We start from the raw sequence: 57,671 nt of genomic DNA on the forward strand, positions 1-57,671 counted from the left end.
TAATCCTTTTTTTCTTAGCGCCCCGCGGTGGCCTGCCTACTCGACGGCGTATATTAGCGCCAAATCACATACCCACACCCCTCTGATAGATTCGTTGATCACCGGCAGGATCGGCTCACGGAAGCAGAAATTTACTTAGGATAACCACGACATTTCCAAGTAACATGCCGTTTTATCATCGAATAAACTAAGCCATGGCATTCAGATAAATTGTACGTTTTTTCGGAGTGGTCTTTCACATTCTTATTTGCGATCCGTCTTCGATAGTAATTTTCTGTCTAGTAGTTGGCCTTCAATAAGATTGTAGATGGCGTCGAAGTCGGTATTTCGTGAAGATGCCTTGGTGATGCTGACCCGCTGAAGTGGCGCCACAAAACTCGGATTTTAACTTCCGGCAACTAGAGTTCATGAATAGAACGGCAGCCAGAATAGCTTTTCTGCACAATATACACTTACATGAGGGCAAATCTGACTGCATTAAGCTAGGTGCTGAGCCAGGCCATGTTCTCTGGCGTCGCAACCCAATTTTCTGTGGACACAGTGGGGAGGTGCTCTCTCATAACGATGTCATCCGCCAACGACATTGCCGACATCGGAGATGGTCGAACTAGGTTACCTGCTGGTCGCAGGCAGATTCTACCAGTGGCGGAAGTGACCGAGATGCGGTTCAACCAGCGTACTGAGGCACCGGCCCACGATCGGGACGATGCTCAGGCTGGCAACGACCCAGACTGAGGTGACAACGGACGGTTATCGGAAGCGCCGTCCTTGATTGCCCCGCCCGCCGGTGAACGTGCCCGCAGGATTTTTCCTCAAGTTCGACGTGCAAACGATCCCGCCACACCCTCATTGCGCAGAAGGATATGCGCGTCGAGGAGGCCCGCCATACGGCCTCGGTAGCACACCCTGTGCAGGTCCTTGGCGTGGATTGCCTCGCCAAGCCGGAGGCTTAGCTGCCTTATGCTCGCAAGGCCTTGATCCAAATGCGGTTTGCGTCATGCAAACAGACGAGGACAGTAGGCAAGCCTGCCCGTACCGTGACTTGGCATCCATACACGCAGAAGAAGCGAAACCAAGGTCATGAAGGCAGAGTCAAAAGCCCGCCACTTCCCGCGATTCGGGGACGGCACATGGTCGGGAGAGGCAGGATGAATCCGCATCTCGTGTGTGTGGGAGGCGAGGATCACGCCTTAAGAATTCCGTTCCTGATGTCGCTTCGCGAAAGGGGTTTTCGGGTTACCGCAGTCTCGAGTGGCGGTGAAACCGCGTTTTCGCGGCATGGCATTCCGCATCACCGCTATGGTTTCGACCGATTTGCCAGCGGCGGCAGCGGCGAGTGGGGCGCCATCCGAACGATTCGAAAATTAATGTCGGAACTGCGACCGGATGTTGTCCAAAGTTTCGACACCAAACCGAACCTGCTGACGCCACTTGCGGTGCGCGGGAAGGCTCCCGTCATCCGCACGATCAACGGTCTGGGCTGGACGTTCTCGTCGCAGGAGCCACGGGCTCTGGCCCTGCGTCCAATCTTTTGCGGACTGCAATGGCTTTCGTCCTTCTGGACGGCTGCGACGGTCTTCCAAAATCGGGACGATCAGGCCTTCTTTGAACGCTATCGACTGATCCGACGCGGCAGCGGGCGGCTGATCCGCAGTTCTGGAATCGACGTCGATGGGTTCGCCATGGCAAGGCATCTTGCCCCGTCAGCGGCGAAAATGCGCGAAGAGCTTGGACTCCAATCCGCCGAAGTCGTAATTTTTGTCGGCCGGCTGACCCGCCAGAAGGGTATCCCGACACTCCTCAAAGCAGTCCCGCACATCCTGTCCAAAAGGCCTAATGCGCGTTTCGTGCTTGTCGGCCCATGGGAATCCGAAGGGCCATTTGCCGTCGACAAATCGGACATCGATCGATATGCCCCCCATGTCATCGCCTTAGGCCCACGACGCGATGTTCCAGCCCTTCTTGGCGTGGCCGATCTGTTTGCCTTTCCGACACAATATCGGGAAGGGATTCCGCGCGTCCTGCTCGAAGCCGGACTGGCGGGATTGCCTATCGTCGCCTCAAGAATGCCTGGCTGCAATGACGTGGTTGAAGACGGATGGAACGGCTATCTCGTCCCACCGCACGATGCTGATGGCCTTGCGTGTCGAATAATAGACATCCTGTCCGACCGCGGTCGCGGAAAGATCATGGGCGGTCGTTCCGTCGAGCTTGTCCGGGAGCAGTTCGCGCTGCCGTGGGTAGTCGACCAGTATTGCGATCTCTACAAAAGTGTCCTTAGCGTCGAATCCCAAGGCGGTCTTGCTCGACCGGCGTCCTCGATCTTGCTTGAAGAGGATGCCGCAAGCCGCGGATTGGGTGGAGCACGCCGATGATCCGGGATGCGTTGCTGGCCTGCGGCCTTGCGATGGGCTATGCGACGCAGTTCGGTGTTCCGGGATTGCCCTTCGGATATACCGAATTGTTCTTATCACTTTGGATCATGCTGTCGATCGGGCGAGTAATCGCCGGTGGTCACTTGGAGGCCACGCCGGCTCTGTTCCGTCTTGCGACCTTCTGGCTGATCATGACGTTCACCCTGGCGGTCGGTGCGATTGTCGGCTTACTGACCACGGCGGTTCTGGACCTCTCGGCGCCGATTCACGACATAATGGCATACATGCTGTTGGCCAGCGTGACCTGCCTGGCTGCCGCAGAGCCCGACGCCGATCGCCACCTGCGCCGCACTGCCTGGTGGGTGATCTGGATAGCAAATGCATGCTTTACCTTTCAGCTGGCACTTGCGTGGGGTTGGATCCACCAACCCGGTGTCAATCCCTGGTTCTGGGATCGCTTCATCGGCTGGTCCGAGAATCCGAACCAAATTGCTATTTATTGCGCAATCTTTGGTCCGCTGGCTTTGCATCTTGCTACGACCACAAGCAGTCCATGGGGGAGGGTGATCGGGTTCAGCAGCCTTATTCTGACCGTCTATGTAGGTAGGCTGACAAAGAGTGATGCCTATCTTCTTACAGGCGTCCTGACCTGCCTGATATTTCTAGGACTGCGGGTTCGGACATGGCTCACGACCGGTGACAAGGGCAGCGTTTCCCGGCAAGTCGCCGTCCTCCTGATGGTCGGCTTCCTCCCCCTGGCGATGTCGATGACGCCCTACGTTCTCAGGGACATAAGCAGCATTGAAAATTTCGCCAAGAGCCTCAGCAAGGGGAGGGGCGGCGAGGATACCGCCGAAACCGCTACACTTCGCGTCAGGCTCTGGGGTAATGCAGTCTACAAGGGCGTGACGTCAGCGTCTCTTGGCCTTGGTCCTGGCCCGCATGTGGACCGCCCCTCGGTCGAATATCGGCAGTTTCTGCCCGAACCTTTCGAGGCTCACAACACGATCCTCGATCTATACACGCAAGGTGGTCTGATCGCGGTCCTGGCCCTGCTTTGGATCGTCGGCTCGGCGGCCATATCAGCATGGCGCGCGAAGCTCGATGCCCTTTTTGCGCTGGTGGTGGCGATCATGATTTACGGGTTTCCGCACCTGATCATCCGCCACCCGATCGTTTGGTTTGCGCTGACCCTCTGCCTTGTTGCCGGAACGCCCCGAGCAGTTTCGGCTACTTCCAGTAAAACTTCCAGGGATCTGGGGTGAATGGGATGTGTGGGATTGCCGGAATTCTTCTTGCACACGATGCGGCCAGTGCAAAGCCGCTGAGGGCTATAGCGCAAATGACGACAGCCCTTCGTCACCGTGGGCCTGATGGCGACGGCTTCTGGGCAGATCGTGAAGCCGGCGTTGCCTTCGGCCACAGGCGTTTGGCCATCGTCGACTTGTCAAAGGCGGGACACCAGCCGATGCATTCGGCAACTGGCCGATATGCCATCACCTTTAACGGCGAAATTTACAATTTCCAGGATCTGCGCCGCGAACTTGAAGGCGCGGGCCATTGTTTCCGCGGCACCAGCGATACCGAAGTCATGCTGTGCGCGATCGAGAATTGGGGACTCGACACCGCACTCAAGCGCTTTGCCGGCATGTTCGCGTTCGGATTGTGGGACCGGAAGACGAGGACCCTTCATCTCGCCCGCGACCGAATGGGCAAAAAACCGCTCTACGTTGCTTCAACACGCGACGCACTGGTTTTTGCCTCCGAGTTGAAGGCGATCAACCGTTTTCCAGCTTTCCGTCAGGAGATCGATCTCGATGCGGCGGCGGCGATGCTGTCGAGGGGATGGGTACCGGACAACAGGTGCATCTGGCAAGGGGTCTTCAAGCTGCCGCCCGGCTCGGTTCTGTCCCTGACGGCCGCAGATTTCGCCCACGCACGCAGTGCCGGGTCCCTTTCGAACCGCATCCGACAATGGTGGTCGCTGGCCGAGGTTGCCGAGAAAGGTCGGCAGGAACCAATCGCCGGCACCGATCAAGAACTGACAAATGAACTCGACAAGCTGCTGAGACTTGCGGTTCGGCAACGCATGGTCGCCGATGTGCCGCTGGGCGGCTTTCTATCTGGCGGCGTCGACAGCTCCGCTGTTGTAGCCCTGATGCAGGCTCAATCCTCAAAACCGGTGCGCACGTTCACGATCGCATTTGGAGAAGGCGGGTTTGATGAGGCACCCCACGCCGCTGAGGTCGCCCGGCATCTGGGCACCGACCATACCGAACTTCACCTTTCGCCCGCCTCCGCGCGCGATATCATCTCAGAACTGCCACAGACCTGGGACGAGCCGTTTGCAGACGAATCGCAGATACCAACTCTGCTCGTGGCGCGGCTGGCTCGCCAGCACGTTACGGTGGCTCTGTCGGGCGACGGTGGCGACGAATGCTTCGCCGGTTACGCTCGCCACCTCATGGCGGCCCGAGCTAAACGACAGCATGAGCTGCCGTTGCCGCTGCGTCAGACGCTTGCGACAGCTGTTGGATTGCTGGCCCGTGCAGCCCGTCACGAATTCGTCAGCAAGCTGCCGCTTTCAGCACATGCGCGGCATGCGCTGCGCAGCGACCGGCTGGATCGCCTGGCTCGGCTGCTCGCCGCGGCAGATGAGGATGAGCTGTATCAGCGGCTGACGGAATCATCGACCGAGAACCTCACCCATCACAGGCCGCCCATATCGATCAATGGTGCGCCGCAGCTGGATGGTCTGCTGTCACGTCTCCTGTACGAGGACATGGTCGGCTATCTGCCTGGCGACATACTGGTGAAGCTGGACCGCGCCAGCATGGCTAACAGCCTTGAGGGCCGATGCCCGCTTCTCGATCATCGGGTTGTCGACTTCGCCTGGCGGCTGCCGGCGGACGTAATGGTTCGCCACGGCAGAGGCAAGTGGATCCTTCGTCAGTTGCTGCATCGGTATGTTCCCAAGCGGCTGATCGACCGGCCAAAGCATGGCTTCGACGTCCCCATAGCAGTCTGGCTCAGAGGGCCGCTGCGTATCTGGGCCAGCGATCTGCTCGCCGATATCCGCCCGTCCGGCGACGGGATCTTCGACTTCGCAAAGGTCCAAACGTGCTGGCGAGATCACTTGGATGGAAGGCAGGATCATTCTCGTGATTTGTGGGCGGCGTTGATGTTCCAGGCCTGGCGCAACGAGGCCCGTCGGCCGCCGGCGCCCGCAACGGACCCGTATCGCGTACTCGAACTGGCAGGAGTATAAAATGGAAGGTTCCATAATCAGCCGCAAGCAACTTCCGCGCGCCACTGAGATGCACGTAACCGCGCACGAGACCAAGCCGCGCATGAGGCGGCCGCTGCGCGAACAGATGGACGCGCAGAGCTCAATCCATCAACTCCTCATTACCATCACTAGGAGAAAACGGTTCCTGCTCGCCATGGTGGTTCTGGGCGGTGTTTTGGCCGGGCTTGCGGGTTTTGCTGTCCCTGTCGGGTTCGAGGCGAGTACGCAAGTTATTCTCGATGCTCCAAGCAGGAATGGGCCCGCCGGCGCGGTACCTGCTCCGGAAATGTTGGATGCCAGCATTGACGACAATATAACCATGCTCTTGTCGCAAGGAAATCTGCGTCGCGTGATGGCAGAGCTGCGCAAGACGGAGGCTGGCGGCACTGCCGAACAAGGTGATGGCGGAACTGGAAGTTCTCGTCCCGACCCTGCTCGCGGCGGCCGGCCGATTTTGCGCTCATTTGCAGACGGCCTGCTGGCCGGAATTTGGCCGCAGGGCAAGCCGGAAGCTGCGGATGCGGCTGAACTAAAGGCGTTGCGAAAGGGCATGAGGGTTGGGCAGGAACTGCGATCGAGAGTCATCAGCATAGGCTTTACCGATCCCGATCCGGCGCGAGCCGCCATGGTGGCTAATACGTTCGCCCGATTGTATATCGACGATCTCGCGAAGAGACGCCAGGCAGCGGATAGACTGGAACTCACCTCGATAGTCGCGGCTCTGCCGGGCGTACAACGCGATCTGGCAGAAGCGACCGATCGTCTGGAAAAGTATCGGCTGAGCCATGGTGCAGTCGACCAAGGTGCTGCGGACAACGCCGCCAAGGAGACGGCTGAACTCAGCCAGCAGATTTCCTTGTCGAAAGCGGATCTCTCCGCCACGGAATCTCGCCTTCAACATATTCAGGAGCTGCGAAAGGAGGGGGCATCGGTTGCCTCGCTCGCTCAAGCTATCGGATCGCCGGCGCTGGCCGACCTGGCGGCTCGCCAGGCCAATGACACGGCAGATAAAAATCTGAGTGATGCGATCAACCGCGAGATCGAACAAGGCACTGCTCGTATCGCTGCGGAAGCCAGCATCTACCGGGCCCAGATTGCAGCTCTGGAAAGTCGCAAGAATGTGCTCGACGCGGTTGTGGCCGACACGGCCGGCCGGCTGTCCGGGCTGCGTGCACTCGAGCCGCAGGTCAGTATCTTGACGGAACGATACAACCAGCTTCTGACCCAACAACAGGACTTGATACGGCGCATCGCAACTCCCTCGGCCGGAGTGTCGGTCCTTTCGGCGGCATGGCCGCCGACGGTTCCTAAGACCCTGTCGCCGATTTTCCTTATTCCACCTGGTATGGTTGTGTTTGGGCTTCTTGGCGGGGTCTTCGTTGTCGTTCGCAACCGCCTCGATCAGACTTTGCGGGGCGAGGCCGAAGCTGAGGCAGCGCTCGGGGTTCCGTGCTTGGGGCTGATACCACAAGCTGCCACAATGCACGCCAAACGGCTGAAGCAGCTGGTTTTAGGCCAGCAGAAGTCCAGATACAGCCGCGCCGTGACATCCCTACTTGTCGCCGCAGCACCCAAGCAAGCGAGGGATCGCTCGTCGCACATCATTCTCGTAACGTCCAGCGTCCAGGATGATGGCAAGACCGAGCTTGCATGGAGCTTGGCCTTGGCAGCCACCCGACTGGGGGGCCGAGTGCTTTTCCTCGATCTTGACCGCACGGGCGCCCGCCTCACGAACGAATTCCTGGATGAATTCGCGGCGCTCAAGCCACACAACTTTTTCGGGGACTATGTGAGTGAACGCTGTGCCTTGCACGATGCGATCGCGGGAATGCCTGAAATCGGAATCGACTTCATGGCTCTCGCACCGTCGGAGGATCTGCTGGCGTCGCTGTCCACGGTCGACAGTTCCGTGTTCACGGATGAGCTGCACTCGATCTACAGCGTCGTCATCATAAATGGACCGCTGGGACTTGGAGGGCCGGAGGCCGGGCTTCTGACGGGCTGGGCTGATGCGGTTCTTTTCGCCATTCGCTGGGGCAGGACGCGACGCAGTATCGCGCGCGGTGTTTTGGAAACGCTTGCTAGCGATGCGTCAGATTCGGCCCCTGTGGGGAGCGTTCTCACGCAGGTCAATCTCAAGAAGCACGCCGGCTACCAGTTCGGGGACAGCGCTGATCTTTTGCTCGAGGAAACATCATGAGCGTCACAAGCGGACTTCGAAGCAACGATGGTTGCGGAAATCGCGCGGGTATCGCCACGATCGGATTGGACCCATGATCATTGAACTCTTCGGACCGCCTGGATCCGGCAAGAGGACCTTTGCTCACGCCCTTGCCCGGCGACTGCGGGAGGAGGGGTACCACGCCAAGGTTGCCCTCAGTCACCGGCCTCGCCAGAGGGGGTCGAGCGTCGATCTCGGGATCTTCCTGGCTATTTTCAGGATCATATCGGCGATATTTTCAACATTGAAAATCCTGCTTTCTCCGAGAGGCAGGATCAAGGATCTTTCAACGTCCCTTTCCATGATAAGAGTGATGCCGCCAGACAAAAGAATATGGCGGGCCCGGCTCTGGCAGCACATATTGAAGCTTTCGCGCCGCTGGGATGAGGCCAAGCAATCCAGAGAAGTAGTCATATTCGATCAGGGCTACGTCCAGGCGATTGCGTCGCTGGCAATGTTCAATGGAACCGCAGACAAGGTTGCGATGGCAAAGGCACTCAGTCTCGCGCCCGCAGCTGATTTCACGCTCAGAGTTGTTGCACCACGCGCGATCGTGGAGACGCGCTTGCAGCAGCGGATGGAGCATGAAGCGCCTGCGGAGCGAATTTTCGAGGCAGATTTTGACACAAACATGCGCAGTTTTGGGGTATTTCAAAGCATAAATGACATTCTCGTTGGGTCCGACCGAAAAGTCATTCCGATCCACACTCTCAACGATCAGTCCTCGTTAGAAGGCATTCAGCGTGTTGAGCGGAAGATAATCTCGAAAATTTTGCAAGCCGGGGGTGGACCTGCGGCCAAAGGCAGCCAAGGCCATGAGATACCCGACGCTGACCACGACTGTAATGATATGAAGACCGCAAAAACTTCCGCGGCCTCTCTTGCCGCCGGGGATATAGTTTTGTCCCACAACAAAGACATGGGCCGGAGTCTCGGCTACGCCAGCATCTTCGCTCTTTTGATCTATATCGGTGGTGCGGGGTTGACCAGCTTGGCGCAGTTGTTGATTGCGCGACTCGTCGGTTCCACCAGCTATGGCATCTATTCCTATGTTCTGGCCTGGACCTCCGTGCTTGGCTATCTTGCAACGCTTGGTTTCAATGTCTCCCTACTGCGCTTCGTGTCCGCCTACAGGGCAAACGGGCGGCTTGACCTGGCACATGGTGTCGTCAGGTTTGCTCTGCAAAGATCGCTGGCGGCGGCGACACTGTTCGGCATGATCGGCGCTGCTCTGATCTATTTCTTTTCAGATCCTTCTCACAAGGAACTTGAAATCAGCCAGCTCCTTGGCATGGCAGCAGTGCCTTTGGTCACCGCCTCCGCGTTGGGTGCAGCACTTATTCGTGCCTTCGGCGGTGGTGTCTCAGCCCTCCTGCCGGAACGCATCGTACGCGACGGCCTGTTGTTGATGTTGCTGGGAGTCGCGGCCTTTTCCGGATCATGGACCCTCAACGCACCCCTGGTGATGCAAGCGGTGCTGGCAAGTTCGGGCATCACGGTCGGACTGGTGTTCATCATGGCGACAAGGTTTCAGCCGCCCGGCTTGCGGCAGACTCAGCCCAGCGATGCGTCGCATGAGTGGTGGGCGGCGGTTCCGCCAATCATGCTCATGGCCGGGCTCGATGTTTTCATCAGTCGGGCCGGGGTAATGGTGCTGGGTTGGACAGGTCATATTCGAGACGCGGGAATCTTCGCCTTGGGACTGAATGTGGCGTTGCTTGTGAGTCTCGCCCTCGTTGCTGTCGGCGTGATGTTTTCGCCTGCAGCGGCTGCCCTTCACACCCGAGGCGATCGGAAGGGTTTGCAGCAGTTATTTTCGCGAGCCGCCATACTTTCCTCTGCCGGCGCCATAGCGATGGCCATCCCGCTGGTTGTGATCGTTAAACCTCTCATGAACTGGTTCGGTGAGGATTTCAGCACAGGAGCACCCATCGCGCGGGTACTGATGCTCGGATATGTCTTTGTGGCGCTGTGCGGACCCCAGCTGAATCTCTTGACCATGACCGGAAACGAATGGGCAGCAGCAGCCGCCATGATCGTTGGCGCAGTCGCCGGTATCATAGGCTGTGCGGCAGGAATCGAGCTTTACGGTCCGCTGGGTGCTGCAGTGGGCCTGGCGCTTGCATTGGCCGTTTGGAACTTGGCGATGGCGATCTATATCAGAAAACGACTGAAGATCATGCCTGCGCTGATCTTTGCGCTAACGTCACTCAGAACAGGTGCAGTCGACGGCCAGCACCAGCAACGGTATTGGTTCTTGCGCTGACCTGAGATTTTCGGAGCTGGATTCCAAATTGGGCCCCTCCAGAATTGATGCGGAGCCGACAGCATTGTGAAGGTCGCTGACGTTACTCACTCCTTGACCCGCATGCCTATGTGAGGTCGAACATCGTGGCGTTTCTCAATGTGCTTGAGGGCTGCTGGCACTTCGGCATTGATCACCTCGTTTACGCCTCGTCGAGCCCGACCATACCGTTTTCCGAGCACCATTGCGCCGCATCGCATCTGCAATATCGGCATTGACCGGCCAGAAGAGATCAGCTGGCTGATTCAATCATCGAGACGGCTGGCCAGCGATGTACCTTTGCCGCCGCGAAGTTTCTGGACACTCGCGCCGGCGCACGCCGGCCCTGAGCGGCGAGGTGCACAAAGTGTGACGGCTGAAAGTTTGACAACAGCAGCTGAAGGCGCGCCGAGTCCGCCAGATCCATTCGCAGCGGGGTGAACCCCGGCTCGGCACAGAGGCGTGCAAAACCAGCTTCGTTAGTGTTGGATCATAAAAAGGGGTGTGAAATTGTCGACGTTCACGACCTCGATTCCGTGCCGCCCAAGCTACAAGGCCACGTGATAGCCAAGGAAGCCGGTGACGAGGATCGAACCTGCCCGGGCTAGTTCCACCGCGGAGCGGGTCTGATCGCGATCAAACGGATTCCATCTTCAGCGCGCGGAAAGAGCAGACTGGTTGTGTGGATCATTGTTTAACCGGTGGTCCCCGCCGCGGACGCTGTACGCCGGCGCATCGAAGCCAGCCGTAGTTGGGCAACTATGTTGGAGCGGCTCCAAATTCCGGTCGCCTGAATCCTGGTGGATGCCGACGCCCGGCGCCTGGGAACCAGACCATGGTCCCGAAAAGCGCAAACCGGGCTTCAGGAAAGATCATGGTAAAATAACAAGTTAGGGTTCCATCCCGTTCTATCGGGATGGAACATGCTCTAGGCGGCGGCCCTTACGGCAACACCGAAATGCGCCCCAGAAGAGCCACCAGTTCCGCCTGACGTCTCGTTTCGGTCTTGGCGAATAGCGAGGCAAGCTGGGAGCGGATCGTGGTGCGGCTGAGGCGCCAACTGCGGGCGATCTCCAACGGCGCATCGCCCTGAGCCAAGCGCAGCGCAAGGTGCGTTTCCGCGCTCGTCAAGCCAAACATCCTTTGCAGTGTCTGAGGATTTGGCCCCGACCTGTTCTCACGGTCCAGCAATGCCACAATGCTCGTTCCGTCAGGAGCGATAAGGCCGTTCTCTTTCAGTATCACCGGCCTGTCGCTTCTGCTGCGGATCACCACCCAAGACAGTGAGCCCGGCAGGAAATGGGCCGGAACATTTGCGATCAGCCGCCTTAGGGCTATCGAAAGCTCACCGGCTGTATCAGCCGCTTCGCCCTGGCGCTCCAGTGTGGTTTGGGCGGCTGCGTTCCATTCGATTACTTTTCTTTCGCGGTTCAGTACGAGATATCCGCAGCCGATGCGATCGAGCATGCCGGTGATGGATTCCAGGCTGCGTTTCTTTGGTTCGTCGCCCTCTGCGTCCGGCCGATCTGATGCTCGAGCTGAAGGATAAGTATACGAGGGCCGCGTCATCTGCGTGCCGGCGTTATACTTGGTCCCTATTGTAATGTATCGTTTGCCCGCAACGATATCGCTATGTCTATCGATCAGAGTCATTTTTCAACCTCCCCAAGTTTCACAGCCCGAAAATAAGTTGTTCGGGAGTTACATACAGTCTTCTATGCATAGGGCTCGCAAAAACGGGCCCTATTACGTTGAAACTCGATATATTCTGAGGAGTTCTGACCAAGTCATGCCTCCCCCCGTCGGTTAAAATGCGCGCTGTGATAGTGGTATGGCAATCCGGCAGTCGGACTAGGTTGTACGTTTTTTGCTCTAGTCTCGACGGCCTAGTCAAATGGTTGTAGTCTACGCCTATGAACTCGCAGTCGCGCAGGCCGGATTCGAACCCATCGGGCAGACTGCTAACTCATGTGGCCTCCGCATTGGTACTGGCTGCTACACTGATATTTGAAACAAAAGCGTCAGTATATATTGGGGAAGGTTCGAGTTTTCTGGAATTTATTCCAGCTATTATAATCATTTCCTACCTTGAAGACCGTGGGCCTGCCCTTGCGGCGACAATCCTGATGGTGGCTGCCGGCCTGTGGGCACGAAGCACCCTGCATGGTCAGATCTCCGGCGAAGATTGGGCGCGCGCCATTCTGCTTGTGGTTTCGGGCGGCGTGATTGCCATGACGTTCCATCGGCTGCGGCAGGACTTGCGTGAGCTGCTGGAAGTAGCGGAAGCCAGACTCGCTGCCGTCGAAGCAACCGAAAACCGCTACCGTTGGGCTTTCGAACGCGCCGCCATGGGATTCGCAAACACCAACGAGAGAGGTGAGCTGCTGCAATCCAACAGACGCCTCAGTGAGATGACTGGCTACGAGGAGGAGGAGCTTGCCCAATTGCGGCTCGAGACACTCGTTCATCCGGACGACCGTGATGCCATGGCGCAGTTGCTGGCGGGCCTGGGTAACGACTCTGCTTCGTTCGCTTCGGAGGTGCGTCTGTTAAGAAAGAACGGTTCGGCATTCTGGGCGCGGCTAACCCTGTCTTCATCCGTGCCCGACGGGGTTCTCTCAGAGAGCATCTTCGTGGTGGTCGACGATATCTCGGAACGACGAGCCGTACACGAAGCGCTTCGGGCTCAGAAGGAGTGGCTGGATCTCGCTTTGTCTGCCGGACGCCTGGCCACGTGGCGGATCGACCTTAAAGACAGGATCGTCACCGGCTCCGGCACGTTCTGGGACATTCTCGGCCTGCCCCCGGCCGCTAGCCGCCGTTTGGACGAACTGTCAGCCGTCATTCATCCGGCGGACTGGCCAAAGCTGGTAGCATCGAGAAAGCTCGCATCAATCACGAATTACGACGTCGAGATTCGCGTCCGACGACCGGACGGACATATCCGCTGGGTTGCCCTGCGCGGAAGGGAAGAGAAATACGATGATCGTCTACAGCGGCTCGGCGTGGCCGCCGACCTGACCGAGCGACGACAAACCACGCTGCTACGCGCCGCGGCAAAGAAGCGGGAGCGCATTATGCTCGAACAACGCCACAGGTTCAGCAACCTATTCCCTGTGATCACGGCGCTGGTGAACATGGTCGATGTTCCCGAGAACAATGTCGCCAAGTACAAGGAGACGCTCGTCGACCGGATTCGTGCGCTCGAAGCAACGCATCTGCTGCTTTCACGCAACGGCAATGCGTCGGGGTTGCTCCACGATCTCGTTGTCCAGGAGTTGCAGCCGTATATGGGGACACGCGACATATCGGTCAGCGGTCCTTCCGTTGTGATATCAGGCGGCGCCGCCGAAAGCTTCGCGATGATTGTTCACGAGCTTGCGACCAATTCCTTGAAACATGGAGCGCTTGGCGATTCAAAAGGCCGGATCGAGGTAAATTGGACGTTCGCGTCTGACGCAGGCAGCGACATCGTGTTCGAATGGGTGGAATCGGGGCGACGGCGAACTTCAAAAGTTGTCCGTCATGGTTTCGGTTCCATGATACTCGGAGTGGATGGGGCGCCGCTTGTCGGTTACTCGCCCAAGTTGGAAATGTCGGATCACGGGCTGCGATATTCGCTGCGGCTGTCGCGCAAGGAAATCGGCCCATAACGCATCGGCACAAAAACGGCCTCGTTTCTAGAAGCCGTAATGCGTAGATTCAAGTTTTAGAGCGTCCCTTGCGCGCCCAAAAAAGATGCGGCGCTCTAATTAATATCCCTGGTTAGCCAAGTCTTCAGCATAACGGCAGCTTCTGTCCGATTCCGGACCCCAAGCTCACGCAGAACCGCAGCGGCATGAATTTTCGTCGTCGCTTCGGCGATTTCCAGATCGCGCGCAATTTCCTTATTCGAATACCCTTCCGCCATCAGCTTGAGGACCTCCTTTTGTCTCGAGGTCAGCCTGCCAAGATTGCCAGTGGTGGTACGTCGATGTGGGATATGCTCGGACGGAGTAGGTACGTGAGTTGCTTGTGCGGCTCCGGGGCGCGACAGAAGTGCAGGGACGTAGATGCGGCCCGAAAGGATTTCGTTGACGGCCATGACGACCTCCTCGTCTCTTTGGGACTTTACGATATAGCCGTGAAGGCCGATCGACAGAGCCGTGAGTATCTCCGAGCGTGAATCATTCCCGGAAACGATCGCAAAGCGTGTATCCGGATAAGCCGACAGAATGCCGCTGAGCACTTCCTGATTGAACAATCCCGGCATGTTCAGGTCCAGGATCGCAAGATCAACTGACGCCTGTTCCGCCAGCAGACTGAGTACGGCATCGAAACACGACGCCTCAAATATTTCCACACCTGGAATGCCTGCGGTCAGTGCCAATCGCAAGCCACGACGATACAAGCCGTGATCGTCGGCGATGACGATTCGATACATTGAACTACCCCAACGAATCCTGGAATGATTGAACGGTGATGGCCTTAAAGTCGTGGCCGACCACTCGTCGATTCATCCAGTCAACACCTGCGATGCCCCAACACCGCAAGCGTCAGATTGCTAATATAATCCTAAATGACGGGAAACGCTCCTCTTATTTTTTGAATCCCGCGAACGGAGCCGGCTGACCTGTCGAACATTCGTTCTCAGCCTCCAAGACCCGTGTCCCAACAGCTCGCTTCGATGCCGATACCGCGCAATCGCCGGGTTGTCCTGGGTCGTTCCGGCGATTGATGGATGCTAGGCTCATTGTAAGCACTCTTCGGGTTTTGTCGGTCTTGTGGCCCCAAGCTGATCCAAGAACTGATCGCTGAAGCGCGCTCCGAGCCTGCCTCTGCGACACGCGCCAGCCTTCGTCGATCGGCACGGTTATTGAATACCAGAATGTCTGAATCGCTACCATTCGAATGCACGACGACATCCCCCCCGACGGCCACATACCATCTAGCTACAATGTCCGGATCAGGGCCGGCGGGAAACCTCACCGGTCCTTTAAGAGAACAAGAACGGGCTTTCCGGATGCTGTGGCGTAACGATGGCGTTCAGGTCGAGTGAACATGGGAGGACCAGATGAAAGCAGTGATTCAATGTGGTGGAATGGGGACACGCCTTCGCCCCTTCACATCGGTCTTGCCGAAACCGCTCATGCCGATCGGTGCTCGACCGGTTCTTGAGATGCTTCTGAAATGGCTGCGACGCAATGGCATCCAAGAGGTCTACATCACAACCGGGTATCTCGGCCACTTGATCCGCACCGTATGCGGAGATGGCTCGCAGTGGAACCTGAAAATTCGATACACGCAAGAAATGGAGCCGCTGGGCACCATCGGACCGCTCTCCTTGATCAGAGATGAGCTGACAGAACCATTCATAGTCCTCAACGGCGATGTCCTTACCGATCTAAGCCTCAGTCGATTTGTGGCAGCGCACCGCAAGCACACCGATCCGGTGACGATCGCGACAGCTTGCCGCCTGATCAAAATGGACTTCGGAGTCATAGACGAAGTCGACAACACCGTGCAGATCTTTCGCGAGAAGCCGACGCTTTCGCACCTGGTCAGCATGGGAATCTACTGCATGAATCCAGACGTTCTGCAGTTTATTCCATCTGGCATTCCCTTCGGGTTTGACGACCTGATGCTGCAGATGATGCAGAACGGTACAACTGTCCACGTGTACAAGCATGATGGCCTCTGGCTCGATATTGGGCGCGTCGACGATTTCCAGAATGCACAAGCCATTTCCTGGGAAGACCAGTCGGCCTCGATCGAGGTCACTGCCACGGCCGCATGACGAGATCGCCAAGCCGATCCACAGTCCAACAGTCTAGGAGGTTATGATGCTCTTGGTCAGTGCCCCAATTTTGGGTGTGCCGGAGAAGGCAGCTTTGTCCAAGGTCATCGATAGCGGCTGGCTGACCATGGGAGAGCAGGTGAGAGCCTTTGAAGAGGCTTTTGCCCACATGCACGGTGCAGAGGATTGCGTCGCGGTCAATTCTTGTACTGCAGCGCTTCATCTCATTCTACATGCACTCGGTATCGGACCAGGCGACGAAGTGCTGGTCCCGTCAATGACCTTTGTGGCGACCGCAAACGCGGTTCTCTACGTCGGTGCCACTCCGGTCTTTGTCGATATCGAATCGGCCGACGTGCCGCTGATGTCGATCGTGGAAGCTGAAGCGCGATGCACTGCGCGCACCAAGGCGGTCATTCTCGTACATTTTGCCGGCTATCTCGCCAATCGGGAAGAATGGCAGAAGTTCGCTCGTGCCCGAGGGCTGCAGATCATCGAGGATGCCGCGCATGCGCCCGGCCTGAAGGAGGTAGGTACATTTGGTGCCGCGGCCGCCTTCAGCTTCTATGGCAACAAGAATATGACCACGGCGGAAGGTGGGGCCGTGATTGCCCGAGATCCCAAGCTGCTTGAGACAATCCGCCAGGCCCGTGGGCACGGCATGACCACAGGGACACATCAGAGGCTGAACAGTCGCACGCCGCAGTACGATGTCACCATGCTCGGATTCAACTATCGCATGGATGAAATGCGCGCTGCAATCGGACTGGTCCAGCTGCAGAATTTGCAGGAGTGGAACGAGATCAGGCGTATTCTGGTCATGCTGTATCGACGTCTGATCGCAAAACATTGTCCGGCCGTGACAGTTCCGTTCCACGAGCCGCGGACGTCCGCCTATCATATCATGCCCGTCCTTTTGCCGCGTTACGCTGACAGGCAAGACGTCATCGATGAATTGCGCAGGCAAGGAATACAAACCACCATCCACTATCCGCCGGTGCACCAGATGACGCTTTATCGTGAGCTTTTCCCCGGCACATATTTGCCGCGGACAGAGGACTTTGCCCAGCGTGAGCTCACGGTGCCACTGCATCCCCAGATCACCGCACCTGTCGTCGAGTCAGTGGCGGCTGCTCTTGCCGCTGCAGTCCACAGTTGCGCCCAAGCAGGAACAGCAGCATGAATGCCTTGGATTTATCCATCCATCGATCTGTTGTCTCAAGCGTCGCCCATGGGTTTGCGAGACGAGCAATTGATCTCGTGATCGCCACAGCAGCCGCCATAGTCTTCGCTCCGCTGATGCTGGTGATCGCCTTGGCGCTCTTACTGGAAGGCGGCCGGCCTATCTTCTTTATGCAGACCCGCGTGGGTGCCGGTGGGCGGCCGTTCCGCATGTACAAGTTCCGCAAATTCGCGGTGCGATGCGATCCCGGTGGCTTGGCGCTGACCATGGCCGGCGACAGCCGCATGACGAGAATAGGTCGGTTCCTCGCCCTCACCAAGTTCGATGAGCTCCCGCAACTGTGGAATGTCATCAGAGGCGAGATGGCAATTGTCGGGCCGCGGCCGGAGAGCCTTGTCTTTGCCGATTGTTTCCGCAGTGGCTTTGAGGCTGTTCTACAATACAAGCCGGGCTTGTTGGGTCCGGCCCAGGTTCTCTTCCGGCATGAGGCCAATTTCTATCCGCGATCCGCGGATCCGGTACTGTTCTACCGCGAGGTTCTGTTTCCTGCCAAGGCCAGGATCGACCTCTCCTACTATCCACAGCGCACGATCGCCGCTGACATCATCTGGATGATGCGCGGCTTTCTGGCGGTTCTCGGCTTGGCCTCGCGGTCGCCGATCGGCCTGGTCCCGCCGCCACCAATCGGCATGTGAGAACATGCTTGGCATGGCCACGCTCTGGTGAATTCGCAAGTCAGCGCTTCACGTCATAGGGGGTACGTTTAGTCATGAACTACAGGGGTAGGAAAGTTCTGATAACGGGTGCCGATGGGTTCATCGGGTCGCATCTCACCGAAGCGCTCGTTCGTAGTGGGGCGGATGTTACGGCGCTCGCCCTCTACAATTCCTTCGACAGTCATGGTTGGCTGGATGATTTGCCGGACACCATTCGAAGCCAGCTGAACCTCGTCCGCGGCGATGTTCGCGACAGCGCATTCCTGAGCCGGATCATGCGTGGCCAGGCAGTTGTGTTTCATCTCGCCGCACTCATCGCGATTCCATACTCATACGCGGCCGCCCAATCCTATGTGGAGACCAACATCCTGGGCACAGTGAATGTCCTCGAAGCGGCGCGGCAATGGGAGACAGAGCGTGTGGTGCACACCTCGACCAGCGAGGTCTATGGCACCGCACAGACCATGCCAATCCGCGAATGCCATCCGCTGCAGGGGCAGTCACCCTATTCGGCATCCAAGATCGGCGCGGACATGATGGCAGAGTCCTACGCCAGGTCGTTCGACGTCCCGGTCGTGATTTTGCGGCCGTTCAATACCTACGGCCCACGTCAGAGTGAGCGGGCCATCGTGCCGACCATCATAAGGCAGGCTCTCGACAGAAATTGCCCGGCGATCATGGTCGGGGACACAAGTCCGGTCCGCGACCTTACTTTTGTGGAAGACACTGCGGCGGCATTCCTGACCGCAGGTTCGGCCGAACTCGAATTCGGCCATGCCTACAATGCCGGAAGCCAGCGCGCTGTGACGGTCTCGGACGTATTGGATCTGGTGCTCGAGTTGAGCGGCTCCAAAAAACCGGTTCACCGCGACGAACGACGTCTGCGGCCGCAGAATTCCGAAGTCCGTGCCTTGCTGGCCGATTCTTCGCAACTCGAGACGAAGACCGGATGGCGGGCGCAGACCAGCCTGCGGGAAGGATTGGAGCGAACCATCGGATGGTGGCAGGCGCGCCTCAGCGAAGGCCGCGTACGCCGCGAAATGGGTTATATGACATGATCTTCTACCAGCGTGCATCGGCTCTGCTGTTGATTGCCGTTGCCATGTCGTTGGGTCTGCCAGCGGCCGGAAGCCGGCAAAGCAGCGAGCAGACACAATTTGTCGCGCCGGTGATGATGGATCTGCCCGACTATCTGCGCCCAGTGACGGATCCGGCGTTTGGGACAATCTTTACGCGCATTACCAAGCCGGGAGTGCTTGGCAATGGGGTTGCATGCGAGAACAAATATTGCAGCCACCGTTATTCGAGTGCCCAAGCCTGGAATTCAGACCAGAGCCTTCTCGTCATTACCAACGGCTGTAGCGGCGGCATGTGCTTTTTCGACGGGCACACATTTGCCCCGCTGTTCCGCCGCGCTCGATCGACTGAATGCGAATGGCACCCTCAAAACGCCGATCTGATGATCTGCGTTCAGGGTCGGCAAGTGTCGACCTGGGCGCCACGGACCAATCGCGAAGACGTCCTGTTTGTTTCGACTGAGTATCACGATTTCCATTTCGGACCGGGCAAGGGCAATCCAAGCCGTGACGGTGACCGCATAGCCGTGCGCGCGGTGCGTAAGGATGGCGATGCGGTGGTCTTTGCCTACGATCTCAAGCAACGGCGGAAATTCCCCGATATCATGCTTGAGGATTTTGGCGGAATCAACGGCGCCTGCTCGATCTCTCCGCTCGGAACCAACATTCTATGCCTCCAGGAGATAACAAGCGGCATCGAACAGGGCTTCATTTTTAGTGTCGAGGGCACTTTGCTCCAGAGGTGGATGGAACATCACCGGCCCGGCCATGGCGATATGACAATCGATGACGACGGCAGCGAAGTCTATGTCGGTATCAGCAAGTCTGATCCGGACAAGTATCAGGTGATCAAGCGAAGGCTGTCCGACGGCAGGGTCACCCCACTTATGAAATACGGCGAAGCCATGCATGCATCCCTGCGTGCGCTGGATAGGCCTGGTTGGGTGTTCCTGACCTATGGCGGCGATCCGGATGAGATATCGGCTCACCCGGACTGGGCGCCATATGCACAGGAAGTGATCGCGCTGCGCATCGATGGCAGCGGGGACGTCCGACGCATCGCACAAACGAGAAGCACCCAGTTAGACTATCGAAGCGAGAGTCATGCCTCACCGTCCCCTGACGGCTCGCAGGTAATCTGGTCGAGCAACTGGGGCGTGCCCGGCGGGCCAGTCTACGACTTCGTCTCCCGTGTCGATTGGCCTGAAGAGTCGACGTTGAACCGGAAGGAGATTGTCACCAATGGTCTTCACTAATCGTATCCTTCTTGCCGCGCTTGGTATGCTGGCTGCCGTGGGTATGGCCGCCGCAGCGGAGACGCGGGTCGCGTATCGAATTTCCGCCGGCGATACCGTCGAGATAGGAATTGCCTCCATCCCGGAACGAACGCAACGTGTCATGGTTCAAATGGACGGCACGATCGCGCTTCCCGAAGTCGGCATGGTTTCGGTCGGCGGCCTCACTCCGGCCGAATTGCAGACACGCATGGAGACGATCTTGACTACCAAGATATTTCACCAGCGTCTGCCCGATGGGCGGGAGCAAATGATCGTCGTCAAGCCGAGCGACGTCACCGCTGTGATCGCAGAGTATCGCCCGATCTACGTGACCGGCGACGTGCTCACTCCCGGACAGCAGGCTTACCGACCGCTCATGACCGTGCGGCAGGCGATCGCCGTGTCTGGCGGTTTCAGCCTTCTGCGGGCAAGGGCAAACCAGGTTGGCCCTGATCCGGTGGATCTGCGGCGCGACTATGAATCGGCCTGGGGGGAGTACACCAGAGACTATTTTCATAGCGCCCGCCTGCGCGCCGAACTTCAGAACCAGGCGAATTTCGACATGAAGCCGCCCCAAGGGTCACCCTTGCCGGCCGCTTTCGTGTCGGCAATCGCCCAGGCTGATGCAGAAGGGCTCAAGATTTCCCTGGACAACTTCCAGCAGGAGCAAAGCTACCTTGAACAAAGTGCCAAGGCTGCTGCGGCGCAGATCGAGGTCCTGCTCAAGCGCGAGAAGGCCGAAGCCGAGGCCGTGAAAGCGGACGAGGACGACCTGGCACGAATAACGAAAGTGCATAAAGCAGGCAATCTGACCAACGACAGACTCGCCGATGTCCGGCGCGGTGTGATTCTCTCTTCCAGCCGGGCGCTCGAAACGTCGGTTGAGCTCATGAGAACACGACGCCAGCAGGATGATTTTCTCAGGCAGCGCGAGCGCAATGACAACCTGAGAAGGATGGCTCTATTGACTGAGCTGAAGGACACCAACGTGCGTCTTGCGGACATCACCGCAAGACTTCGCGCCGCCAGCCAGAAGTTGCAGCCCACGGGGGCGTCCGCCCAGCCACTGCCAGTTGCCGGCGAAACCATCCAGGCTCAGGTCACGATCATTCGCAAGATGGGTGAGGAATGGCGCAAACAGCCGGCCGGAGAAGACACCGAGGTATCACCGGGTGACACGATAGAGGTAAGGTTCAGCAGCGGTCTCGAGAACGCCGCGGTCCGATAGACTGCTGTACCTTGTTCTGTCGCGATTGCCGATTGGGTTACTGTCTGAAAGCTCTGGAAACCTGGTCGGTAAAGGGTTTCAGCAAATAGGACCATACATTGCGCTCGTCAGTGCGTATGTGAACTTCGGCGGGCATGCCGGGTTTGAGTATTTTCGCTCCCGTCAGACAGGTCGTGGAATTTTCGACATTGATGCGCGCCGAAAAGTATGAAAGCTGACGTTGCTGATCCTTAATCAGATCTGCAGAGATGCGGTTGACCGAGCCTTGGCAAACAGGTGTCGTCCCTACGTCGAAAGCCGGAAAGCGGATTGAAACCCGCTGTCCTGGACGCACGTCATCGATACGCTCTGGAGAAACGAGCGCATCGACAACCAGGTTGTCGGCATCGGGCACAATCATCATGAGCACTTCTCCGGGGGCAATCACGCCTCCGATGGTGTGGACCGCGGATTCTTGTACCGTCCCCGACTGTGGGGCGCGGATATCTGTCCTGGCGAGTTCGTCTTCCGCCACTACCTTGCGCTCATTGAGTTCGGTCTGCTTGGCTTCCGTTTCGCGAAGTTCGCTCGTTACCTCGCTCCGCATTTGCTCGTCGAGCTGAAGCACCTGCAGGTCAGTCTCACTGATGCGGGCTTGGACCTCGGCGATTGCCGCGACAAGGCGTCCTGACTCGCCGCGAGTCCGGCTCTTCTCCAAGCTGATGGTGCTCAGCCTTTCTTTAGAGACCAACTTCTTGGAGTAGAGAGACTCGACGTCAGCAAGGTTCAGCGTCAGCAGATTCAGCGACTCGTCCATCGCCGCCTGCTGCGCTTTGAGGCCATCGATCTGACGTTCCAATTGCTTCGAGCGGCTTTGCAATTGTGCCTTCTGGCCCGCCAGCGCCGCAGCACGGCTTTCGAACACGGCCCGCTCGCCACTGATAAGCGTCGCCAGTTGGGGGTCGCCCATCTTGACCCGAAGGCTGGGCGGAATTTGCATTTCCGGCAGACCCTGTCGCTCGGCTTCCAGCCGGGCCAGACGAATGGTGGCGCGATTGAGATCCTCGCTGATTATCTGCAGGTTTGCTCGGGTCAATGTGTTGTCCAGCCTGACCAATACGTCGCCGGCCTGCACATGATCCCCGTCCTTGGCGAAGATGCCGCCGACAGTGCCGCCGGTTTGATGCTGGACTTTCTTTATGTTGCTTTCAACCACCACAGTGGCAGGTGCAATCACCGCGCCGGCAATCTTGGTCAAGCCCAGCCAGAGTCCTCCGCCGAAGATCAACAGGAAGGTGATTGCCAAGCCCAAGAGCAGATTGGCCCGGATGCCATCCGGCTCTGGCTTCGTCTCGAACGATTGGCTTTCGCCAGCGACCGCGGCATATGACGACACGGTCACGCTAGAACAATACCTCACATAGGCCCGCCTGCACCTTTCTGCAGCGGAACGATAATATGCTGCCAGGCCCAAGAGCAGATTGGTCCGGAGGCCATCCGGCTCTGGCTTCGCTCCAATCGGTTGGCTTTCGCCAGCAACCGGAGCATATGATGACAGGGACACATCAGACACGGAGCAAGACCTCACGCATGGCCGCTTGCACCTTGTTGCAGCGGGACGACAGTATTTGGCCGCGGGAAGGGCCGGACCACATTTGCCAAAACGTCTTCGCGCGAGCCAAATGAATGGAGCATGCCATTCGACAAGACGAGCACCTGATCGATGTTGACGAGAGCTGACGGACGATGCGCAACAACAATCGCGATGCCGCCACGCTCGCGCACGGCCAGGATTGCCCCAGCCAGGGCAACATCGCCATCTGCATCCAGATTGGAATTTGGTTCATCGAGAACGACAAGGAATGGATCGCCATAAAGCGCCCTGGCGAGCCCGACGAGTTGCCTCTGCCCAGCCGACAGGGCCGCTCCGCCTTCACCGATGCGCGTTTGGAAACCTTCCGGCAGACGCATGATCATCTTGTCCACGCCCGCAGCCTTGGCGGCTGCCAGCACGCCCTTTGCGTCACTCTTGCCGCCGAACCTTGAGATGTTGTCTGCAATCGTTCCGTCGAACAGTTCAACGTCCTGCGGCAGGTAGCCAATATGGGTGCCGAGCAGTTCCGAATTCCACTGATCGAGCGAGGCGCCGTCCAACCTTACCGTTCCACGAAGCGGCTTCCATGCCCCGACCAAAGCACGCACGAGCGTCGTCTTGCCAGAGCCGCTCGGGCCGACGATCGCCAACCCCGCGCCCCTCGACAGGCGAAAGCTTACATTGACGAGCGTTGGTCTCTGCAGACTTGGTGGCGCGACCGTCAGTTCCTCGACCGCAAGCTGTGTCTGTGGGCGCGGCAGCTCCATAGGGTCTTTCTGGCTACCGAAAGCATCCAACGCTGCCGCCAGATCGGTATAGCTTCGCCGGGTGGCCAGAAATCCTCTCCAGTTTGCGATTGCCACATCGACCGGCGCCAATGAGCGGCCCAGCAATATGGACGATGCGATGATCACGCCGGGCGAAGCCTCGCCGCCGATCACAAGGTAGGCACCAAGCCCCAGTACCGAGGACTGCAGGGCCATTCGAAGTGTCTTCGACAATGAACTCGCTGCGCCGACGACATCGGAGAGCTGTTCCTGGTTCTTGAGGTAAAGATGGCTGATCTCATTCCAGCGCCGACCGAGCTGAGCGGAAAGGCCCATCGCTTGGACAACCTCCGCATTGCGGCGGCCGGAATCGGCAAGAAGCCGCTGTGCCACGAGCGTCTCGGACGCACGCGCGGCGGGTTTGCGGGCAACGACTTCCGCGACTACCGTCAAAAGTATGACAGCAGCCGCGCCGACCGTTGCCAACACACCAAGCGAAGGGTGCAGCAGATAGATGACCACCATATAAAACGGAATCCAAGGAGCGTCGAAGACGACCGTCGGTCCCAGTCCGGAAAGAAATCCGCGCAACTGGTCCAGATCGCGAAGCGGCTGCACCCGGTTCGCATCCTGCCCAGCAGTAAGCGGCAGGGAAAGCGAGGCAGCGAACGCCTTTTGCTGCAGATCTCTGTGCAGGCGGCTGCCGATGCGGACCAACAGGCGAAGCCTGACGAAATCGAGGAGGCCATAGACAGCATAGAGGCCAAGCATCCCGATCGTAAATCCGATGAGAGTCGGAATGCTCTGGGAAGGCAGCACGCGATCGTAGATCTGGAGCATATAGACGGAGCCGGTCAGGGCGAGAACGTTTATCACTGCCGAGAAAACGCCGACGCCAACCAGTCCATGCATTGAGCCGAACATAGCGGAGCGTAGATCGGGCGAGCGCCCTTGCGTTGACTTCATGATCTGCGATCTTTCGTGCGAAATTGCCGCGCGAACGTGTTGGTCATGTCGATGATGGGTAAACCCTCTTGCCTTGCGGGAAGCGGCTGCTTTCCGTTAGCTACTGAAACATTACGCTTTGCTTACGTATGTGCCTTTTGATTAAAATGTAGCAAAATCGTGACGCAGGACCGAGAATTCGGGAATTCGCTTTGCAAGGCTGGGGATAACCGGGCCGGGAGCCCGGATATTTCCAATGATGAGACAATATTCCCAATCATGCGACAGATGAGAGGCTCATGATCACCTTTTGTTGCATCATGTCTTCAAACCTTAGGGCGGCGAGTGTTTTTCGATTTGCCCATCGAGAATTTAATGAATTTGGGATACACTTAGTTGGGGCGGAATTGTCGGACAACAGCACCGGCAATGTCAGGAAGGCGGGTCTGTCATGAGCGAAGAGATCAGTGTCGCCGAAGCCTACAGCAAAGGCCGCACCACCTTCATGGGGCTGGAGTTGCTCATCGCGCCCGGTGCGCTCGTTCCCCGGCCGGAGACGGAGTTGCTTGGCACGACCGCTCTTGATGTTCTGAGTCAAATGAACCTGCCTGCGCCACGCGTCGTCGATATGTGCTGCGGGGCCGGCAATCTGGCGTGCGCCATCGCGCAATACGCTCCCACCGCGCGTGTCTGGGCGAGCGATCTTACCGATGGATGCGTCGAAGTCGCGCGCCGCAACGTCGCCCATCACGGCATGGCGGATCGCGTGTCCGTGCTTCAGGGCGACTTGTTCAGTGCTTTCTCGGGCTTGGAGCTTGATGGTACGATGGACGTGATCGTCTGCAATCCGCCCTACATTTCGGAAAAGCGGCTTGAGGGCGACCGCGCGCATCTGACGGAGCTTGAGCCGCGTGAAGCGTTTGCGGCCGGCCCCTACGGCCTGAGCATCCATATGCGGGTGATCAAGGACGCGCCGCGTTACTTGCGGCGCGGAGGCATCCTGCTCTTCGAGGTCGGCCTCGGCCAGGACCGGCAGGTCATCAGTCTGCTGGAGCGTTCCAAGGCTTACGAGAACATCCGCGCGGTCACGAACGAAGCCGGCGAGGGCAGGGTGGTTGTGGGACATACCACGTCGCAAGCGTGAGCCGTGCCGCGACTGCGGCAGGCTCGGTGGCGCCGTCGGCGGCGTAAAACAACGCTAGGCAGATGTCGGCAATCAGTTTTGCTTGCGGAGAACATATTGCGCAATTCCTTGGATAGAATCGAGGTTCTCCGGCAGGAGTTCGCTGTCTTCCACGGTGATGCCGAAGGTCTCCTCGATAAAGCCGATAACCTCGAGTACCCCTGTCGAGTCGACGATGCCTTGGTCGAGAAGGGACGTATTGCTCTCCAGAGCATCCGCGTCGGCTATGTAGAAATTCGACGCCAGGAAAGCGCGAATCTGGTCCTTGCAGGTCTCGGCTCTATCCTTGGTAGACAACATTGAATCCTCCTCCGATACTGATACTAAAGATGAATGCTGATCAATTTCATCCAGAAACCGCCTCATGACAGGGCCGTTTTTTTGAGTTTGCCCGTGTCTGTCATCGGTAGGCTGGGTACGATCACGATGGACTTCGGAACCATGAAATTTTCCAATCGTCTCTGGCATTCTTTCTGCAACTGCTTTTCGCCGACGATTCTTCCTTGCTCGATCACGACGAAGGCTTTCACAGCTTGTCCGAGCAACTCGTCCGGAACGCCGATGACCGCGGCTTCCCGCACACCCGGAACATCCAGCAGCGCGTTTTCCACCTCCTTCGGCGCTATCTTCTCTCCTCGCGATTTTATGATCTCATCGCCGCGACCGATGAAGTAGAGGTAGCCTTCCGCGTCCATCCGGCAGTAGTCGCCGGTGTACAAGACCTGCTCGCCCGGCAACGGGCCGGGTTTGAGTTTTCTGGCCGTGGCTTCCGGCTTACCCCAATAGCCCTTCATCACCGTCGCCCCGCGGATGACGAGTTGGCCAACGACATCAGGACCGACCGGCTTGTCATGCTCGTCGACAATCCACATTTCCGTGTTCGGGATGGCGACGCCGACGCTCAATGGCTTTCGCTCAAGGTCTTCCGGCGGCAGATAGGTGCAGCGCTTGCATTCGGTGAGGCCATACATTGAATAGATGCGCGCGTCCGGAAACAGGTCCTGCAGCATGAGAATGTGCTTGAGCGGCAGGGCAGCCGCAGTGTTCGTGACGTAGCGAATGCTCGAAAAATCATGGTCTTTCAGCGACTTGAGATCCGAGAGTGCGGCGAAGATGGTCGGCACGCCGGGAAAACCTGTCACCCTCTCCTCCTTGATCAACCCGAGGATCTGCGCCGGGAAAGCGAACGAGCGTTCAAGCACCAGCCGAGCGCCAGTGCGAAACGCCATGATCATCTGGTACAGGCCGTAATCGAAGGCGAGAGGCAAAACGTTGAGGATCACCTCGTCTTCGCACAGCTTCAAGTATGAAGCGATCGACGTGCAGGCGGCAGTCATGTTCCTGTGCGTCAGCATCACGCCCTTGGGTTCGCCTGTCGATCCAGATGTGTAGATGATGGCAGCGAGATCGATATCGATGCACCGGCGCGCCGGCGGTACGCTACCATCGGCGGCGACCACGCTGTCCCAACGCACGGCGTGCGGCAATCCTGTCAGCTCGGCGTCGATGATCGGCCCGGAGACGATCACCCGGCGCAATGACGGGCAGTTGCGTGCCGGCCCGCTAAAGATCGAGTGCAGGTGCCTGTCCGTGATCAGTGCCGTCGGTCGGCAATCGTTGAGCAGGTAATCAAGCTTGTCGCTCTTGGTGAGCGGATTGACGATGCACACCACGGCGTTCGCCTTGAGCACGGCCCAGAAGCCGACGACCGTCTCGACAGTGTTGTCGGCGAAGATCATCACGCGATCTCCGCGTGCAACCCCAGACGCGGCCAGATGTTGCGCGATGGCGTTCGAGCGCGCTTCGAGCTCGCCATAGGTGACACGTTGCCCTCCGCACACCAGCGCCACCTTCTCACAGACCCGGCTGGCGGCGTGGGTGAGGTAGTCATGCAGCAGTGGTACGGCGCCATGCATCATGCCAGCACCTCTTCGCGATGCTCGCGCTCAACGTCGACGCTGAGCTCGCCCAGGCGGACCCCACCGGGATGGCTTGCGACAAACTGCTGGTGAAGAAGCTGGGTCGACAGCACGCCGACCAGCGCCATGTTGTCGGAGTTGGACAGATCGCCGTCGCTCGCCCTGGCTCGACACTTGTCCAGCAGGCGCGTGACCGACTTCGGATCGAAAACGTTTGCCTCGCGCAGCGCCGTCTCCGAAAGCGCTTCGCGGACATAGGCCGGAGCATCGTCGGCAACGAAGCAGAGCGCGTTGGGCGCTCGGTACGGCTGCTTCTTGCGGGCCACGATTTCGGACGGCACGATCGGTTCCGCTACCCGCTTCAACACGTGCTTTTCGTCGAGGACGCGCAGCTTGTAGGCAGCCGGAAGCGAATTCGCGAGCGTCACGAGTTCATCGTCCAGGAACGGGAAGCGCCCCTCGACGGAGTGGGCCATGAGCATCCTGTCCCCTTGCGAAGAAAGCAGGTATCCCGACATCAGCGTCTGGATCTCGATATACTGGTCCTGCGCGAGCGAGCCCCATCGCGAAAACTCCGCGGGCAGGCGGGCGATCAGCTCGGGCACGGCATTGAGGCGCTCGGACTCGGCGCGCATGTCGGCGGAGAACAATCGCTTGATGGCGCTGGTGGTGCGCCAGCGTGTGTCATGCGCAAAGCCGGGCGTGTCATAGGCCTGGATATCGCGCCCGAAGAACTGGCGCGCCATTGCTTGCTGATGTACCGGCGAGCGGCTGAGATAGGGATACAGGCGCTCCAGCAGCCGTGAGCGTCGTGTCGATGCGGGCTGGCGTCCCCAAAAGCGGCGAACTTTGCCTTCGCGGAACAGGTCATAGCCAGCGAACATTTCGTCAGCTCCTTCGCCGGTCAGCACGACCTTGATACCGTGTTTTCGCACCAGCCTAGAGAGCAGGAACAGCGGCGCAGGCGCTGTCCTCAGGATTGGACGCTCTGTGTGGTAGATCACCTCGGGAAAGATCTCGGCGATGTCGCTGCGCGAAACCACCACCTCATGGTGCTCGCTCCCGGTCGCGCCGGCGACCAGGCGCTGGAAACGGGTCTCGTCATACTCGGCGTCGGCGAAACGCAGGGAGAAGGTCTGGAACCGCTCGCCCGCGTAGCGCCTTCCCAGCGTGGCGACTAGCGAGCTGTCGAGCCCGCCCGACAGATAGCAGCCGACCGGCACGTCGGCCTGCACGATCCTGAGCGCCGTCGCAGCCTCCAGGGCGCCGCGCACCTCGTCCACCGCGTCGTCGAGCGAGCCGGTGAATTCTCCACGGCGGGGATCGGAAATTTCGGGATAGCAAGGCTTCCAGAAGGCCCGCTCGCGAACGGTGCCACTTTCGTAAATGCGGACGTGCCCTGGGGTGAGTTCGCTGATCCCCTGAAATACGCCTTGCGGCGGGACGACTGTCCAGAGCGTGAAAGTCTGATCGATGCCGGCTGAATCGAAGGCACGGGGTATATTCATGTCGGCCGCGAAAATGGCTTTCACTTCGCTGGCAAAGTAAAGGCGCCCCCCATGCTCGCAGAAATGCAAGGGGCAGATGCCAAACCGATCGCGCGATAACACGAGACGACCCGCGACCGAGTCCCAGATTGCGACCGCCCATTGCCCGTTCATCCGCTCGAAGGCAGCCTCGCCCCACGCGCGATAGGCATGGACGATGACCTCTGTGTCGCTATGGGTGCGGAAGCGGTGGCCGAGGGCGATCAATTTTTCACGCAGCTCGAGGTAGTTGAAGATCTCGCCGTTGAAGACGATCCACGTCGTGTCGCCCGCGTCCGCGAGTGGCTGCTGGCCGTTGGAGAGATCGACGACGGACAGGCGGGCATGCGCCAATCCCGCGCGTTTGTCGCGGTAGAGGCCGCGCTCGTCAGGACCGCGATGCGCGAGTGCGCCCACCATGCGCATCAGTGCCTCCCGCGAAGGAGGCGCCGCGTAGGCGCTTAGCGAGATGATTCCGGCGATGCCGCACATCCGGTCAGCCCTCGCCCATGGCAGTGGTCGGCAAAGGCCGTGCGTGAAGATAACGTGCGGCACGCCGTTTGCTGTCGATGTCCTTGAAGACTTTCTGAACCTGGGTCGCGGTGAGGCCGGCAGCTGCGGCGACCTCGTCGACAGAAATTCCGTGGTTCAAGCCGTAGAGGCACAGATCCATCAGATGATAAGGCAGCGCGAAATAGAATTCCTCCTGACTCTGGGCCATGGAGAAAGTGTCCGTGGTCGGCGGCCGCCGCCGGATCTCTTCATCCACCCCAAGGTATTCAGCCAGCTGGTAGACCTGGGTCTTGTAGAGGTGGACGATTGGCATCAGATCGGCAATTCCGTCGCCCTGCTTGACGAAAAAGCCTTGGTCATGCTCCAGGCGGTTTGGCGTACCTGCTACGGCATAATTGAGGCGGTCCGCATGGTAGTACTCGGTCATCTTGCGCAGGCGCTGCTTGTAGTTGGTTGCAGCAACGATCTGCAGATAGGCTGCCGGCGACAGACGCACCGTATCGGTCTTGCCCTCGGGATCCTGAACCGTGAGGCGTGTGATGTTGAGACCGTTGCTCTCGAGAACCGACGCGAGCACGAGCTTGCATTTCCAGCCGTCGCCATACTGGGGAACGACCGTCTGGATCGCTTCGATCTGTCGGCGATAGGCGCCGACGGCCTCAAGTGCTGGTGCTAGGTCCTCCAGGATCGTATCGATGCCAAGCTGGGCTGCGACGCTGCGGCCAAGCCTTAGCGAATCGCCGGAGGAATGGCGCTCCGGCATGAATATCCCCAAGACCTTGTCTTTCCCGAACGCGCGTGCGCACAACGATGCGACAACGGAACTGTCGATACCCCCGGAGAGGCCGACAACCACGCCACGACGCCGCAGCGTGCCAAAAACCTGCTCGCGCAGGATCTGAACGATGCGATCGACCTCCGCGCGAGCGTCGAGCACCAGCGTGCCCATGCTGAATTGTGAAATCAAGTCGATGGTCTGTACTCCCGTTTGCGAAGCTCAGCCGCAGAATAGGTTTGCTTCAACGCATTCTCGATGAGTGGGCGGTTGGTCGCGAGGTAGGGCTCTGTGACCATGTCGAAGTGACTGCCAACGACCGGAATCACATCCAGACGCGCGAAAGCGCCATCCCACCCTATGGCCAGAGGCATATTGGGCCGAGCGCAGCGGAAGAGGATTGCAGTGATCGGCAGCGTCGGTCTGGGTATCGCCAACCACTGGTAGAAAGCTCGCCCCCGCAACTGCCCCTGCAGTTCCAGTTTGGTTCTGAAACTCGTCGCGTTGAACTCGTCCTGGGCATAGCGATCGAGGACGCGGGCGAGCTGCGCCTCGAAGCCCGTTTTGACAGCGACTTTTGCAAGGAAGCGGCAGACCATCCGGTCAGCGGTCACCCGGTTGGTCCGGATTCGCTGGTATGTGCGGACAATCATCCCCCAATAGGTGCTCCGCTCGCCGAGGAGACTCGTGTCGAGGATTCCCAGGAACTTCACAGTTCGCCCCGCGGCCAGCAGCCGCGCCGCGACTTCGAACGCGACGGCGCCACCGAGTGAATGGCCGAGAAGTCGTACGTGACCCGCAGGCTGGGCGCGGCGGATCTGCTCGACGGCGGCGTCGGCCATGTTGGCGACGGTGTTTTGGCCGCGCAATATCATAGCCAGGGCGGGGTACCTGATGGGGGCTACTCGGGCGACCTTGCCCATCGCGGCTGCAAAGGCAGCGAGGCTCGGGCCATAGCCGACCGAGCCCGGGAACAGGAAAAGAATCGGCGCGTCGTGCGCCTGCGCGCGCGCGGGCTGGTCGCCTGCTTGTGCCGACACAACCGCCTTGACCATTTCGTCCGCGCTCATACCGACCGTGAAGCCCTCGAGACTGAGTTCCTGGCCGATGGCGCTTTCGATTTCCATGACGCATTGAAGCAGCTTCAGCGAATCTCCGCCTGCGTCATCCCAGCGGCCTGCGGCGACGCGTGTATTGAGGATATTGTTCCAGGCATGCTGCACTATCCGGTGGACGGTCGGCTCGCTCGTATTGGACGGCTGCACGGCCGGGGCGATCTTCCTGGCTGAAAGATCGATCTCCGCAAGCGTAGCCATGTCGACCTTGCCACCCGGCAGATGCGGAATCCCGGCGATCGTGTGGAGCCACAAGGGACACAGCGGCGGCGGCAGCTTCGTTCTGACAAGCTGGCGAAGCTCGTCCGAAAAGCCTGGCCCCGCCCATGGCTGGGGAATGGCGAATGCAACAAGCTCATTTGCCGCCGTCACGATTGCAACGGCATCCTCCACGTCAGGCGCGTTACGCAACACCCGTTCGAGTTCGGCAGGCTCGATAGGCCGACCATTGATCTTTATCTGGCGCCCCTTACGTCCGACGATCCGCAACAGGCCATGACTGTCAAGTTGGACGAGGTCACCCGTCGCGAAGATCCGAAGATCCGGCTCATCCGGATCCGATTCCGCCGGCACGACGGCGCCGTTCTCCCAATGGCCAAGCAGGACATAGGGGCTTCTTATCAGGAGCTCTCCGCTCTTGCCCGGCTGAACGCGGCGGCCTCTTTCGTCGACAATCGCGAACGCGATTCCTGGAAGCAGCCAGCCAACCGGAACCGAGGCGCCTCCCTCCGGCCAGTCCTGCGGTAAGAACCATTGCGACCCTGTGGTCTCGGTTGACGAGTAACCGATCTGGATGAGGCAAGTGCTCGAAACGACCTTGCGCAGCAGGGCGATATCGGTCCATGACACCGTCTCTCCTCCGATCCGGGCCACTCGGAGCGAGCGGAAGGCGTCAGCAGGTTTGTCCGCCATGAGTGCGCGGAGCAAGGCCGGAACCAGATAGGTCACCGTCACGCCTTCGGATTCTACTAGGCGTTGGACCGCCCGCAGGCCGATGGCTTCGAGCTCGGCGAGATGCAAGGTGGCGCCGGTCAGAACGGCAGCGAGAACCTCCCGGCAACCGGCGATCGTGGCGGGCGCGGTCAAGGGCAGGAAAACATCATCCGAATTGATGTGGCATGCGTCGACATACTGCTGAACCCGCCACAGCAGGCTGCGCTGGCTGTTGACGACGCCTTTGGGATGGCCAGTGCTGCCTGAGGTGTAGAGTACTATCGCGGGCGCGTCGACCGAGACGGAACAGGACTGGGGTATCGGCTGCACTTGCGGCGTGATGCTGGTAGTCGCATCAATCCAGTGGACATCCTGAGCCAAACCGACAGGGCGAACATTGCCATCGCCTATGACCGCCGAGAGCCGCGCCGCAACAACAATCTCATTGGTTCGCGAGTAGGGATCTCTCGAGTTGAGTGGCACGGAAGGCCGCCCAACCGCCATGCTCGCCAAGATAGCCACCGGGTACCAGGCCGAGTTGGCCTGAAGGATTCCGATCGCCTGCCCGTTGGGAACGACGGCCGCAATACGGTGGGACAACATCTCGACGGCTTGGAAAAGCTGGGAATACGTCAGACGAGTGGCGCCGTCGCTGATCGCGAGTTTGTTGGGATATTGCTTGGTGACGTCTCTCAGGTGATCGAAGACGGTAACGTTCGCAAAATCGACGCCCATGCGTTGATGAGGGCGCAGTACAGGACCGCCCTGATCAAGTGCGTAATCCGGGACGTTCGACCACCTGCGGGAGGCCGCTGGCTGACAATCCGCCCCAAGATCCAGACGTGCCTTTTCTGATCCCAAATATGCCGGAGACATGAGTGGCTCACGCTAAGATTAAGGTCACTTATCGCCCCCGGCCGAAATCTTTTCATCGATCATTCTGATGATGCCGCGATCTTCGCCAAACGGCCGCGGTTGCTCACTTTGGCGTCATCTCGTGCTGCGGACGCTTCGCGTCGACAGGAGGCTCACGGCGCACAGGCGATCGCGCCTGCCAACCGGCCAGCGCCGCCGCTATTGGCTTTTTTCGTGCTGTCGCGGTCCTGGGCGATAATCGGCGTGGCAGTAGGCGCCCCGCTGTCAGTGGTCGCGAAGTCGTCAGGAAATTAGCGCGATACAGCTAGGAGCAAAGATCCGTGGTTTGAGCTTACCCGGCTCTCTGATCAGTTTTTTTGGGCTTTTCTTGGTTTACCTGGTGCTTTTGTCGGGCCACGCTCGCTGGTGTCGGAGTCTCCGTCGGAGACAAAGCAGTATGCAAAGATATGTCCCCGGTTCTCGTCGGTTACTCGGATCCAATCCTTTTCCCACGTTCGGAGGGTAACACGTCGATCTGTCGACATAGCGGCGGCTTTGAATGGGCTCGGCGCGTTGATGATGCGCACCGCGATCACGTCATCGCCCTCCATTTGTTCGACGAGGTATGTCTGCATAAAGGCCTCCCCAGCGCCCATTGCAACCTTAACGTCAGCCAAAGAGTTTGGTTGTAGCGTAGCGAAGAGATTTTTGACAAGTGTGACGAACCGACGAGGCCGTTCAACGCGTGCGGGCGGGGGTTAACGCTGGATCGACCAAGCGGCGCGCAGGTCGTCGGCTTGGGCGGTCCTGACGCCGCAAGCAGTCAGCGCGCCTTTGGTCGCCGTTACGAGCGCAGCATTGTCCTTGGCGGTTGTACCGTCGGCCAGAGTAAAATTGTTCTCGAAGCCGACGCGGGCATGACCGCCCAGCAGCGCACCGGCCGTAACGCAAGCGGTTTCTTCCCGACCGAAGGCGCAGACCATCCAGTGCGCGAAGCGCGGGCGGTCATGCGCAAGGAAGGGAAGCAGATCGGCCGGTCGCGAAACCTGGCCTGGCGTGTAGCGGCCGAGCACATAGAGCACCGGGATGCCATCGAAAGGCACCAGCCCGCGCTGCTGCATGGCGGCTAGGGCCGAAGCCTCTTCGGGCGCGTAGAGGATCATCTGAGGGGCGATCCGCTCGCACTTCAGCCACCACAGGAACTCCGCGAAAGCGTTCTCATGGGCAGCGTCTGGCACCAGTTCGCGCAGCGCCAGTGAAACCGCCTCAGGGCGGGTAGCGCGCACCACCGCCATCTGCTCGGCGGGCTGGTATCGGCCGACCGCTTCGCTGGTGATCTGGATGATCAGCCGCTCGCCCACCGCATCGCGTATCGCTTTCATCGTCTCGCGATAAGCGTGCGCGTCGAGCAAATGGCCGCCGTCGCGATCGCGGACATGCGCATGGATCATAGCGGCGCCCGCCTCAAGGCAGGCGGCGGCGGTCCGGGCCAGTTCCTGGGGGCCGATCGGCAGGGCAGGGTGGTCTTCCTTGCCACGCCGTCCACCATTCGGCGCAACGGCGATTGCGGTCGGCGCGATAAGTCCGGGGCCGGTCACGTCCCTGTCGACAGTCATAGGTGCAGTCCAATTGTTTCAGTATTGCGCACTATGTAACGTATGTTGCATGATAGGGTCGCTCCAAACCGCGCCATCGTCAATCGAGGAAAGCATGACACACATCCTGCATCGCCAGATCCATGCGACCCTGCCCGCCGCGATAGGCGGCAAGGGTATCGAACTCTTCGACCGCGATGGCCGCGCCTATATCGACGCGTCAGGCGGCGCGGCGGTTTCCTGCCTCGGCCACAGCCATCCCGACGTGACGGCCGCGCTCCACGCACAGGCCGACAAGCTCGCCTATGCCCACACCAGCTTTTTCACCAACGAGCGGGCCGAGACATTGGCCGACAAGCTCGTCTCCGGGGCGCCACAAGGTATTAGCCACGCCTATTTCGTGTCCGGCGGCTCGGAAGCGGTGGAGGCGGCGCTCAAGATGGCACGGCAGTTTTTCGTCGAGACTGGCAAGCCCGAGCGGCGAAACGTCATTGCCCGTCGACAGAGCTATCACGGCAACACGCTCGGCGCTCTCGCTGCAGGGGGTAATGAGTGGCGCCGTGCCCAATTCCGCCCGTTGCTGATCAACACGCACCACATCGAGCCATGCTATGCCTACCGCTACCAGGAGGCCGGTGAGAGTGAGGAGGCCTACGGCCTGCGCGCCGCCCAGGCGCTCGAAGACAAAATTCTCGAACTCGGTCCGGACACCGTCATGGCCTTCGTCGCGGAACCTGTCGTCGGCGCGACAGCAGGGGCGGTGCCCGCCGTTCCCGGCTATTTCAGGCGCATCCGCGAAATCTGTGACCGCTACGGTGTGCTCCTCATCCTCGACGAGGTGATGTGCGGCATGGGCCGCACCGGGACGCTGCATGCCTGCGAGCAGGACGGTGTCGCGCCCGACCTGATGACAATAGCCAAAGGCCTCGGTGGAGGCTACCAGCCTATTGGTGCGGTGCTGCTTTCACGCCGCATCTTCGACGCTTTCGCCGAAGGCTCCGGCTTCTTCCAGCACGGCCACACCTATATGTGCCACCCGATGGCCTGCGCGGCGGCTCTTGCCGTCCAGGAGGTGATCGCTCGCGACGATCTGCTCGCCAATGTTCGGGCGATGGGAGCACATCTTTCGCAGCGACTGGGCGAGCGGTTCGGCAACCATGCCCATATCGGCGACATTCGCGGGCGCGGCCTTTTCATGGGTGTGGAACTGGTCGAGGATCGCTCGACCAAGGCGCCCTTTGACCCGAAGCTGAAGCTCAATGCGAAGATCAAGCGCGAGGCAATGGCGCGCGGACTGCTCGTCTATCCCGCGGGAGGCACGATCGACGGCGTGCGCGGCGATCATGTGCTGCTTGCGCCGCCATTCATCGTAGACGCCGCAGCAATCGACGCGATTGTCGAACGACTCGGCGACGCGATAGACGCTGCGGTGGCATAGCGCCAGCGCCCCTCATTCCGGCAGATAGGCCCCGAACGCCTGTAACTCCAGTTCCGTCTCCCTGACACGAGCCGCGGCGGCCGGCCCGCTGCGCGCCAGCATCGTTGCAGCCAGCGCTTCCACGATAGCCATAGCTGCGGCTACCGACGGGAAGAAGGACGGGCTGTCGGTAGAGAATCGCAAGGTAACGTCGGCATGCCGCGCGATCGGAGCAGCCATGCTGTCGACGATCGCGACAATCGGAACGCTGTGTCGTTGCGCAGCCTCCATCACCGGCCCGAGTTCACGCGAATAGGGCGAAAAGCCGATCGCGACGACCGCTTCCCTCTTTCCAAGCGCTGCGAGTTCCGCCTCCATCGCACCGCCGTCGCCGCCGAGCAGCGTGACGTCGCGCCGAAACATCCGGCAGAGGTAGACGAGCGCGTGGGCGGGCGCGCGGCAGCTTCGGAACCCGGCGACACGTATGCGCTGAGCCTTCTCCAGTATCGCGCAAGCCGTTGCTATTTCTTCGCTGCCATTGGCCGCTTCGGCCGCCGCCAGATTGGCAACGGTCGTCCTCAGCGATTCAGCGAAAATCGCCTCCGACCCGCGCTTGACAAGCGCATCGGCCCTTGCCGCGAAAGGCGCCTTGCCGGAGCGCAGCCGGTCCTCGAACGGCTTGCGCAGCGCCGCCCAGTCACCGAAGCCCAGCCGCCGCGCCAATCGCACGAAGGTCGTCGGTGTCACCTCTGATCGCGCGGCCAGAACCCGCATGGAAACCAGCGCCACCTCGTCTGGATGATCGACCAGGAATCGCGCCGCCTTGCGCAGTTCTGAGCTCAGGTCGGGGAGTTCGGTCAATATGCGCGCCAGAAGCGCGTCGAAACCCATCTCCCGCGTATTCATTGTAACAAGCATTTCCCTTGATTGATAAAGCGCAACAATCGTAGCATGCATCGACGTGCCTTGACACTAAAACACCGGACGGCGCGACGGCACGCAAAGTACCAAGGGAGAACCAGATGAAACATGCCCGAACTGCACGCCACGGAGCGCAGATCGCCGCCTTGTCGGCCGCGCTGCTGTTTTCGGCCAGCGCAATGGCGCAGCAGAATTTCGTTACCATCGGGACCGGTGGCGTCACCGGCGTCTATTATGCCGCCGGCGGCGCTATCTGCCGCCTGCTCAACAAGGATCGTAAGACGCATGGCATCCGCTGCTCGGTGGAATCGACCGGCGGATCGGCATTCAACGTGAACACGATCAAGGAAGGCGAACTCGACTTCGGCATGGCGCAGTCCGACGTCCAGTACAACGCCTACAAGGGGCTGGAATCATTCAAGGACGGCGGCGCCCATACCGACCTGCGTGCGGTTTTCTCGATCCATCCGGAGCCGTTCACGGTCCTGGCGCATCCGAATGCCGGCGTGACGAAATTCGAGGACTTCAAGGGTAAACGTTTCAACGTCGGCAATCCCGGTTCCGGGACACGCGCTTCCATGGAACGTCTGCTCGGCGCGATGGGCTGGACGTTGGCCGACTTTTCGCTCGCATCGGAGTTGAAGGCTGACGAGCACGGCCCGGCTCTCTGCGACGGCAAGATCGACGGGTTCTTCTACGGCGTCGGCCATCCCTCCGCGAACATCCAGGATCCGACCACTACCTGCGCTGCCAAGCTGGTGCCGTTGACCGGAGAAGTCGTAGACAAGCTGGTCGCAGAAAATCCCTACTACGCCAAGGCGGTGATCCCGGGCGGGCTCTACGCCAACAATCCCGACGATACCGAGACTTTCGGGGTGCTCGCCACGCTGGTCACCTCGGCCAAGGTTCCTGACGAGAGCGTCTATCAGCTGACCAGGGCGGTGTTCGAAAATTTCGACGAGTTCAAGTCGCTGCATCCGGCCTTTGCCAATCTCGATCCGGCCAAGATGGTGTCGGAAGGAAATTCCGCGCCACTGCATCCGGGCGCTGAAAAATACTTCAAGGAGAAGGGCTGGCTGAAGTAGGCTTCGTGATCTGACGACGGCCCGGCGGATCCAGCGGACCCGCCGGACCCATCCGCAACAGGAGGCGTCATTGAGCGAAGTGAAGGCACAACCGGCCAGCGTCGATCTCCAAGAACTCGAGCAACTGGTCGCGGAGGCTGATACGGGTGGCCGGCATCCGAGCGGAACAGTCGCTCGAATCCTGCTCTGGGTTGCAGTTGCCTGGTCGCTTTTCCAGCTCTGGTACGCTTCGCCGTTGCCGTTCGTGTTCGGCTTCGGCATCCTTAATGATACGGAAGCGCGCGCCATTCACCTCGGCTTCGCGCTGTTCTTGACGTTCCTCGCCTATCCGGCGCTGAGATCCTCGCCCCGCGATCGTGTGCCGCTGCTCGACTGGGTGCTGGCCGCGGTCGGGGGGTTTGCCGGCTCCTATCTCTTTCTCTTCTACGTCGAGCTTTCCGGACGGCCCGGCCAGCCAACCACGCTCGATCTCGTTACCGGCACAGTTGGCATCCTGTTGCTCCTCGAAGCGACGCGCCGCGCGCTCGGCCTTCCAATGGTGGTCGTGGCATGTGTCTTCATCTTCTACACCTTTGCCGGCCAGTACATGCCGGACGTGATTCAGCATCGCGGCGCATCGCTCAACAAGTTTCTCAACCATCAATGGCTGACCACCGAAGGCGTCTTCGGGATTGCACTTGGTGTGTCGACGAGCTTCGTGTTTCTCTTCGTCCTGTTCGGTACGCTTCTGGAAAAGGCAGGCGCCGGCAACTGGATGATGCAGATCTCCATCGCGCTGCTCGGCCATCTGCGCGGCGGCCCGGCGAAAGTCGCCGTGGTCTCATCGGCTCTCAACGGCGTCGTGTCCGGCTCGTCCGTCTCCAATGTGGTTTCAGGCGGCATCTTCACCATCCCGCTGATGAAGCGCACCGGCCTTTCCGGCGTCAAGGCGGGCGCCATCGAGGCTTCAGCCTCGATCAACGGCCAGATCATGCCGCCGGTCATGGGCGCCGCCGCCTTCCTGATGGTCGAATATGTCGGCATTCCCTATTCGGAGATCGTCAAGCACGCACTGTTGCCGGCGGTCTTCTCCTATCTCGCGCTGCTCTACATGGTGCATCTCGAAGCGATAAAGATGGGCCTGAAGACGATCCCGCAGCGTCCGACGCCAGCAAGAGAACGGATGTTGCGGATGGGGCTGGGACTGTCCGGCAGCGTTCTCGCAGTCTGTATCGTCTATTACGGCATCGTTGCTATCCAGGCCGTCTTCGGTGGGACCGCGCCGCCGGTGCTCGCGATCGCCGGCGTAGCTCTCTACGTCACCTCGGTCTGGTATTCCTCCCGCTATCAGGACCTCGCACTCGACGATCCGAACGCGCCAATCCTGGAACTGCCGCGCGCCTGGGACGTCACGCGGACCGGGCTCGATTTCCTCATCCCGATCGCGGTGCTTCTGTGGTGCCTGATGGTCGAGCAGATGTCGCCAGGCCTCTCGGCGTTCTGGGCGACCCTGTCGATCCTCGGTATTGTTGCCACCCGCAAGCCGCTGATGGCGGTATTCCGTAACGAAAACCTCGCCGCCTCAGTGCGTGCTGCCTGGGACGACCTGATCGACGGGCTGGCGCTCGGCGCCCGCAACATGATCGGCATCGGTATCGCCACGGCCACCGCCGGCATCGTCGTCGGCACGATAACGCTGACCGGTCTCGGCCTCATGATGACGGAACTCGTCGAGTTCATCTCCGGCGGCAACGTCATCCTGATGCTGATCCTCATCGCCGCGATCAGCCTTGTGCTCGGCATGGGTATTCCGACCACCGCAAACTACATCCTCGTGGCGACGCTGATGGCGCCGGTGGTGGTCGATCTCGGTGCGCAGGCCGGACTGCCGATCCCGCTGATCGCGGTCCACCTGTTCGTCTTTTACTTCGGCATCATGGCCGACATCACCCCGCCCGTCGGGCTGGCGGCCTTCGCTGCGGCGGCGATTTCCAAGGAAGACCCGATCGCCACCGGCTTCCAGGGCGCGCTCTATTCGCTGCGCACGGCGATCCTGCCGTTCGTCTTCATCTTCAATCCGGCGATCCTGCTGATCGGAGTCGACACCTGGCCCCAGACGATCTGGGTGGCGACGGTCTCATTGATCGCCATCCTGCTGTTTTCGGCAGCGACAATGAACTGGTTCGTGACGAAAAGCCGGCTTTGGGAAAGTGCGGCCCTGCTTCTCATCTGCTTCACGCTGTTTCGGCCGGACTGGTGGCTCAACCAGGTGTCGCCGCCTTACGAGGAGTTGCCGGCGAGCGAGTTCCTGTCGGCGGTCGCGCAGACGCCGGCGGATGGCCGCATCAATTTCGTCGTCGAGGGTGTCGATCTCATGGGCGAAGATGTACGCAAAACGGTCAATGTGCCGCTCGGGGAGCCGGGCGAGGCGCTGGAGCGCCTGCGCGGCATTGGACTTACCATCACGCAAGCGGGCGACGCGCTGTTGATCAGCAATGTCGATTTCGGCTCCTACGCCAAGCGCATCGGGCTGGATGTCGGATATGACGTGGTGGCGGTGCTCAGAAAGGCCGACCAGCCCTCGAGCCTCATTCCGATCGGCCTGGCGCTCGCTGCGACCGCCGGGGTCGCCGGGCTGCAGTTTGCGCGGGCGCGTAAGCAGGCAGACAGGAAGGAAACCGGGCCGGCGCGCTGAGACTGCAACGGTTGATAACAGCTGGTGGGAGGCCCGGGGAAAAACTCCTCAGTCGGCGGTCAGCACCACCTTGACGCTCTGTGAGCGGTCGGCAGCCAGGCGAAAGGCATCGCGGGCCGAGGAGAGGGGGCGTTCGGCGGTCACCAGCTTCAGGACGTCTATATCTCCGCCGACGATGAGATCGACCGCCTGATCGAATTCCGCGTCGAAACGAAACGTGCCGTGCAGATTGATTTCCTTGGCCATCACCGCGTTGGCCGCCACCGGAATCTGACCACCCGGCAGATTGCCGACCTGAACGACCGTGCCGCCGCGCCGAACGCTGTCGATCGCCGCCGCGAGGCCCGCTGCCGTGCCTGAAATCTCGAAGGCGACATCGATCGCCCTGTTGGACGCGAGCGCCTTGAGTTCGTCGTCGCCGCTGGACAGGTCGATTGTCCTGTTTGCTCCAAGCTTGCTGGCGAAGGCGAGTGGCGCCTCTGCTATGTCGACGACGGTGAGCTCGCCACATCCCTTGAGTCCGGCGGCGAGCATTGTCAGGAGCCCGATCGGGCCGGCGCCGAACAGGATGACGTTGCGGCCGGCAATGTCGCCGGCCCGCGCCACCGCGTGCAGGCTGACCGCGAGTGGTTCGGCGAGTGCCGCGGCCTGATAGGCGATAGAATGCGGAACCTTGACGCATTGCGCCGGCGTGGCATCGAACACGCTGGCAAAACCGCCCTGCATATGCGGCGTTTTCGAAGCCGAGCCCATGAAATAGATGTTTTCGCAGAGATTGGCGCGGCCCTCGGCGCATCGGGCGCATTGTCCGCACCAGCGCGACGGGTTGACTGCCACGCGATCACCGACGGCAAGTCCGGGCGCGTCCGCGCTGATTTCGACAATCTCTCCGGCGACCTCGTGGCCAAGCACGAGCGGCGATTTGACGACAAAATCGCCGGTCCGCGCATGACGGAAATAATGCAGGTCCGAACCGCAGATGCCGCCTGCGCCGAAACGCACGCGCACCATTCCCGGCGCGAGGGGGCCGAGCGGATGCTCGACGACACGCAGATCCTCGGGGCCGAACAGCGTCGCGGCGACTGCGCTGTCGGTCATCGGATCAGTCCCATTTGCGTCGGCAGCCACAGCGTGATGGCGGGGATGAAGGTGATCAGGATCAGCGCGACAATCAACGGGACGAGCCAGGGCAGAATTGCCATGGTCGTACGTTCGACCGACAGCTTGGCGACCCGCGAGAGGACGAACAGCACCATGCCGAGCGGCGGATGGAGGAGACCGATCATCAGATTAAGCGTCATGATCAGACCGAAATGCACAGGATCGATCCCGTAGAGGACCACGATCGGCAGCAGGATCGGAACAAGGATCGTGATAGCGGCGATCGTGTCGAGGAAACAGCCGACTACCAGCATCAGGATGTTCACCAGGATCAGGAACACCCATTTGTTTTCGGTCAGCGATGTGATGAAGACCGAGAAGAGCTGCGCCGCCTGACTGACCGTGAGCAACCAGGCGAAGATCGACGCTGCTGTGACGATGAAGAGGACTGACGCGGTCGTCTCGATCGTGTCGAAACTGGCCTTGGCCAAGGCTGCGAGTGTCATCGTGCGATAGCGCACGAGCCCGAGAAACAACGACCAGATGACGGCGGCCATCGCCGCTTCGGTCGGCGTGAACCAGCCCATGGTCATGCCGCCGATCAGGATGATCGGCGTCATGAGCGCCATGACGGCGGAGAAATCGAAATACCAGTCGCAGGCGATCAGGACGACGAGCGCGATGCCAACGGCAATATTGAGCGACAGTCCCATCTCGACAAGGACATAAACCGCCAGCGGAAAGCAGCATACGACGGCCACCTCGATCGAGGCGGCGGCGAGCCGGTTCAACTTGAATGGCGTGTCCGAACCCCAGCCCCGGCGATGGGCGAAGATCGCGACCGTCACCATCATCAGCACCGTCATGACGACGCCGGGCAGGATGCCGGCCATGAACAGCGCGCCGATCGAGACGTTGGCCATCATGCCGTAGATGACGAAGGGCAGCGACGGCGGGAAGATCGGACCGAGCGTCGAGGACGCCGCGGTGACGCCGACGGCCGCCTCCACGGGATAGCCGTGGTCGCGCATCGCCTTGATCTCGATGGTGCCGATACCGGCGGCATCGGCAAGGGCTGCGCCCGACATACCGGCGAAGACCACCGATCCGATGATGTTCACCTGGGCGAGACCGCCCTTCATCCAGCCGACAAGCGCCAGCGCGAAGGAATAGATCCGCCCGGTGACGCCGGCGATGTTCATGAGATTGCCGGCGAAGATGAAGAACGGCACGGCGAGCAGCGGAAAGCTCTCGACACCGGCGATCATGCGCTGCGCGGCAATGATGTCGGGCGCCACGCCATAGAAGACGAGATAGAGCAGCGACGACACTGCCATCGACACAGCGACGGGCACGCCGACCAGCATCAGGACGAGAAACGCTCCGATCAGAAGCAGCATGGCCTATTCCCCCAGTCCGTCGAACGCGGCGGGGCGCTCCAGCGCCGAGTAGCCACGGCGGATGTTGCCGATGAACACCTGGATGGCGCGCAGCATCATCAGCACGAAACCGGCGAAGACGGCGTAGAAGACGACGTTGCGCGGCAGGTTGATGGTGACCATCCGCTCGCGGTGGACGATCCCGACATAGCGCCAGAGGAGCCAGGACATATAGGCGAAGAAGCAAATGGTAATCAGATTGACCGCGAGCGCCAGGTAGCGCCCCACCCCAGCGGGGAGATAATGATAAAGCACGTCGACGTGGATGTGGCGCGTGGTGCGTGTGCACATGACTGAGCCCAGGAAGACCACGACGACGAGGCAGTTGATGGCGATCTCCTCGGTCCAGGCAAAACTGTTGTTCATGACGTAGCGCGTGAAGAACTGCAGGAACACGCAGAACGACATGCCCCAGAACACGGCGAGCGTGAGCCAGTCTTCCACCGCGTATCGCGACAGATCGACGGGCGCGGTTTCTTCCTCGAATGCATGCGCCAGTTCTTCGGGGGTAACCTGGGTGTGGACCTCTTGGGTCATCGGCAAGCTCCGGACACCGTTGGGACAGCGGGCTCAACAGACCCGACGCGCTTATCGCGCCGGGCCGGGATTGATGCAGGTTATTTGACGGCGCGGATCGCCTCCCAATCCTCCTTGCGGTAGCCGAACTCCTCGAACGTCACCTTCTCCATCACGTTCTTTTCGAAATCGGCGCGATCGACTTCGGTGACGGTGAGACCGCGTTCCTTGAAGGTCTCAACCAGGGCCTTCTCGCGATCGACGATGATCTTTGTCGCTCGCGCGGCGGCTTCCTGCATCACCTCGGTGAAGATCGCCTTGTCCTCGTCCGACAATTGCGACCAGCGCGATTGCGACACGATCGTGTTGAGATGGTCGACGATGTGTCCGGTCAGGATAATATGCTTTTGCACTTCGTAGAACTTCTTGGCGTCGATCGTCGTCAGCGGGTTTTCCTGCGCTTCCACCGTGCCCTGCTGCAAGGCGAGATAGACCTCGGCGAAGGCGATCGGCGCGGTGTTGGCGCCGCAGGCGCGCGGCATGGCGAGATAGGCCGGCACATCAGGCACGCGGATCTTCAGGCCCTGCATGTCGGCGCATTTTTCGATCGGCCGGTTGGAGGTCGTGTGACGGGTGCCGTAGTAGGTGGTCGCCGTGATGTGATGGCCGGACGCCTCTTCGTAGCCGCCGGTCAACTCCTTGTATTTGTCGCTCTTGGTGTAAGCGAGCAGATGATCGGCGTCGCGGAAAGTGAACGGGAAGTAGGTCACGCCGATCGGCGGGAATTCGCGGGCGGCGAAGCTCGATCCGGAGATGATGATGTCAACCGTGCCGAGGGTCAGCCCCTGGTTGATGTCGGCTTCCTTGCCGAGCTGCGAGGCCGGGAAGACGTCGATTGCATAGCGGCCGTCGGTGCGCTTCTTGATCTCTTCCGCCGCCCACACGGACTCCGTGTGGAAGGGTTCGGACGTTTCGTAGACGTGAGCCCATTTCAGCGCGGTTTGTGCCGAGGCCGAAGCCATGGGCAGAGCGATTGCGGCGATCGTGCCGAGCAGAACGGCGTACTTTCTCAACATCGTATTCCTCCCTGTGATTGGATTTTGACTGTGCCGACAGGATCCTCCCGGTCGGCCGACTCCTATTCCGCGACCTCCCTGGCCGCGGATTTCTCACCGAAATTGCGTGAGAATCTCAATTGCGACTGACGCAGATGTTCCTGCATGGCGGCTTTGGCCCGTTCCGGGTCGCGCGCCGCGATCGCGTCGCGCACCGCGCGATGCTCCTCCGCGGCGACCCGCCAGGAATCCCTGTTCTCGAAATAGCTCGACAGTCGTTCGAAATATGGGTTCATGCGCTCGTCGAAAAGCTCGCCGATACAGCGCACCAGGACGGCGTTTCCGAGAATGCCCGCCACCATCGTATGGAACTCGCGGTCGAGCGCGATCGTCATCTTGGTCGGGTGAAGTATGTCCTCCATGCGGCGCAGCACGTCGTCCATATGTTCGATGTCAATCGGCCGAACATGGAGGGCGGCTTCGGCGGCGATCGCCCCTTCGAGGAACTCGCGCGCCCGCAACAACTCGAACGGGCCTTCATCCATCTCTGCGGTCAAAACCTCGGCACGCGGCCGGTCGGTAACGTAGATGCCGGAGCCGACGCGAATGCGTATGCGCCCCTCGACCTCGAGGGCGATCAGCGCTTCACGGACAGTTGGGCGGGAGATGCCAAGCTGATCGGCCAGTTCGCGCTCGGTCGGCAGGCGATCGCCGACTGCGAACTCGCCGGCGTCGATCAGCTGCCTGAGCTGATCGGCGATCTGTCGGTAGAGTCGACGCGGTTCAACGGCCTGGATCGGCATTGTCACCCAGTTCTACTTCAACAGAATCATCCGGCTGACCTCGGATCGGTAAATTGGTCTGACCTATTGGTCGAAAGTGCCGCGAAAAAAACGAAGAGTCAAGCAGCAGAGAATGCCCGTGGAACTTGGTGCTTTCTTGGAACGACGGATCGGCCACAGCTGAACGGCAACTCTTGACCTTCCAGCAACTGGAAAGCCTATCGCGTGGTTTCGCCGCCAACATCATCTCCGGAGTTCTACGCAGGTGGGCTATGACGCGGCGCGTTCACGAAGGCGGCCGAAACAGTCCGCCGCCCTAGGTCAGTGGAGAGAAAACCGATAGGAGTTCTGCAGTGTTCGTACAGCCCGTCGACTACTTTCTTGCAGTCTGGTTCGTTCTAGCGGCCCTCAGCACGGCTTACGTGGCGTGGGATCAGTTCCGCAACAATCCCGAACCCGTGGTGATGAAATGGGGCTTCATCCTGGTCACGCTCTATATGGGGCCGCTCGGGCTGCTGATTTACGTGCTGGCCGACAAGGAGCCGCGGCCGGGCGAACACGAGGCGTTCACCAAGCCGCTCTGGAAGCAAGGCGTCGGCTCGACGATCCACTGCGTCGCCGGAGACGCCACCGGCATCATCCTCGCGGCGGCAATCACCGCCGCGCTCGGGTTGCCAATGTGGATCGATCTCATCGTTGAGTATGTTGCCGGATTCGCCTTCGGCCTGTTCATCTTCCAGTCGCTGTTCATGAAATCGATGATGGGCGGCACCTATTGGGAGAATGTCCGCAAGAGCTTCATGCCGGAATTCATCAGCATGAATTTCATGATGGCGGGCATGGCGCCGGTCATGAGCTTCCTGATGATGGGCAGCGACATGCGGGCCATGGAGCCGACCGAGCTCCTGTTCTGGGGTGTCATGTCGTTCGGCGTGATCGTCGGCTTCATCACCGCATATCCTTCTAACGTATGGATGGTGGCCCGAGGCCTGAAGCACGGGCTGATGACCGAACGCGTACCGGAATTCGACAAGGCCAGGGAAGGCAGGCGCGAGCACGCATATGGCGGCGCGGAAGTCGGGATGGCGGGGCACAGTCACGCTGACGCGCGCTTTGACGAACACGGCAACCCCAGACATGGCAACCCAGGCGATAACTCCGGAGCCGGCCATCATGGATCCAGCTATGGCTCCTCCCACGGCAATCGGGGAGGCGGGTCGCGTGGTACGCATGGCGGTCACGGCATGGAACCGGATGCAACTGTGCCGCAACTCGCGGCCTTGGGCGGCGTGTCCGTACTTGCGCTGGCGCTCGGCATGATCGCTCCGGCCAATTGGGTGAACCTCACCCTCAGCGCGCGAGACGTAGGCGGCGCCATCATGCCGCCCGGCATGGTCATGGACCGCGACACGCCGGCTGCAGCGATGCTGGACATGGCCGCCGTGCATCCTCGCCTGATCACGGCCAGCCATGGCCTGGAGGTTCGCGGCGACCGGGAACTGCAAGCCAGGATGGAGAACAGGGTGAAGGTGTTCGACCTGGAAACCTCGGTCATCCGCTGGGCGATCCTGCCGGACGTGAAAGTCGACGCCTATGCGATCAACGGTCAGGTTCCGGGCCCACGGCTGCATATCCGGCAAGGCGACCGGGTGCGGATCAATGTCACGAACCGCCTGCCGGAGAGCACGACCCTGCACTGGCACGGGTTGATCCTGCCGAACGAAATGGATGGCCCGGCCGAGATCACGCAGGAGCCGATCCCGCCCGGCGGCAGCTACCGATATGAATTCACGGCGGGCCAGTCGGGAACATACTTCTATCACTCGCATGACCATGTCGATCGCCAGCAGGCGCTCGGACTCTACGGCGCGCTCATCATCGATCCCGCCAATCCCCAGGATGAGATTGCGGCCGACCACGACTATGTTATTCAGCTTCAGGAATGGCTGATGCGGGAGGGCCTGACTTTTCCGTCGATGCCGATGGACGGCGGGCAGCCGAATTATTTCACCATCAACGGCCGCGCCTATCCGTCAACCGACACGATCAGGATGAAGGTCGGCGAAACTCTGAAAGTGCGCTTCATCGGCACCAATAATGGGTTTATCCACCCAATGCACATCCACGGCGGTCCATTCGAAGTTGTCGCCCGCGATGGCGAGTCTATGCCGGAGTCGGCGCGTTTCCTTGCCGACACAGTCAACGTCGGACCAGGGCAACGCTACGATGTCGTCTGGCAGGCACGCCGGCCCGGAAAATGGCTGATCCACTGCCATATCGGGCATCATACGACCAACAACAATGTCGAAGAGAAGGGCGGTGGCGGACTGATGGTCGTGATCGATGTGCAACCCTGAAGCCTTTCCGCAAGGCGAAACATAGATGGATGTGTTTGCCGTATACGGCGGCCTGTTTGCCATTGCCTTCGCCGCGGCGACCATCCTTCCGGCGCAGTCGGAGGCCGCGCTTGCCGGGCTCCTCGCCACACATTCCTTCTCGCCCGCAATGCTGGTTGTTGTCGCCAGCATAGGCAACGTCCTGGGCTCGGCGGTGAATTGGGGGCTTGGTCGAGGCATCGAACGCTTCCGGGACAGGCCCTGGTTTCCGCTGCCTCCCGCGACGCTCAACCGCGCCATGAGATGGTATCACCGTTATGGAAGATGGTCGCTCCTGTTAAGCTGGATGCCGATCATCGGCGATCCACTGACAGTGGTCGCTGGGGTTTTGCGCGAGCCGCTATGGAGCTTTGTCGCAATCGTGGCCCTCGCGAAGGTTTCGCGTTATCTGGTTGTCGCCGGGGTGGTCCTGGGCCTGATGTAAACCGAAATAGCAGGCAGTTGCGTTCACTTTTGGTGGCACCGCAGCAAAGTGACCGCCACGACCTTGACAAATCAGACGAACAATTGTCGGAAGGGTGCGATGAGGGCTCTTGGTCGAATTACGATCTTAGGAAACATACCGGTCCGAGCAATGCTGGCGGTTGTGTTCCTGGTCATGTCGGCTCTTCAGCCTGGTCTGTTCGCCACAGCCAATGCCACGGGTTTTCACGCCGGGGCAGATCTCCAGGCCGGGGTGGATCTGCAAGCCGAGACATCCGCACACGACATGGGCCATCACGGCGCCACTGCGGACGACGCGGATACGTCGGAGCATCATCACGGCGCCAAGCAATCCTCCGACAAGAACTGTGAAGTCCATTGCGCGCCGGCAAATGCGGTGCCGGTCGACTGCCCTGACTTGGAGCATGTTGTCTCCCGCTGCTTTGCGCTCGTCGTTGACGTCACCTTACCGCTTGGCGAATACACTGCGCTCATAAGACCCCCCAAACATCTGAACTGACGCGCCCTTTCGGGGTGTTCGCGCAGCGTCGGGAATCCGTTCCCGCGCGGCCAAACGCATACGTCAATCTTCAGGTCTACAATGAAAATCGCAAGCTCCGCGATCCTCGCATCGCTGTTAGTTGCCGGATGTGCGGCAACCACGCCGCCGGACATCCTTCCCGCCTTCAATCCGGCCGATCCCGCAATGGGCATCCGTGATGCACACTACCACCCGGTTGTCATCGACTATCGCCACCGGGAGCCGGTGGATCCGCAGAATTGGCGGCGTCTCAATGAAGAACGCTCCTCTGCGAACCCGGGAGCCGGATCATGAAGCGCCGGCCCCTGACCATAGCTGTGGTGGTAACCATCCCGCTGATCGCAGCCGGATGCACGACCAGCAGGCCCCTTGATGGCATCTCAGCCCCGATGGCCGGCTTCACGACGGTCGCGGCGCGCGCCGAATCCGTGATCGGCAAGAAAACCGTGTGGGTGCAATCCAGCGAGGAAGCGCGGGCGGTTTCAGAGCGCGTGAAGCGCCTCGTCCAGAAGAAGACGATCGGCCCGGACACCGCAGTGCAGGTCGCCTTGCTCAACAACAAGGGCCTGCAGGCCGCCTACGCCGAGATCGGTCTGTCGGCGGCCGACATGTGGCAGGAATCGATGCTCGTCAATCCGACGATCTCTGTCGGCATGATCGGCGTTGATCCTGTGCGGACGATTGAAGGAGCGGTGGTCAGCAACATCCTTGCGCTGGCGACCCATAAGCGGCGCGTCGCAGTCGCGGATGCACGTTTCCGTCAGGCCCAGCTCCGCGCCGCCGAAGAAACGCTACGACTGGCCGCGGACACGCGGCGGGCCTGGATCAATGCTGTCTCGGCCTGGGAGAGCGTTTCGTATCTGAACAAGGCGCAAGCCGCCGCTGACGCTGCCTCCGAACTCGCTCAAAAACTTGGCGAGACGGGCGCCTTCACAAAGACCGGCCAGGCCCGTGAACATGTCTTTTATGCCGAGATCACCGGTCAGGCGGCGGAGGCGCGGCTCGCCGCGCGGACCGCCAAGGAAGAGCTCACCCGGCTGATGGGTCTATGGGGACCGGATGTCGATTATTCAGTCCCCAACATGCTTCCAGCCTTGCCGAAAGGGGCCAAGGCCAAACGCGCAATCGAGGCGGAGGCGCTAAAAAATCGCGTTGACCTTGAGATCGCGAAACTTGAGCTGGAAGCGCTGGCGAAATCCTACGGTCTGACCGAGGCGACGCGCTACGTCAGCGATCTGGAACTACTTTCCGGCGTGGAGGTGGAACGCGAGGAGTCGGAGGAGGGCGAAACGGAGACGAGTGTCTCACCCACTCTGGAGCTCGAGTTCGTCATTCCGATTTTCGATACCGGCAAGGCACGCATGCGCAAGGCCGAGCTTGCCTACATGCAAGCCGCAAACCGGATCGCGGAAAAGGCCGTAAACATCCGGTCGGAGGCCAGATCCGCCTATGACACCTACCGTTCGACCTACGACATTGCCCGGCACTATCGGAACAATGTTGTGCCGCTGCGAACAAAGATCGAGGCGGAGTCGGTCCTCACCTACAACGGCATGATCACCAACACGTTCGAGCTGCTGGCGGACACACGCGCGAAAATCAGCTCGATCATGCTTTCCCTCAATGCCAAGCGCAATTTTTGCCTGGCCGACGTCAATCTCGGAACCGCCATTCACGGTGGCGGCGCAGGCTCGTCCGGGGGCGGCGATGCACCGGCCGCGGTCGAAGCGGGCGCCGAAAGCCACTGAACTCAAGGAGAAGAAAAATGCTTTCAAGACGTCAGTTGCTAGGCGCGGGAGCCCTGCTCGCCGGCGCCACTGCATGGACCAAAACGTCCGCGATGGGGCTGCCCGACGCTCCAATCATGGAGTCCCCCGACATGCAGCCTCCGATCTTCCCGACAAGCGGACCGGACTACCAGCCGGTCGTGACGCTCAACGGCTGGACCCTTCCGCATCGCATGAACAACGGCGTGAAGGAGTTCCACCTCGTGGCCGAGCCGGTCGAGCGCGAGATGTCGCCCGGCATGACTGCCTATCTCTGGGGCTACAACGGTCAATCTCCCGGCCCGACCATAGAGGCGGTCGAGGGCGATCGAGTCCGCATCTTCGTAACAAACAAGCTGCCGGAGCACACGACTATCCATTGGCACGGCATGATCCTGCCCAACGGCATGGACGGCGTGACCGGTCTTACCCAGCCCGGAATCCCACCTGGCAAGACCTTCGTCTACGAGTTCGACCTCGTGAAGAGCGGCACATTCATGTACCACCCGCACGCCGACGAAATGGTCCAGATGGCGATGGGCATGATGGGCTTCTTCGTCATTCATCCCAAAGACCCTAAATTCATGCGCGTGGACCGCGATTTCGTGTTCCTGCTGAATGCCTTCGACATCGAGCCGGGGTCGTACGTCCCGCGCATCATGGAGATGACGGATTTCAATCTCTGGGGCTGGAACAGCCGCGTCTTTCCGGGGATCAGTCATCTTCCAGTGGCGAAAAACGACCGGGTCAGGGTCCGTGTGGGCAACCTGACCATGACCAATCATCCGATCCACATGCATGGCTACGACTTCGAGGTGACCTGCACCGATGGCGGCTGGATCCGGCCGGAGGCGCGGTGGCCGGAAGTGTCGATCGACATCCCCGTCGGCGCCATGCGGGCATATGAGTTCGAAGCCAAATACGAAGGTGACTGGGCAATCCATTGCCATAAGTCGCACCACACAATGAACGCCATGGGCCACGACGTGCCCACGTACATTGGCGTCGACAACTCGAAGCTCACCGATAAAATCCGCCGGGTCCAGCCCGAATACATGGCCATGGGTGACCGCGGCATGGCCGACATGGGCGAAATGGAGATGCCGCTTCCCGACAACACGATCCCGATGATGACCGGCTGGGGCCAATTCGGCGCCATCGAGATGGGCGGGATGTTCTCGGTCGTGAAGGTTCGCGAGGGCCTTGCCTCGAACGATTACGCTGATCCGGGCTGGTACCAGCACCCGGAGGGAACCGTGGCTTACGAGTGGAAGGGAGAAGTCCCCGCTCCGACGAAATCAGGCGATGCCAAAACGATGGCCCCGGCAGCGCACGGCGGTCACGGCAAACAGGGATGAGAAACCGAACCCTCAACCGCAACAACGAAAGAAAGTGCAGCATGAAACACATAATCGCAGCGGCCGTTTTGATGGCGGTCAGTTCGGAAGCAGCTCTTGCCGGTGGAACCCATGCCGGAGGCCATGGCGACAAAGCCGCCACGATGCCGATCGGCAACCCTGGTGAAGCTGGCAAGGCAAAGCGGACTGTCAACATCTCGATGTCCGAGAAGGACGACGGGACGATGTTGTTCCAACCGGCCGTGCTCAAGGTGAAGAAGGGCGAGACCGTTCGCCTGAAGTTCGTCAACAAAGGCCAAGTCGACCACGAGTTCGTCATGGACGTCCATGAGGGGATCATGGAGCACAAGGCGCTGATGGAGAAGTTCCCCGAGATGGAGCACGCCGATCCCAATTCGATCCGGCTGGCGCCCGGCGCCAGAGGCGAGATCATCTGGACGTTCGCCAATGCCGGCGAATTCGGTTTCGCCTGCCTGGTTCCGGGTCACTACGATTCCGGCATGAAGGGCGACATCACCGTCGCCAACTGACCGCCAAACCGCAAAGGAAGCAGATCATGACACTATTGGTAAAGACACTCTCGACACTCGCGCTTATGCTCTCCATCGGCGGGAGCGCGCTCGCGCAGGAATACGTGAAGGGCGAAGTCGTCAAGGTCGACGCGAAACAGAAGAAGCTGACGATCAAGCATGAGCCGCTGACCAATCTCGATATGCCCGCCATGACGATGGTGTTCGTCGTCGCGGAGGGCGGTATGCTCGAGAAGATCAAGGCGGGGCAGGCGATCGAGTTTACAGCCGACCGTGTCAACGGACGCATAACGGTCACCGGCATCAAGTGATCCGGGACCAGCGCCGCGGGTTGAAAAATAAATCCGATGTCGGAAAATTTCGCAGGCAGCCTATGCGGCCGATGTCCGAACTAGGCGGCGTAACACCGGCGGCGCAATTGCGCGGCCCAGCTCCGCGGCCCAGCGCCGCGTCGGTCAGACGGCGGGCTGGGCTGCGCAGACTTGTCGGATGCACCGCAATCCCGGTCCTGATATCATGCCCGTCATGATGCTTAGGGCGAAGTTGGAGGCGACGAGATGAAACAACTCCTGGGAATTCTCGTCGCGAGTCTGATTGCGGCCAACTCGACCGGATCGGCTGCAGGAGCCGAGGCCGTCTCCGTTTCGCGACTGAAGGAGCATACGCACATCCACGGGCTGGCCGTAGATAGGGAGAATTCCGGCAAGCTCCTGATAGCAACCCACCATGGGCTCTTTCGTGCCGGGCCGGACGGGAAGGCGGAGCTCATTTCGCCGGTGCAGGATTTCATGGGATTCACTCCGGACCCATCCGACCCGAGGTCGCTTTACGCCAGCGGCCACCCCGCAGGCGGCGGTAATCTCGGATTCATCGCCTCGACCGACAACGGCGCGACATGGACGCAGATCGCGCCGGGTGCAGACGGGCCGGTCGACTTCCACCAGTTGACGGTCAGCTCGGCGGATCCTCAGGTTCTCTACGGCGCCTACGGCGGCCTACAGGTGAGCCGCGATGCCGGGAAGACATGGTCGGTGGTTGGACTGCTGCCCGAAAAGCTGATCGACCTCGCCGCATCGGCAAAGGACGCCGACACGATTTACGCCGCGACTGAAGGAGGTCTGTCGGTCAGTAGGAATGGAGGCCTGATCTGGGAAACGGTCGTCGATGGCGCGCCCGTCAGTCTCGTTGAGGTGACGGCCGACGGTTCCGTCTACGCGTTCGTGGTGGGACGAGGACTTGTCCGATCCGCGGAGGCTGCTCTGAACTTCGCGCCTCTTTCCAGCGGCTTGAGTGACCGAATCCTGCTGCATCTCGCGGTCGATCCGGCCGACAAGGATCGGATATTCGTGGCGTCTCACCAAGGTGATATCCTGGCCAGCACCGACGGCGGCGTCAACTGGACCGAACTCGGTCGTTGATGCGGTGACACAGTGGATCGTAGGGTGACTGGAAAGCTGGCGCTGGCGCTTGCTCTGGCCGCCTTGGTGGCGGTCTGCGTGGTTCTTGTTTTCGGCGGCAAGTCGGGCGGGATCCTCAAGCCCGACGATGCCCGTGTCATCGCGCGCGGCGAGGCCGTTTACGTGGCGCATTGCGCCTCTTGCCATGGCAAGAACCTCGAAGGTCAACCGGGCTGGAAAGCGCAGGACAAGGATGGATTCCTTCCGGCCCCGCCCCACGACGAAAGCGGTCACACCTGGCACCACCCGGACACACTGCTGTTCAGGATAACGAAACTCGGCGTCGCCGAAGCCGCCAACCTCAAGGATTACAAAACGCGGATGCCAGCTTTCAGGGGACTCTTGACCGACGCCGATATCATCGCGGCCTTGTCCTATATCAAGTCGCGCTGGCCGGACGACATGCGCCGTCGCCACGACGAACTGAACCGCGTCTTTGCGCGGCGGGAATCGTCCGCACGATGAGCCGCATTGTGGCGGCACATTATCGCCGACGGGCAAGCTCCCGATAAAACGCCTCCGGCGTAACGGCGATCTCCGACGCAACGTGATGCCAGCGTCCCTTGGGCGGCAAGATGCCACCGTTGCATGCCATCCAGGCACTAACTCTCGCCGCAACGGATTTCAGGGATAATATCTCGGCCCGCGTTCGCGTCCGGTGGACCTCGCCCGCCAAGTGTCGCAGCAGCGAGGAGGCCAGCGCGCGATCGCTTTCGAGCACCGCCTTGGCCCTGGTGATCGACACAGCGCGCACCGTCGATTCCTCGGTCGCCAAGGCGTCGCAATGGTATCGATCCGCAAACAGCGAAGCCTCGGCCAGGATCGAAGCCGAGCCGGCACGCTGCAACGTCAGCTGGAACCCGTCAGGAAGTGCCCGGACAAGGCGCAGTTCTCCCGCGGTGACCAGGAAGAGCGACAAGACCGGGTCGTCCATACGAAACAGGACGCTGCCGGCAGGGAGGGATTGCTCGCGTTCCGCGAGTTCAAGGAATCGCTCGAAGAGGAGTTCAGACATGATCGCAATCATGTTTCAGTTCCCGCGGCCGTGTCAAACTTCGCAAGAAGAAACGCCGGAGATCGCTCGATGAACCGCATCCCCATTGCCGTGCTGTCTCTCATGCTGACTTTTCTTGCCGTCCCTCACGGGCTGGCACAGCAGCATGGCAGCATCAACCATCACAAGGCCGCTGAAGGAAAGGATCCAGCCACATCTTCTTATTCCGGGATGGAGAAACGCCGCGTGAAAGCGCTCTCGGGCGAGCAGATGGCTGATCTTTTGGCCGGGCGAGGGATGGGTCTGGCGCTGGCGGCCGAACTCAACTCCTATCCGGGTCCGTCACATGTCCTCGAACTGCGGGATGCCCTTGGCGTCACCGATGAACAGGCGACGCGGACCAAGGCCCTGCTGGATCGGATGAAGGCAGAAACCATCCCGCTCGGACTACGCATCATCGAGAAAGAGACCGAACTTGACCGCTTGTTTTCCGAACGAAAGATAATTTCGGCACACCTCGCTGAACTGACAAAGACCATCGCCGACGTGCAAGGCGCGCTACGGGCAGCGCACCTGCGCTATCATCTCGAGATGGCCGAATTGCTTACCCCTGAGCAGATCCGCCGGTACTCACAGCTTCGCGGATACTCTGGGCAGGTCGATTGAACAGGGCTACGCCTTGATTTCATCAGCGGACACTATTGTGCGACCGCACCTTCCAGATAGCCGATGATCGCGGCGCGCTGAGCGGCGTTGGGAACGCCCACTGTCATCGACGTGCCCGGAACCATCTGGCGTGGCGCCGCGAGGAAGGTATCAAGGGTACCGCCTTCCCAGACGATGGCCGATTCTCGCAGCGCGGCCGAGTAGCGGGCGCCCTCGACACTGCCGGCCTTGCGGCCGATGACGCCCGACAGATGCGGACCGGTTCTGTTCTGGCCTGGCTCCAAGCTGTGGCAGCTGCCGCAGCGTTGCCGGAACAGCCGCTCGCCGTCGGCCTGTTGCGCGGAAGCGGCGCCCGGCAACAGCAGGCCGCCGGCAACCAAGAGCGCGGCCAGGGACGCACGCGCTCGCGTGATGAACGTCGCCGGAGATGCGGTGGCAACTCCGACGGAAATAACGTGGTTGCGTGTCGTGGTTTGTGAATGACTCATCGGATGACCTCTGCGGAACGTTGAAGAGAGGGGCTTTGCTGGTGGCCGGAAGCTTCCGGCAGGACCAGCCACTCAGCAGCGAGAGCGGCGGTTGGGTTAAGAAAGGCACTGGGGAGCATGCGGGTTGCGACGACATTGATCGAACCGTGGCGCGACAGCGCGGGAGTTCCGATCGCGGGACAGGTTTCGGTCAAACCGGCAAGGATCGCAGTCCGGTCGGAGGGTGCGTTTCAGGTACAGGCGCCGGGGCCAGCTGCTTGGCCATGTCGATGAGCGGCAGCCTGATGACCGCGCGAAGACCGTTGCTCCGGTTTTCCAGCACGATGTCGCCGCCGTGGTGACGGGCGATGGCGCGGGCAATTGACAGGCCGAGCCCGACGCCGCCAGTCTCCCGGTTGCGCGACTGCTCCAGGCGGAAGAAGGGGGCGAACACCTGTTCCATATCGCCTGGCGGTATGCCAGGTCCGGCGTCCTCGACCACGATGTCCAGGCTGTCGGCACTCCTGACCAGGCTCACCTTGGCCTGCTCGCCATAGCGGACGGCATTTTCGACGAGATTGCGGATCGCCCGGCGAAGGGAGTCCGGCCGGCAGCGATACAGCACCTTTGGCCCGTCGCTGACGGTGATGTTTTGGCCCAGCTCTGCCAGATCGTCGCAGAGGCTGCCGACCAGCGCCGAAAGATCGACGGTTCGCGTCTCCTCCACGGCGGCGTCCTCGCGCGCGAAGGCGAGCGCTGCTTCCGTCATCGACTGGATCTCCTCGATGGTCTTCAACATTTTTTCCTGGAGATCATGATCCTGGACAAACTCCGCGCGCAGCCTGAGCGAGGTCAGCGGCGTGCGCAGGTCGTGGCTGATCGCCGCCAGCATGCGCGTGCGGTCCTCGACGAAACGCTGCAGGCGCTCCTGCATGCGATTGAACGCCTCGGCCGTCTGG

The 57,671-nt window shown here is 60.3% G+C and carries 47 protein-coding genes and 1 pseudogene (1 of these 48 running past the window's edge); 28 read left to right on the forward strand and 20 right to left on the reverse strand.

The annotated features are described in order from the left end of the window. The first annotated feature begins 1,148 nt into the window (after positions 1–1,148). The 6 genes and pseudogenes from ACWUKX_RS17140 to ACWUKX_RS17165 all read left to right on the forward strand — a co-directional run. Positions 1,149–2,375 (forward strand): glycosyltransferase family 4 protein, encoded by a 1,227-nt coding sequence (locus ACWUKX_RS17140; RefSeq protein ID WP_456008188.1) that lies wholly within the window; start codon positions 1,149–1,151, stop codon positions 2,373–2,375. Further along, positions 2,372–3,640, forward strand: coding sequence for an O-antigen ligase family protein (locus ACWUKX_RS17145; protein WP_456008064.1), 1,269 nt, complete (start codon positions 2,372–2,374; stop codon positions 3,638–3,640). The genes ACWUKX_RS17140 and ACWUKX_RS17145 overlap by 4 nt, the downstream gene beginning before the upstream one ends. 5 nt (positions 3,641–3,645) lie before the next feature. Continuing rightward, positions 3,646–5,643, forward strand: a complete 1,998-nt coding sequence (asnB, locus tag ACWUKX_RS17150; protein ID WP_456008065.1) for an asparagine synthase (glutamine-hydrolyzing) — start codon at positions 3,646–3,648, stop codon at positions 5,641–5,643. A gap of 1 nt (position 5,644) precedes the next feature. Then, complete coding sequence (locus tag ACWUKX_RS17155; RefSeq protein ID WP_456008066.1) at positions 5,645–7,864, forward strand: GumC family protein; 2,220 nt, start codon at positions 5,645–5,647, stop codon at positions 7,862–7,864. 73 nt (positions 7,865–7,937) lie between these two features. After that, on the forward strand, positions 7,938–10,151 hold the full coding sequence (locus ACWUKX_RS17160; protein WP_456008067.1) for an oligosaccharide flippase family protein: 2,214 nt from the start codon (positions 7,938–7,940) through the stop codon (positions 10,149–10,151). A gap of 80 nt (positions 10,152–10,231) precedes the next feature. Then, positions 10,232–10,381, forward strand: a pseudogene (locus tag ACWUKX_RS17165) (UDP-glucuronate 5-epimerase); the annotation flags it as partial. Between the two features lie 730 nt (positions 10,382–11,111). On the opposite strand, the gene ACWUKX_RS17170 reads toward ACWUKX_RS17165, so the two are convergent. Continuing rightward, on the reverse strand, positions 11,112–11,822 hold the full coding sequence (locus ACWUKX_RS17170) for a helix-turn-helix transcriptional regulator (RefSeq protein ID WP_456008068.1): 711 nt from the start codon (positions 11,820–11,822) through the stop codon (positions 11,112–11,114). Positions 11,823–12,139: 317 nt separating this feature from the next. Here ACWUKX_RS17170 and ACWUKX_RS17175 point away from each other — a divergent pair, with 317 nt between their 5' ends. Then, positions 12,140–13,822: a PAS domain S-box protein gene (locus tag ACWUKX_RS17175; protein WP_456008069.1), complete on the forward strand. Its 1,683-nt coding sequence runs from the start codon at positions 12,140–12,142 to the stop codon at positions 13,820–13,822. A gap of 95 nt (positions 13,823–13,917) precedes the next feature. Here ACWUKX_RS17175 and ACWUKX_RS17180 read toward each other — a convergent pair whose 3' ends face one another. Continuing rightward, entirely contained in the window at positions 13,918–14,592 is a 675-nt protein-coding gene (locus ACWUKX_RS17180) for a LuxR C-terminal-related transcriptional regulator (protein WP_127208686.1), read from the reverse strand. A gap of 630 nt (positions 14,593–15,222) precedes the next feature. On the opposite strand from ACWUKX_RS17180, the gene ACWUKX_RS17185 reads away from it, so the two are divergent. From ACWUKX_RS17185 to ACWUKX_RS17210, 6 genes are all read left to right on the forward strand, one after another. After that, the gene (locus ACWUKX_RS17185; protein ID WP_029352700.1) at positions 15,223–15,945 is read left to right on the forward strand and encodes a nucleotidyltransferase family protein; all 723 of its coding nucleotides are present in this window, start codon (positions 15,223–15,225) and stop codon (positions 15,943–15,945) included. Between the two features lie 46 nt (positions 15,946–15,991). After that, positions 15,992–17,128, forward strand: coding sequence for a DegT/DnrJ/EryC1/StrS family aminotransferase (locus ACWUKX_RS17190; protein ID WP_065009619.1), 1,137 nt, complete (start codon positions 15,992–15,994; stop codon positions 17,126–17,128). Beyond that, entirely contained in the window at positions 17,125–17,823 is a 699-nt protein-coding gene (locus ACWUKX_RS17195; protein ID WP_456008071.1) for a sugar transferase, read from the forward strand. The genes ACWUKX_RS17190 and ACWUKX_RS17195 overlap by 4 nt, the downstream gene beginning before the upstream one ends. Positions 17,824–17,897: 74 nt before the next feature. Then, a complete protein-coding gene (locus ACWUKX_RS17200) occupies positions 17,898–18,902 on the forward strand; it encodes an SDR family NAD(P)-dependent oxidoreductase (protein ID WP_456008072.1) in 1,005 nt (334 codons plus the stop codon). Further along, the gene (locus ACWUKX_RS17205; protein ID WP_456008073.1) at positions 18,899–20,176 is read left to right on the forward strand and encodes a hypothetical protein; all 1,278 of its coding nucleotides are present in this window, start codon (positions 18,899–18,901) and stop codon (positions 20,174–20,176) included. Before ACWUKX_RS17200 ends, ACWUKX_RS17205 begins: the two co-directional genes overlap by 4 nt. After that, positions 20,163–21,425, forward strand: coding sequence for a polysaccharide biosynthesis/export family protein (locus tag ACWUKX_RS17210; RefSeq protein WP_456008074.1), 1,263 nt, complete (start codon positions 20,163–20,165; stop codon positions 21,423–21,425). The genes ACWUKX_RS17205 and ACWUKX_RS17210 overlap by 14 nt, the downstream gene beginning before the upstream one ends. Before the next feature lie 37 nt (positions 21,426–21,462). Here the strand turns inward: ACWUKX_RS17210 and ACWUKX_RS17215 are convergent, their stop codons facing one another. Continuing rightward, positions 21,463–22,800 carry an HlyD family type I secretion periplasmic adaptor subunit gene (locus ACWUKX_RS17215; RefSeq protein ID WP_065009618.1) on the reverse strand — a complete coding sequence of 446 codons (1,338 nt, stop codon included), beginning with the start codon at positions 22,798–22,800 and terminating at the stop codon, positions 21,463–21,465. A 188-nt stretch (positions 22,801–22,988) separates the two neighbouring features. Continuing rightward, positions 22,989–24,731: a type I secretion system permease/ATPase gene (locus tag ACWUKX_RS17220; protein ID WP_456008075.1), complete on the reverse strand. Its 1,743-nt coding sequence runs from the start codon at positions 24,729–24,731 to the stop codon at positions 22,989–22,991. Between the two features lie 430 nt (positions 24,732–25,161). Between ACWUKX_RS17220 and ACWUKX_RS17225 the strand changes: the two genes are divergently transcribed. Continuing rightward, positions 25,162–25,854, forward strand: coding sequence for a N5-glutamine methyltransferase family protein (locus ACWUKX_RS17225; RefSeq protein ID WP_456008077.1), 693 nt, complete (start codon positions 25,162–25,164; stop codon positions 25,852–25,854). Positions 25,855–25,926: 72 nt separating this feature from the next. Here ACWUKX_RS17225 and ACWUKX_RS17230 read toward each other — a convergent pair whose 3' ends face one another. From ACWUKX_RS17230 to ACWUKX_RS17260, 7 genes are all read right to left on the reverse strand, one after another. Then, positions 25,927–26,193, reverse strand: coding sequence for an acyl carrier protein (locus tag ACWUKX_RS17230; RefSeq protein ID WP_029352679.1), 267 nt, complete (start codon positions 26,191–26,193; stop codon positions 25,927–25,929). 62 nt (positions 26,194–26,255) lie between these two features. Continuing rightward, positions 26,256–27,812: a class I adenylate-forming enzyme family protein gene (locus tag ACWUKX_RS17235; RefSeq protein ID WP_456008078.1), complete on the reverse strand. Its 1,557-nt coding sequence runs from the start codon at positions 27,810–27,812 to the stop codon at positions 26,256–26,258. After that, a complete protein-coding gene (asnB, locus tag ACWUKX_RS17240) occupies positions 27,809–29,830 on the reverse strand; it encodes an asparagine synthase (glutamine-hydrolyzing) (protein ID WP_456008079.1) in 2,022 nt (673 codons plus the stop codon). The genes ACWUKX_RS17235 and asnB (ACWUKX_RS17240) overlap by 4 nt, the downstream gene beginning before the upstream one ends. 4 nt (positions 29,831–29,834) lie before the next feature. Beyond that, entirely contained in the window at positions 29,835–30,800 is a 966-nt protein-coding gene (gene nadE / locus ACWUKX_RS17245; RefSeq protein WP_456008080.1) for an NAD(+) synthase, read from the reverse strand. A 14-nt stretch (positions 30,801–30,814) separates the two neighbouring features. Continuing rightward, on the reverse strand, positions 30,815–33,550 hold the full coding sequence (locus ACWUKX_RS17250; protein ID WP_456008081.1) for an AMP-binding protein: 2,736 nt from the start codon (positions 33,548–33,550) through the stop codon (positions 30,815–30,817). 347 nt (positions 33,551–33,897) lie between these two features. Beyond that, positions 33,898–34,164, reverse strand: a complete 267-nt coding sequence (locus ACWUKX_RS17255) for a hypothetical protein (protein WP_456008083.1) — start codon at positions 34,162–34,164, stop codon at positions 33,898–33,900. A 123-nt stretch (positions 34,165–34,287) separates the two neighbouring features. After that, entirely contained in the window at positions 34,288–35,145 is an 858-nt protein-coding gene (locus tag ACWUKX_RS17260) for a 3-keto-5-aminohexanoate cleavage protein (protein ID WP_456008084.1), read from the reverse strand. Positions 35,146–35,239: 94 nt separating this feature from the next. Here ACWUKX_RS17260 and ACWUKX_RS17265 point away from each other — a divergent pair, with 94 nt between their 5' ends. Continuing rightward, positions 35,240–36,562, forward strand: a complete 1,323-nt coding sequence (locus ACWUKX_RS17265) for an aspartate aminotransferase family protein (RefSeq protein WP_456008085.1) — start codon at positions 35,240–35,242, stop codon at positions 36,560–36,562. A 12-nt stretch (positions 36,563–36,574) separates the two neighbouring features. Here ACWUKX_RS17265 and ACWUKX_RS17270 read toward each other — a convergent pair whose 3' ends face one another. Beyond that, on the reverse strand, positions 36,575–37,447 hold the full coding sequence (locus ACWUKX_RS17270) for a MurR/RpiR family transcriptional regulator (RefSeq protein ID WP_456008087.1): 873 nt from the start codon (positions 37,445–37,447) through the stop codon (positions 36,575–36,577). A gap of 116 nt (positions 37,448–37,563) precedes the next feature. Here ACWUKX_RS17270 and ACWUKX_RS17275 point away from each other — a divergent pair, with 116 nt between their 5' ends. Further along, positions 37,564–38,547 (forward strand): TAXI family TRAP transporter solute-binding subunit, encoded by a 984-nt coding sequence (locus tag ACWUKX_RS17275; RefSeq protein ID WP_029352653.1) that lies wholly within the window; start codon positions 37,564–37,566, stop codon positions 38,545–38,547. 181 nt (positions 38,548–38,728) lie between these two features. Next, positions 38,729–41,221, forward strand: coding sequence for a TRAP transporter permease (locus ACWUKX_RS17280; RefSeq protein WP_456008189.1), 2,493 nt, complete (start codon positions 38,729–38,731; stop codon positions 41,219–41,221). A gap of 48 nt (positions 41,222–41,269) precedes the next feature. Here ACWUKX_RS17280 and ACWUKX_RS17285 read toward each other — a convergent pair whose 3' ends face one another. From ACWUKX_RS17285 to ACWUKX_RS17305, 5 genes are all read right to left on the reverse strand, one after another. Then, positions 41,270–42,319: an L-idonate 5-dehydrogenase gene (locus ACWUKX_RS17285; protein WP_456008088.1), complete on the reverse strand. Its 1,050-nt coding sequence runs from the start codon at positions 42,317–42,319 to the stop codon at positions 41,270–41,272. Further along, positions 42,316–43,722 (reverse strand): TRAP transporter large permease, encoded by a 1,407-nt coding sequence (locus ACWUKX_RS17290; protein ID WP_128344434.1) that lies wholly within the window; start codon positions 43,720–43,722, stop codon positions 42,316–42,318. Before ACWUKX_RS17290 ends, ACWUKX_RS17285 begins: the two co-directional genes overlap by 4 nt. A 3-nt stretch (positions 43,723–43,725) precedes the next feature. Further along, positions 43,726–44,298, reverse strand: a complete 573-nt coding sequence (locus tag ACWUKX_RS17295) for a TRAP transporter small permease (RefSeq protein WP_095520762.1) — start codon at positions 44,296–44,298, stop codon at positions 43,726–43,728. Positions 44,299–44,378: 80 nt separating this feature from the next. Then, positions 44,379–45,353 carry a sialic acid TRAP transporter substrate-binding protein SiaP gene (locus ACWUKX_RS17300; RefSeq protein ID WP_456008089.1) on the reverse strand — a complete coding sequence of 325 codons (975 nt, stop codon included), beginning with the start codon at positions 45,351–45,353 and terminating at the stop codon, positions 44,379–44,381. Between the two features lie 62 nt (positions 45,354–45,415). After that, a complete protein-coding gene (locus tag ACWUKX_RS17305) occupies positions 45,416–46,135 on the reverse strand; it encodes a FadR/GntR family transcriptional regulator (protein ID WP_456008190.1) in 720 nt (239 codons plus the stop codon). Positions 46,136–46,467: 332 nt separating this feature from the next. Between ACWUKX_RS17305 and ACWUKX_RS17310 the strand changes: the two genes are divergently transcribed. The 10 genes from ACWUKX_RS17310 (at position 46,468) to ACWUKX_RS17355 (ending at position 55,050) form a co-directional block, all read left to right on the forward strand. Further along, on the forward strand, positions 46,468–48,471 hold the full coding sequence (locus tag ACWUKX_RS17310; RefSeq protein ID WP_456008090.1) for a DUF4396 domain-containing protein: 2,004 nt from the start codon (positions 46,468–46,470) through the stop codon (positions 48,469–48,471). Positions 48,472–48,496: 25 nt separating this feature from the next. Beyond that, positions 48,497–48,934: a YqaA family protein gene (locus tag ACWUKX_RS17315; protein WP_455847793.1), complete on the forward strand. Its 438-nt coding sequence runs from the start codon at positions 48,497–48,499 to the stop codon at positions 48,932–48,934. 150 nt (positions 48,935–49,084) lie between these two features. Beyond that, the gene (locus tag ACWUKX_RS17320) at positions 49,085–49,453 is read left to right on the forward strand and encodes a hypothetical protein (protein WP_456008091.1); all 369 of its coding nucleotides are present in this window, start codon (positions 49,085–49,087) and stop codon (positions 49,451–49,453) included. Positions 49,454–49,534: 81 nt separating this feature from the next. After that, entirely contained in the window at positions 49,535–49,768 is a 234-nt protein-coding gene (locus tag ACWUKX_RS17325; protein ID WP_456008092.1) for a hypothetical protein, read from the forward strand. After that, positions 49,765–51,222, forward strand: a complete 1,458-nt coding sequence (locus tag ACWUKX_RS17330) for a TolC family protein (protein ID WP_456008093.1) — start codon at positions 49,765–49,767, stop codon at positions 51,220–51,222. Before ACWUKX_RS17325 ends, ACWUKX_RS17330 begins: the two co-directional genes overlap by 4 nt. A gap of 17 nt (positions 51,223–51,239) precedes the next feature. Next, positions 51,240–52,598 (forward strand): multicopper oxidase family protein, encoded by a 1,359-nt coding sequence (locus tag ACWUKX_RS17335; RefSeq protein ID WP_456008094.1) that lies wholly within the window; start codon positions 51,240–51,242, stop codon positions 52,596–52,598. A 41-nt stretch (positions 52,599–52,639) separates the two neighbouring features. Beyond that, positions 52,640–53,128: a cupredoxin domain-containing protein gene (locus ACWUKX_RS17340; RefSeq protein WP_456008095.1), complete on the forward strand. Its 489-nt coding sequence runs from the start codon at positions 52,640–52,642 to the stop codon at positions 53,126–53,128. 26 nt (positions 53,129–53,154) lie between these two features. After that, positions 53,155–53,439, forward strand: a complete 285-nt coding sequence (locus tag ACWUKX_RS17345; protein WP_456008096.1) for a copper-binding protein — start codon at positions 53,155–53,157, stop codon at positions 53,437–53,439. 246 nt (positions 53,440–53,685) lie between these two features. Then, a complete protein-coding gene (locus tag ACWUKX_RS17350) occupies positions 53,686–54,546 on the forward strand; it encodes a WD40/YVTN/BNR-like repeat-containing protein (protein ID WP_456008098.1) in 861 nt (286 codons plus the stop codon). Between the two features lie 24 nt (positions 54,547–54,570). Next, positions 54,571–55,050: a c-type cytochrome gene (locus tag ACWUKX_RS17355; RefSeq protein ID WP_456008100.1), complete on the forward strand. Its 480-nt coding sequence runs from the start codon at positions 54,571–54,573 to the stop codon at positions 55,048–55,050. A 19-nt stretch (positions 55,051–55,069) separates the two neighbouring features. Here ACWUKX_RS17355 and ACWUKX_RS17360 read toward each other — a convergent pair whose 3' ends face one another. Then, complete coding sequence (locus tag ACWUKX_RS17360) at positions 55,070–55,600, reverse strand: Crp/Fnr family transcriptional regulator (protein ID WP_456008101.1); 531 nt, start codon at positions 55,598–55,600, stop codon at positions 55,070–55,072. Positions 55,601–55,669: 69 nt separating this feature from the next. Between ACWUKX_RS17360 and ACWUKX_RS17365 the strand changes: the two genes are divergently transcribed. Continuing rightward, positions 55,670–56,245, forward strand: a complete 576-nt coding sequence (locus ACWUKX_RS17365; RefSeq protein WP_456008102.1) for a Spy/CpxP family protein refolding chaperone — start codon at positions 55,670–55,672, stop codon at positions 56,243–56,245. 32 nt (positions 56,246–56,277) lie between these two features. On the opposite strand, the gene ACWUKX_RS17370 is transcribed toward ACWUKX_RS17365, so the two are convergent. Together ACWUKX_RS17370 and ACWUKX_RS17375 are read right to left on the reverse strand one after the other, a co-directional pair. Then, on the reverse strand, positions 56,278–56,733 hold the full coding sequence (locus ACWUKX_RS17370; RefSeq protein WP_456008103.1) for a c-type cytochrome: 456 nt from the start codon (positions 56,731–56,733) through the stop codon (positions 56,278–56,280). Positions 56,734–56,923: 190 nt separating this feature from the next. Then, positions 56,924–57,671, reverse strand: partial view of an ATP-binding protein gene (locus ACWUKX_RS17375; RefSeq protein ID WP_029352626.1) — the 3' portion only. It continues 734 nt past the right edge of the window; 748 of the gene's 1,482 nt are visible here — the last part of the coding sequence; the start codon falls outside the window, past its right edge — the gene reads right to left on this strand; it ends in the stop codon at positions 56,924–56,926.

This window comes from Mesorhizobium sp. f-mel (genome assembly GCF_053850215.1).

Bases quoted from the DNA above. Each gene is read 5' to 3' on its own strand.
- ACWUKX_RS17320 (WP_456008091.1), top strand. From the start codon at position 49,085: ATGCTGGCGGTTGTGTTCCTGGTCATGTCGGCTCTTCAGCCTGGTCTG.
- ACWUKX_RS17220 (WP_456008075.1), bottom strand. From the start codon at position 24,731: ATGAAGTCAACGCAAGGGCGCTCGCCCGATCTACGCTCCGCTATGTTC.
- ACWUKX_RS17325 (WP_456008092.1), top strand. From the start codon at position 49,535: ATGAAAATCGCAAGCTCCGCGATCCTCGCATCGCTGTTAGTTGCCGGA.
- ACWUKX_RS17340 (WP_456008095.1), top strand. From the start codon at position 52,640: ATGAAACACATAATCGCAGCGGCCGTTTTGATGGCGGTCAGTTCGGAA.
- ACWUKX_RS17270 (WP_456008087.1), bottom strand. From the start codon at position 37,447: ATGAATACGCGGGAGATGGGTTTCGACGCGCTTCTGGCGCGCATATTG.
- ACWUKX_RS17305 (WP_456008190.1), bottom strand. From the start codon at position 46,135: ATGCCGATCCAGGCCGTTGAACCGCGTCGACTCTACCGACAGATCGCC.
- ACWUKX_RS17255 (WP_456008083.1), bottom strand. From the start codon at position 34,164: ATGCAGACATACCTCGTCGAACAAATGGAGGGCGATGACGTGATCGCG.
- ACWUKX_RS17260 (WP_456008084.1), bottom strand. From the start codon at position 35,145: ATGACTGTCGACAGGGACGTGACCGGCCCCGGACTTATCGCGCCGACC.
- ACWUKX_RS17185 (WP_029352700.1), top strand. From the start codon at position 15,223: ATGAAAGCAGTGATTCAATGTGGTGGAATGGGGACACGCCTTCGCCCC.
- ACWUKX_RS17300 (WP_456008089.1), bottom strand. From the start codon at position 45,353: ATGTTGAGAAAGTACGCCGTTCTGCTCGGCACGATCGCCGCAATCGCT.
- ACWUKX_RS17230 (WP_029352679.1), bottom strand. From the start codon at position 26,193: ATGTTGTCTACCAAGGATAGAGCCGAGACCTGCAAGGACCAGATTCGC.
- ACWUKX_RS17345 (WP_456008096.1), top strand. From the start codon at position 53,155: ATGACACTATTGGTAAAGACACTCTCGACACTCGCGCTTATGCTCTCC.
- ACWUKX_RS17265 (WP_456008085.1), top strand. From the start codon at position 35,240: ATGACACACATCCTGCATCGCCAGATCCATGCGACCCTGCCCGCCGCG.
- ACWUKX_RS17365 (WP_456008102.1), top strand. From the start codon at position 55,670: ATGAACCGCATCCCCATTGCCGTGCTGTCTCTCATGCTGACTTTTCTT.
- ACWUKX_RS17295 (WP_095520762.1), bottom strand. From the start codon at position 44,298: ATGACCCAAGAGGTCCACACCCAGGTTACCCCCGAAGAACTGGCGCAT.
- ACWUKX_RS17195 (WP_456008071.1), top strand. From the start codon at position 17,125: ATGAATGCCTTGGATTTATCCATCCATCGATCTGTTGTCTCAAGCGTC.
- ACWUKX_RS17370 (WP_456008103.1), bottom strand. From the start codon at position 56,733: ATGAGTCATTCACAAACCACGACACGCAACCACGTTATTTCCGTCGGA.
- ACWUKX_RS17330 (WP_456008093.1), top strand. From the start codon at position 49,765: ATGAAGCGCCGGCCCCTGACCATAGCTGTGGTGGTAACCATCCCGCTG.
- asnB (WP_456008079.1), bottom strand. From the start codon at position 29,830: ATGTGCGGCATCGCCGGAATCATCTCGCTAAGCGCCTACGCGGCGCCT.
- ACWUKX_RS17155 (WP_456008066.1), top strand. From the start codon at position 5,645: ATGGAAGGTTCCATAATCAGCCGCAAGCAACTTCCGCGCGCCACTGAG.
- ACWUKX_RS17350 (WP_456008098.1), top strand. From the start codon at position 53,686: ATGAAACAACTCCTGGGAATTCTCGTCGCGAGTCTGATTGCGGCCAAC.
- ACWUKX_RS17285 (WP_456008088.1), bottom strand. From the start codon at position 42,319: ATGACCGACAGCGCAGTCGCCGCGACGCTGTTCGGCCCCGAGGATCTG.
- ACWUKX_RS17250 (WP_456008081.1), bottom strand. From the start codon at position 33,550: ATGTCTCCGGCATATTTGGGATCAGAAAAGGCACGTCTGGATCTTGGG.
- ACWUKX_RS17170 (WP_456008068.1), bottom strand. From the start codon at position 11,822: ATGACTCTGATCGATAGACATAGCGATATCGTTGCGGGCAAACGATAC.
- ACWUKX_RS17275 (WP_029352653.1), top strand. From the start codon at position 37,564: ATGAAACATGCCCGAACTGCACGCCACGGAGCGCAGATCGCCGCCTTG.
- ACWUKX_RS17140 (WP_456008188.1), top strand. From the start codon at position 1,149: ATGAATCCGCATCTCGTGTGTGTGGGAGGCGAGGATCACGCCTTAAGA.
- asnB (WP_456008065.1), top strand. From the start codon at position 3,646: ATGTGTGGGATTGCCGGAATTCTTCTTGCACACGATGCGGCCAGTGCA.
- ACWUKX_RS17145 (WP_456008064.1), top strand. From the start codon at position 2,372: ATGATCCGGGATGCGTTGCTGGCCTGCGGCCTTGCGATGGGCTATGCG.
- ACWUKX_RS17180 (WP_127208686.1), bottom strand. From the start codon at position 14,592: ATGTATCGAATCGTCATCGCCGACGATCACGGCTTGTATCGTCGTGGC.
- ACWUKX_RS17160 (WP_456008067.1), top strand. From the start codon at position 7,938: ATGATCATTGAACTCTTCGGACCGCCTGGATCCGGCAAGAGGACCTTT.
- ACWUKX_RS17235 (WP_456008078.1), bottom strand. From the start codon at position 27,812: ATGATGCATGGCGCCGTACCACTGCTGCATGACTACCTCACCCACGCC.
- ACWUKX_RS17360 (WP_456008101.1), bottom strand. From the start codon at position 55,600: ATGTCTGAACTCCTCTTCGAGCGATTCCTTGAACTCGCGGAACGCGAG.
- ACWUKX_RS17205 (WP_456008073.1), top strand. From the start codon at position 18,899: ATGATCTTCTACCAGCGTGCATCGGCTCTGCTGTTGATTGCCGTTGCC.
- ACWUKX_RS17225 (WP_456008077.1), top strand. From the start codon at position 25,162: ATGAGCGAAGAGATCAGTGTCGCCGAAGCCTACAGCAAAGGCCGCACC.
- ACWUKX_RS17190 (WP_065009619.1), top strand. From the start codon at position 15,992: ATGCTCTTGGTCAGTGCCCCAATTTTGGGTGTGCCGGAGAAGGCAGCT.
- ACWUKX_RS17200 (WP_456008072.1), top strand. From the start codon at position 17,898: ATGAACTACAGGGGTAGGAAAGTTCTGATAACGGGTGCCGATGGGTTC.
- ACWUKX_RS17335 (WP_456008094.1), top strand. From the start codon at position 51,240: ATGCTTTCAAGACGTCAGTTGCTAGGCGCGGGAGCCCTGCTCGCCGGC.
- ACWUKX_RS17210 (WP_456008074.1), top strand. From the start codon at position 20,163: ATGGTCTTCACTAATCGTATCCTTCTTGCCGCGCTTGGTATGCTGGCT.
- ACWUKX_RS17315 (WP_455847793.1), top strand. From the start codon at position 48,497: ATGGATGTGTTTGCCGTATACGGCGGCCTGTTTGCCATTGCCTTCGCC.
- ACWUKX_RS17290 (WP_128344434.1), bottom strand. From the start codon at position 43,722: ATGCTGCTTCTGATCGGAGCGTTTCTCGTCCTGATGCTGGTCGGCGTG.
- nadE (WP_456008080.1), bottom strand. From the start codon at position 30,800: ATGGGCACGCTGGTGCTCGACGCTCGCGCGGAGGTCGATCGCATCGTT.